This is a genomic window from Lawsonibacter asaccharolyticus (genome assembly GCF_022453915.1).
GTDB classification, from domain to species: Bacteria; Bacillota; Clostridia; order Oscillospirales; family Oscillospiraceae; genus Lawsonibacter; species Lawsonibacter asaccharolyticus.
Genome location: NZ_CP091870.1, coordinates 2,673,177 through 2,729,657, shown reverse-complemented (window position 1 = coordinate 2,729,657; position 56,481 = coordinate 2,673,177). Strand labels below are relative to the sequence as shown.

Annotated in this window: 49 protein-coding genes, 1 tRNA gene, 1 other RNA gene and 5 pseudogenes (2 of these 56 running past the window's edge); 30 read left to right on the top strand and 26 right to left on the bottom strand. The window is 59.6% G+C overall.

Annotation, left to right across the window (positions count from 1 at the left end; genetic code table 11):
* The 5 genes from L9O85_RS13115 to L9O85_RS13095 form a co-directional block, all read right to left on the bottom strand.
* On the bottom strand, positions 1-1,032 hold the 5' portion of the coding sequence (locus L9O85_RS13115; protein ID WP_050623365.1) for a phosphoglycerate dehydrogenase. 141 nt of this gene lie to the left of the window's left edge; only the first 1,032 of its 1,173 coding nucleotides appear in the window; it begins with the start codon at positions 1,030-1,032; the stop codon falls past the left edge of the window.
* 43 nt (positions 1,033-1,075) lie between these two features.
* Entirely contained in the window at positions 1,076-1,255 is a 180-nt protein-coding gene (locus tag L9O85_RS13110; RefSeq protein ID WP_050623366.1) for a DUF6440 family protein, read from the bottom strand.
* 52 nt (positions 1,256-1,307) lie between these two features.
* Positions 1,308-2,393: a 3-phosphoserine/phosphohydroxythreonine transaminase gene (gene serC, locus L9O85_RS13105; RefSeq protein WP_050623367.1), complete on the bottom strand. Its 1,086-nt coding sequence runs from the start codon at positions 2,391-2,393 to the stop codon at positions 1,308-1,310.
* A 330-nt stretch (positions 2,394-2,723) separates the two neighbouring features.
* A complete protein-coding gene (locus tag L9O85_RS13100) occupies positions 2,724-2,978 on the bottom strand; it encodes a pro-sigmaK processing inhibitor BofA family protein (protein WP_050623368.1) in 255 nt (84 codons plus the stop codon).
* Positions 2,975-3,214: a DUF2508 family protein gene (locus L9O85_RS13095; RefSeq protein ID WP_050623369.1), complete on the bottom strand. Its 240-nt coding sequence runs from the start codon at positions 3,212-3,214 to the stop codon at positions 2,975-2,977. The genes L9O85_RS13100 and L9O85_RS13095 overlap by 4 nt, the downstream gene beginning before the upstream one ends.
* A 736-nt stretch (positions 3,215-3,950) precedes the next feature.
* Between L9O85_RS13095 and bioB the strand changes: the two genes are divergently transcribed.
* From bioB to L9O85_RS13080, 3 genes are all read left to right on the top strand, one after another.
* A complete protein-coding gene (gene bioB, locus L9O85_RS13090; RefSeq protein ID WP_193955464.1) occupies positions 3,951-4,901 on the top strand; it encodes a biotin synthase BioB in 951 nt (316 codons plus the stop codon).
* Between the two features lie 54 nt (positions 4,902-4,955).
* On the top strand, positions 4,956-5,531 hold the full coding sequence (locus L9O85_RS13085; RefSeq protein ID WP_050623370.1) for a biotin transporter BioY: 576 nt from the start codon (positions 4,956-4,958) through the stop codon (positions 5,529-5,531).
* A 210-nt stretch (positions 5,532-5,741) separates the two neighbouring features.
* Positions 5,742-6,527 (top strand): 4Fe-4S binding protein, encoded by a 786-nt coding sequence (locus tag L9O85_RS13080; protein WP_108980435.1) that lies wholly within the window; start codon positions 5,742-5,744, stop codon positions 6,525-6,527.
* Between the two features lie 233 nt (positions 6,528-6,760).
* On the opposite strand, the gene L9O85_RS13075 is transcribed toward L9O85_RS13080, so the two are convergent.
* From L9O85_RS13075 to L9O85_RS13060, 4 genes are all read right to left on the bottom strand, one after another.
* Positions 6,761-8,020: a competence/damage-inducible protein A gene (locus L9O85_RS13075; RefSeq protein ID WP_256183392.1), complete on the bottom strand. Its 1,260-nt coding sequence runs from the start codon at positions 8,018-8,020 to the stop codon at positions 6,761-6,763.
* A gap of 40 nt (positions 8,021-8,060) precedes the next feature.
* On the bottom strand, positions 8,061-8,783 hold the full coding sequence (locus L9O85_RS13070) for a YjjG family noncanonical pyrimidine nucleotidase (RefSeq protein WP_301578859.1): 723 nt from the start codon (positions 8,781-8,783) through the stop codon (positions 8,061-8,063).
* A 17-nt stretch (positions 8,784-8,800) separates the two neighbouring features.
* Entirely contained in the window at positions 8,801-9,967 is a 1,167-nt protein-coding gene (thiI, locus tag L9O85_RS13065) for a tRNA uracil 4-sulfurtransferase ThiI (protein ID WP_050623374.1), read from the bottom strand.
* A 137-nt stretch (positions 9,968-10,104) separates the two neighbouring features.
* Positions 10,105-11,616, bottom strand: coding sequence for a YifB family Mg chelatase-like AAA ATPase (locus L9O85_RS13060; RefSeq protein WP_050623375.1), 1,512 nt, complete (start codon positions 11,614-11,616; stop codon positions 10,105-10,107).
* A gap of 372 nt (positions 11,617-11,988) precedes the next feature.
* Here L9O85_RS13060 and nifJ point away from each other — a divergent pair, with 372 nt between their 5' ends.
* Positions 11,989-15,624: a pyruvate:ferredoxin (flavodoxin) oxidoreductase gene (nifJ, locus tag L9O85_RS13055; RefSeq protein ID WP_050623376.1), complete on the top strand. Its 3,636-nt coding sequence runs from the start codon at positions 11,989-11,991 to the stop codon at positions 15,622-15,624.
* 484 nt (positions 15,625-16,108) lie between these two features.
* Here the strand turns inward: nifJ and L9O85_RS13050 are convergent.
* Positions 16,109-16,200, bottom strand: a tRNA-Ser gene (locus tag L9O85_RS13050).
* Between the two features lie 267 nt (positions 16,201-16,467).
* Between L9O85_RS13050 and L9O85_RS13045 the strand changes: the two genes are divergently transcribed.
* Positions 16,468-16,851 (top strand): helix-turn-helix domain-containing protein, encoded by a 384-nt coding sequence (locus L9O85_RS13045; protein WP_301578858.1) that lies wholly within the window; start codon positions 16,468-16,470, stop codon positions 16,849-16,851.
* Positions 16,852-17,405: 554 nt separating this feature from the next.
* On the opposite strand, the gene L9O85_RS13040 is transcribed toward L9O85_RS13045, so the two are convergent.
* Both L9O85_RS13040 and L9O85_RS13035 read right to left on the bottom strand, forming a co-directional pair.
* Complete coding sequence (locus L9O85_RS13040) at positions 17,406-20,330, bottom strand: VPA1262 family protein (protein ID WP_301578857.1); 2,925 nt, start codon at positions 20,328-20,330, stop codon at positions 17,406-17,408.
* Positions 20,331-20,593: 263 nt separating this feature from the next.
* On the bottom strand, positions 20,594-20,920 hold the full coding sequence (locus L9O85_RS13035) for a winged helix-turn-helix transcriptional regulator (protein WP_050623379.1): 327 nt from the start codon (positions 20,918-20,920) through the stop codon (positions 20,594-20,596).
* 148 nt (positions 20,921-21,068) lie between these two features.
* On the opposite strand from L9O85_RS13035, the gene L9O85_RS13030 reads away from it, so the two are divergent.
* From L9O85_RS13030 to L9O85_RS12960, 14 genes and pseudogenes are all read left to right on the top strand, one after another.
* Complete coding sequence (locus L9O85_RS13030; protein ID WP_050623380.1) at positions 21,069-21,470, top strand: pyridoxamine 5'-phosphate oxidase family protein; 402 nt, start codon at positions 21,069-21,071, stop codon at positions 21,468-21,470.
* Between the two features lie 63 nt (positions 21,471-21,533).
* Complete coding sequence (locus L9O85_RS13025) at positions 21,534-22,154, top strand: 4Fe-4S binding protein (RefSeq protein ID WP_301578856.1); 621 nt, start codon at positions 21,534-21,536, stop codon at positions 22,152-22,154.
* Positions 22,155-22,158: 4 nt separating this feature from the next.
* Positions 22,159-22,929 carry a protein-ADP-ribose hydrolase gene (locus tag L9O85_RS13020; protein WP_301580166.1) on the top strand — a complete coding sequence of 257 codons (771 nt, stop codon included), beginning with the start codon at positions 22,159-22,161 and terminating at the stop codon, positions 22,927-22,929.
* A complete protein-coding gene (locus tag L9O85_RS13015) occupies positions 22,901-23,761 on the top strand; it encodes an SIR2 family NAD-dependent protein deacylase (RefSeq protein ID WP_276757236.1) in 861 nt (286 codons plus the stop codon). The genes L9O85_RS13020 and L9O85_RS13015 overlap by 29 nt, the downstream gene beginning before the upstream one ends.
* 562 nt (positions 23,762-24,323) lie before the next feature.
* Positions 24,324-24,536 (top strand): helix-turn-helix domain-containing protein, encoded by a 213-nt coding sequence (locus tag L9O85_RS13005; protein WP_050623383.1) that lies wholly within the window; start codon positions 24,324-24,326, stop codon positions 24,534-24,536.
* Between the two features lie 657 nt (positions 24,537-25,193).
* Positions 25,194-25,591: pseudogene (locus L9O85_RS13000) on the top strand (plasmid mobilization protein).
* Positions 25,563-27,175 (top strand): annotated as a pseudogene (locus tag L9O85_RS12995) (relaxase/mobilization nuclease domain-containing protein). The pseudogenes L9O85_RS13000 and L9O85_RS12995 overlap by 29 nt, the downstream one beginning before the upstream one ends.
* Positions 27,165-27,322: pseudogene (locus tag L9O85_RS12990) on the top strand (cysteine-rich VLP protein); the annotation flags it as partial. The pseudogenes L9O85_RS12995 and L9O85_RS12990, both read left to right, overlap by 11 nt.
* Positions 27,323-27,427: 105 nt before the next feature.
* Positions 27,428-27,651, top strand: a pseudogene (locus L9O85_RS12985) (hypothetical protein); the annotation flags it as partial.
* A 109-nt stretch (positions 27,652-27,760) separates the two neighbouring features.
* A pseudogene (locus tag L9O85_RS12980) lies at positions 27,761-28,500 on the top strand (phage replisome organizer N-terminal domain-containing protein).
* On the top strand, positions 28,497-29,330 hold the full coding sequence (locus L9O85_RS12975; RefSeq protein WP_050623386.1) for an ATP-binding protein: 834 nt from the start codon (positions 28,497-28,499) through the stop codon (positions 29,328-29,330). Before L9O85_RS12980 ends, L9O85_RS12975 begins: the two are co-directional and overlap by 4 nt.
* Before the next feature lie 15 nt (positions 29,331-29,345).
* Complete coding sequence (locus tag L9O85_RS12970) at positions 29,346-29,540, top strand: excisionase (RefSeq protein ID WP_108980508.1); 195 nt, start codon at positions 29,346-29,348, stop codon at positions 29,538-29,540.
* 85 nt (positions 29,541-29,625) lie between these two features.
* Positions 29,626-30,801, top strand: a complete 1,176-nt coding sequence (locus L9O85_RS12965; RefSeq protein WP_301578852.1) for a site-specific integrase — start codon at positions 29,626-29,628, stop codon at positions 30,799-30,801.
* 175 nt (positions 30,802-30,976) lie between these two features.
* Complete coding sequence (locus L9O85_RS12960) at positions 30,977-31,441, top strand: low molecular weight protein-tyrosine-phosphatase (RefSeq protein ID WP_050623389.1); 465 nt, start codon at positions 30,977-30,979, stop codon at positions 31,439-31,441.
* 94 nt (positions 31,442-31,535) lie between these two features.
* On the opposite strand, the gene L9O85_RS12955 is transcribed toward L9O85_RS12960, so the two are convergent.
* The 9 genes from L9O85_RS12955 to L9O85_RS12915 form a co-directional block, all read right to left on the bottom strand.
* Entirely contained in the window at positions 31,536-31,691 is a 156-nt protein-coding gene (locus tag L9O85_RS12955) for a rubredoxin (RefSeq protein WP_077138703.1), read from the bottom strand.
* Positions 31,692-32,405: 714 nt separating this feature from the next.
* The gene (locus L9O85_RS12950) at positions 32,406-32,621 is read right to left on the bottom strand and encodes a helix-turn-helix transcriptional regulator (protein ID WP_050623391.1); all 216 of its coding nucleotides are present in this window, start codon (positions 32,619-32,621) and stop codon (positions 32,406-32,408) included.
* Complete coding sequence (locus L9O85_RS12945; protein ID WP_050623392.1) at positions 32,618-33,790, bottom strand: AIPR family protein; 1,173 nt, start codon at positions 33,788-33,790, stop codon at positions 32,618-32,620. The genes L9O85_RS12950 and L9O85_RS12945 overlap by 4 nt, the downstream gene beginning before the upstream one ends.
* 2 nt (positions 33,791-33,792) lie before the next feature.
* Positions 33,793-34,101 carry a hypothetical protein gene (locus tag L9O85_RS12940; RefSeq protein WP_301578849.1) on the bottom strand — a complete coding sequence of 103 codons (309 nt, stop codon included), beginning with the start codon at positions 34,099-34,101 and terminating at the stop codon, positions 33,793-33,795.
* 287 nt (positions 34,102-34,388) lie between these two features.
* The gene (locus L9O85_RS12935) at positions 34,389-34,976 is read right to left on the bottom strand and encodes an NADH peroxidase (protein ID WP_050623394.1); all 588 of its coding nucleotides are present in this window, start codon (positions 34,974-34,976) and stop codon (positions 34,389-34,391) included.
* On the bottom strand, positions 34,973-35,392 hold the full coding sequence (locus L9O85_RS12930) for a Fur family transcriptional regulator (protein WP_050623395.1): 420 nt from the start codon (positions 35,390-35,392) through the stop codon (positions 34,973-34,975). Before L9O85_RS12930 ends, L9O85_RS12935 begins: the two co-directional genes overlap by 4 nt.
* A 100-nt stretch (positions 35,393-35,492) precedes the next feature.
* Complete coding sequence (locus L9O85_RS12925) at positions 35,493-36,194, bottom strand: TVP38/TMEM64 family protein (RefSeq protein ID WP_050623396.1); 702 nt, start codon at positions 36,192-36,194, stop codon at positions 35,493-35,495.
* Positions 36,195-36,389: 195 nt separating this feature from the next.
* Positions 36,390-37,094 (bottom strand): DUF6320 domain-containing protein, encoded by a 705-nt coding sequence (locus L9O85_RS12920; RefSeq protein ID WP_108980513.1) that lies wholly within the window; start codon positions 37,092-37,094, stop codon positions 36,390-36,392.
* A gap of 21 nt (positions 37,095-37,115) precedes the next feature.
* The gene (locus L9O85_RS12915) at positions 37,116-38,405 is read right to left on the bottom strand and encodes a hypothetical protein (protein ID WP_301578847.1); all 1,290 of its coding nucleotides are present in this window, start codon (positions 38,403-38,405) and stop codon (positions 37,116-37,118) included.
* 446 nt (positions 38,406-38,851) lie between these two features.
* On the opposite strand from L9O85_RS12915, the gene L9O85_RS12910 reads away from it, so the two are divergent.
* Complete coding sequence (locus L9O85_RS12910) at positions 38,852-39,820, top strand: alpha/beta hydrolase (protein ID WP_301578845.1); 969 nt, start codon at positions 38,852-38,854, stop codon at positions 39,818-39,820.
* A gap of 152 nt (positions 39,821-39,972) precedes the next feature.
* Here L9O85_RS12910 and asnA read toward each other — a convergent pair whose 3' ends face one another.
* A complete protein-coding gene (asnA, locus tag L9O85_RS12905; RefSeq protein ID WP_301578844.1) occupies positions 39,973-40,986 on the bottom strand; it encodes an aspartate--ammonia ligase in 1,014 nt (337 codons plus the stop codon).
* A gap of 198 nt (positions 40,987-41,184) precedes the next feature.
* On the opposite strand from asnA, the gene L9O85_RS12900 reads away from it, so the two are divergent.
* The 9 genes from L9O85_RS12900 (at position 41,185) to L9O85_RS12860 (ending at position 50,952) form a co-directional block, all read left to right on the top strand.
* Entirely contained in the window at positions 41,185-41,943 is a 759-nt protein-coding gene (locus tag L9O85_RS12900; protein ID WP_108980516.1) for an exodeoxyribonuclease III, read from the top strand.
* A gap of 43 nt (positions 41,944-41,986) precedes the next feature.
* Positions 41,987-42,460 carry a pyridoxamine 5'-phosphate oxidase family protein gene (locus tag L9O85_RS12895; protein ID WP_301578843.1) on the top strand — a complete coding sequence of 158 codons (474 nt, stop codon included), beginning with the start codon at positions 41,987-41,989 and terminating at the stop codon, positions 42,458-42,460.
* A 15-nt stretch (positions 42,461-42,475) separates the two neighbouring features.
* Entirely contained in the window at positions 42,476-44,104 is a 1,629-nt protein-coding gene (locus tag L9O85_RS12890; RefSeq protein WP_108980518.1) for a gamma-glutamyltransferase family protein, read from the top strand.
* 18 nt (positions 44,105-44,122) lie between these two features.
* Positions 44,123-44,638: a hypothetical protein gene (locus L9O85_RS12885; protein WP_108980519.1), complete on the top strand. Its 516-nt coding sequence runs from the start codon at positions 44,123-44,125 to the stop codon at positions 44,636-44,638.
* Between the two features lie 32 nt (positions 44,639-44,670).
* On the top strand, positions 44,671-45,537 hold the full coding sequence (gene metF / locus L9O85_RS12880) for a methylenetetrahydrofolate reductase [NAD(P)H] (protein WP_050623405.1): 867 nt from the start codon (positions 44,671-44,673) through the stop codon (positions 45,535-45,537).
* Positions 45,538-45,542: 5 nt separating this feature from the next.
* On the top strand, positions 45,543-46,220 hold the full coding sequence (locus L9O85_RS12875; RefSeq protein WP_276756469.1) for a methionine synthase: 678 nt from the start codon (positions 45,543-45,545) through the stop codon (positions 46,218-46,220).
* Positions 46,207-48,597, top strand: coding sequence for a homocysteine S-methyltransferase family protein (locus L9O85_RS12870; protein WP_276756471.1), 2,391 nt, complete (start codon positions 46,207-46,209; stop codon positions 48,595-48,597). The genes L9O85_RS12875 and L9O85_RS12870 overlap by 14 nt, the downstream gene beginning before the upstream one ends.
* Before the next feature lie 147 nt (positions 48,598-48,744).
* A complete protein-coding gene (locus L9O85_RS12865; RefSeq protein ID WP_301578842.1) occupies positions 48,745-49,821 on the top strand; it encodes an alpha/beta fold hydrolase in 1,077 nt (358 codons plus the stop codon).
* Between the two features lie 168 nt (positions 49,822-49,989).
* Positions 49,990-50,952, top strand: coding sequence for a glycoside hydrolase family 25 protein (locus L9O85_RS12860; protein WP_050623408.1), 963 nt, complete (start codon positions 49,990-49,992; stop codon positions 50,950-50,952).
* Between the two features lie 59 nt (positions 50,953-51,011).
* Here L9O85_RS12860 and L9O85_RS12855 read toward each other — a convergent pair whose 3' ends face one another.
* From L9O85_RS12855 to L9O85_RS12845, 3 genes are all read right to left on the bottom strand, one after another.
* Positions 51,012-52,574: a peptidylprolyl isomerase gene (locus L9O85_RS12855; RefSeq protein WP_050623409.1), complete on the bottom strand. Its 1,563-nt coding sequence runs from the start codon at positions 52,572-52,574 to the stop codon at positions 51,012-51,014.
* Between the two features lie 214 nt (positions 52,575-52,788).
* Positions 52,789-52,986, bottom strand: a non-coding RNA gene (gene ssrS, locus L9O85_RS12850) — 6S RNA.
* An 8-nt stretch (positions 52,987-52,994) separates the two neighbouring features.
* Positions 52,995-53,312: a DUF1292 domain-containing protein gene (locus L9O85_RS12845; protein ID WP_050623410.1), complete on the bottom strand. Its 318-nt coding sequence runs from the start codon at positions 53,310-53,312 to the stop codon at positions 52,995-52,997.
* Between the two features lie 251 nt (positions 53,313-53,563).
* Here L9O85_RS12845 and L9O85_RS12840 point away from each other — a divergent pair, with 251 nt between their 5' ends.
* Positions 53,564-56,248, top strand: a complete 2,685-nt coding sequence (locus tag L9O85_RS12840) for a transglycosylase domain-containing protein (RefSeq protein WP_301578840.1) — start codon at positions 53,564-53,566, stop codon at positions 56,246-56,248.
* Between the two features lie 114 nt (positions 56,249-56,362).
* Here L9O85_RS12840 and L9O85_RS12835 read toward each other — a convergent pair whose 3' ends face one another.
* Positions 56,363-56,481, bottom strand: partial view of an alpha-hydroxy-acid oxidizing protein gene (locus L9O85_RS12835; RefSeq protein WP_301578839.1) — the final stretch only. 889 nt of this gene lie beyond the right edge of the window; the window shows 119 of its 1,008 coding nt (coding positions 890-1,008); its start codon lies off the right edge, out of view; its stop codon occupies positions 56,363-56,365.

The window sequence follows — 56,481 nt, the reverse complement described above, 5'->3', positions numbered from 1 at the left end:
GATCCCGTCGTTGGACAGGGTGGACATGATGTTGGTGAGCATGGCGGGCACGTTCTTGTGGATGAGGCAGAGGCGGGAGATGCCGCTCCACTCCTGCTCCAGATTGGGCAGGTTCACCGAGTTGCGGATGTTGCCGTTGACCAGGTAATCCTGGAGCTGACGGGCGGCCATGACGGCGCAGTTCTCCTCGCTCTCCGGGGTGGAGGCGCCCAGATGGGGCATGGCGATGACGTTCTTCACCGTGGCGATGGTGTCGTTGGGGAAATCGGTGACATACTTGGCCACCCGGCCGGTCTCCAGGGCGGCGATCATGTCCTGGTCGCACACCAGCTCGCCCCGGGCCAGATTCAGAATGCGGACACCGCCTTTCATCTTGGCGATGGCGTCCCCGTTGATGAAGTCCTTGGTGGAACTGGTGTAGGGGACGTGGATGGTGACATAGTCAGACACCTTGTACAGCTCGTTCACGTCCTTGACCACATGGACATGGCGGTCCAGCCGCAGGGCGGCGTCCACAGACAGGTAGGGGTCGTAGCCGTACACGTCCATCCCCAGGTCCAGGCCGATGTTGCACACCAGGGCGCCGATGGCACCCAGGCCGATGACACCCAGGGTCTTACGGTAGAGCTCAGGGCCCACAAAGGCGGATTTGCCTTTCTCCACGGCGGCGGCTACATCCACATTTGGAGTGTGAGCCTGTTCCTGGACCCAGTCCACGCCCCCGACGATGTCCCGGGAGGCGATGAGCAGGGCGGCGATGACCAGCTCCTTTACTGCGTTGGCGTTGGCACCGGGGGTATTGAAGACCACGATGCCGGACTCGGAGCAGCGGTCGATGGGAATGTTGTTGGTGCCGGCGCCCGCCCGGGCGATGGCACGCAGGGCATCCGGGAAGACGTAGTCGTGCATCTTGGCGCTGCGCACCAGGATGCCGTCCTCGTTCTCCACATCCTCACCCACCTGGAAGCGGCTCTTGTCCAGCTGATCCAGGCCGGCGGATGCGATCTTGTTCATGGTTTTGATGCGGTACATATGGCAATTACCTCGAATCCTGATTTCTGATGGAAGGGGCGGATCACTGGGGAGCGATCACAGGCTTCCCGTCCGGCCCCAGCAGCGGGGTGAGCCCAGAGGCATTTCCGTCCCGGTGAAAGAGATACTGCACCCCGGTGACAGTATCCACCCAGATCTCGGTCTGGACCAGGGCACCCTGGGCGTAGATCTTGACGAAGCGGTTGTTTTCTTTTGCGGCCATGGAAGCACCCCCTGTTTGGTCTGCAAGCGGAAGATCGAATGGGAACAGGGCCTCAGTTGGCCTTATCGAAGGCCCGGATGAAGTCACAGAGCTTCTCCACGCCTTCCACAGGGACGGCGTTGTAGATGGAGGCCCGCATGCCGCCCACTTTGCGGTGCCCCTTCAGATTGACGAAGCCGGCTTCGGCCGCCTCCTTGACGAACTTGGCGTCCAGCTCCTCACTGGCGGAGCGGAAAGTGACGTTCATATCGGAGCGGAAGGGCTTCTCGGCGGCGCAGGTGAACAGCTTGGAGCTGTCGATGCAGTCGTAGAGCATCTGGGCCTTACCGTGCTTGATCTGCTCCATGCCCTCGATGCCCCCCTGCTCGTCCAGCCAGTCCAGGGTCAGGCCCAGCATGTAGATGCACCAGCAGGGCGGGGTGTTGTACATGGAGTCCTTGTCGATCATGGCCTTGTAGCTCATCATCACGGGGGTGTAGGGCAGCTCGTGGCCGGCCAGATCCTCCCGGATGATGACCACGGTCAGGCCGGCGGGGGCCATGTTCTTCTGGGCGCCGGCGTAGATGATGCCGAACTTGGAGACGTCCACGGGGCGGGAGAGGATGTCAGAGGACATGTCGCACACCAGGGGGACGCTGCCGGTTTCGGGGACATACTGCCACTCGGTACCGTAGACGGTGTTGTTGGCGCAGTAATAGAAGTAGCTGGCCTCCGGGTCCAGCTTCAGCTGGTCCTGGCTGGGGATATAGGTGTGGTTGCGGTCCTCGGAGGAGGCGGCCAGGCTGATCTGGCCGTACTTCTGGGCCTCCTTGTAGGCCAGGTTGGAGAAGTTGCCGGTGACGGCGTAGTCCGCCCTGCCCGTCTTGCCGATCAGGTTCAGGGGGATCATGGAGAACTGGCCGGTGGCGCCGGTCTGGAGAAACAGGATCTTATAGTTGTCCGGCACCTTCATCAGGCGGCGGAGCTTGGCCTGGGTCTCCTCAAAGATCTGAATGAACACCTTTGAGCGGTGACTCATCTCCATCACAGACATTCCTGATCCATGGTAGTTGGTGATCTCGGCCCCGGCACGCTCAAGGACGGACAGGGGAAGCATGGAAGGTCCTGCGGAGAAGTTGTAAACACGCTGGTCGCTCATTTTGGGAGAGCCCCTTTCAAATTAAGATCTTGCCAGCTCTGCTCCCGCACAGGGGAAGGGAAACAAAAATGACAATGTATCCCTATTATAGTGAAGGAAAATTTCTCTGTCAATGCCCCCGTCCGTCCCCAAAGAGGCCTTTTGGGATAAAAAAGCCCGCGTTTTTTGGAAAATAATTTTCAAATGCAGGATATGGGGAAAAAAGCCGCAAAATCCGGGGAGAGAACGGGAAAAAAGTGGGAAAAATGCCGCCCCTGCATGAAAGGCTGCAGAGGCGGCATGAAGAAATGAGATGGGTCCATGGGATTATTTCACATAGGGACCGGGCCCTCAGGTCCGCAGGACCCACTGGAGCATCAGGAGCAGGCCCAGGCCAGGGACACCCAGCACACCCAGGATCAGGGCGTTGACCAGGTTCACCCCCAGCCCCAGTCCGATCTGGTTCAGCAGGGCCAGCGCTGCCAGCCCCACAGAAGAGCGCACCGCCAGCCGGAGCAGCCTGCCCAGCGGGCGGTGGAGCAGGAGCAGGGCGGCCAGCGCCACCATAACTGCCACGCCCCAGGCCCCGGCCAGGGAGCCGGTCATGGCTGGGCCTCCAGCTCCTTGACCCGGCGCAGCAGATAGTTGTACCGGGACTGGAGGGCATTGATCTCAAAAACATAGGATTCAATGAGATCTCCGTCCTCCGCACTGTTGAAGCCCCGGTAGGCCTGCTGGATCAGGGCCCGGGTGTGGGCCAGAGAGGTCAGGAGCTCCTGCCGCTCCACATTGTCAGCGCGCTCCAGACGGCGCAGGGAAAACATGCGGGCCGCTTCCGCCATGAGATTGTCCTCCTTTCGGCCCCGGCACACCGGGGCACGGCTGGTCTTGTCCCTTGTCAATGAAAGGTATGATATAGTCTGGTCAAATATTCCATTGATTAAACACACATAGGAGGAAAAGGAGGGGAGATACTAACCCCGGACCGTGTATCAAACTTCCTGGCCTGTGCTCCAGAGGGCCCGATGGCGAAAGGCGAAAAGGAGAACGGAGAACGCTGGGGCCGTCCCATCCGGGAGGGCTGAACAGCCGCCGGACTTTTCCGGCCCATCCTTTTTAAGCCGGTGCTGGACCGCTTTTGAGCCGCAGACCGGGGAGGGCGTGGGGGACCCCGCAGAAGGCGGGCCGACCGGCAATGCCGAAGCACCGTCCACACAGACCCAGTCCCTCCCCGTCCCGGACGGAGGAGCTGACAGAGTCAAAACGGGGCCGCCGGGACACCGGCGGCCCCCTGAGACTGTCGGAAAAGTGGCTTTGCCGCTTTTGGAAGAAAGATGCAGTCTGCAAGTGTTTTGCTCGGGGCACATGTCGCCGGGGAAAACAGATCAGAACTTGATCCGCACCTGCGGGCGCAAGCTCTGCGAGGCTTTTTCCACAGACAGAGGGGGCCGCCGATATCCCGGCAGTCCCCTCTGCTGTTTCACAATAGTAAACCAAGAAAAAATAAAGTTGACAATCTGGGGAGGCGGTGGTAAACTATTGCAGAAGAACGGTTTACAATTGAGAGAGGGGATAGGCGTGAAAAAGCTGGCAGTGGAGATCATCTCGGGCAGAAGGCTGAACCGCCGGGACGACCTGGCCGTCTTCCTGACGGCGGACCTGGAGGAGCTGCGGGCGGGAGCGGACCAGATCCGGCAGGCCCTGTGCGGGGACCGGGCGGACCTGTGCACCATCATCAACGGCCGGAGCGGCCGGTGCAGCGAGGACTGCAAGTTCTGCGCCCAGTCCTGCCACTACGGCACCCAGGTGGAGGAGTATCCCTTCCTCCCCCTGGAGAAGATCGTGGCGGAGTGCAGACGGAACGAGGCGGGGGGCGTCCACCGCTTCTCTATCGTCACCGCCGGGCGCAGCCTGAAGGGGATGGAGCTGGAGCAGGCCCTGGAGGCCTACGCCCGGCTGCATCGGGAGAGCGGGCTGAAGCTGTGCGCCTCCCACGGCCTCCAGACCGAGGAGGAGTTCCGGCGCATGAAGGAGGCGGGGGTGGAGCGCTGCCACGCCAATCTGGAGACCTCCCGGCGATACTTCCCACAGATGTGCACAACACACACCTATGAGGACAAGGTGACCAACATCCAACGGGCCCGGGCGGCGGGGCTGGAGGTGTGCTCCGGCGGCATACTGGGCATGGGAGAGAGCTGGGAGGACCGCCTGGACCTGGCGGTCAGCCTGGCAGAGCTGGAGATCAGCTCCATCCCGCTGAACCTCCTGCGGCCCATCCCGGGCACGCCCTATGAGGGGATGGAGCCCATTTCCAACGAGGACGTGCTGCGCACCGTGGCTTTTTTCCGGTACATCAACCCCACCGCATGGATCAGGATGGCGGCGGGCCGGGGGCAGTTCCCGGACGGCGGAGCGGAGCTGTTCCGCTCTGGGGCCAACGCGGCCATCACCGGGGACATGCTCACCACCACCGGGACCAGCATGGCGGGGGACCGGGCCATGCTGCTGGGGCTGGGCTACCAGGTATGAGCGACAGCGGGGCAGGAGAAACGCCCCAAACGACAAGGAAAGGAAATCAGAACTATGAGCCACGAACCCATGACCGCCGGGGCGGTCCAGAAAAAGAGCAAGATCTACGGCCTGTCCATGACCGCGGTGATGGCGGCGGTGACTTGTGTCCTGGCGCCCATGTCCATCCCCATCGGACCGGTGCCCATCTCCTTCACAAATTTGGCCATCTACCTGTCTCTCTATCTGCTGGGGTGGAAGCGGGGGACAGTGAGCTATCTGGTCTATGTGCTGATCGGCATGGTGGGCGTGCCGGTGTTCTCCGGCTTCACCGGCGGCATGGGCAGGCTGCTGGGCCCCACCGGGGGCTATATCGTGGGCTTCATCCCCATGGCACTGATCGCCGGCGCGGTCATCGACCGCTTCCGGAACCGGGGCATCCAGCTGGCCGGCATGATCGCGGGCACTGCAGTGTGCTATGCCTTCGGCACCGCCTGGTACTGCTTCCAGGCCGGTTCCTCCGTGGGGGCCGCCCTGGGGCTGTGCGTGTTCCCCTTCATCCCCGGCGACCTGGTCAAAATGCTGATCGCCATGGCGCTGGGCCCCATGATCCGCTCCCGGCTGGAGAAAGCGGGACTGTATCGGGGATGACCAGCTTCTCTCAGCCGTCCGGCGGGGAGGCCCAGAGGACGGCGGCAGGCCCCGCATAAAACTAAATCATCCGGACAGGGCAGACAGCGGCGGCCGCTCTCTTAGAAGAGAGCGGCCGCCGCCTCCCTGTGCCGGAGGTTGACAGGCCAGACAAAGAGAGGTACAGTGTCAGCAGGAAAACAAATTTTGGAGAGAAAGGCGGGCAGACCTATGCTGCAGGGAAAGGTATATGGGGTGTATTTCAGCCCAACAGGGGGGACGAGAGCTTATGTTACGGCGCTGGCCGGGCTGCTCTCCTGCGAGGCGGAGGAGATCGATCTGACGGCGCGGGAGGAGCGGGCGCGGGACCATGTCTTTGGCCCGGAGGATCTGGTGATCCTGGGGGCGCCGGTCTATGCGGGGCGGCTGCCCCAGCTGGAGGGCGGGATCTTTGAACGCCTGCGGGGGGACGGGACCCCGGCGGTCTTTAATGTGAGCTACGGCAACAGAGCTTTTGAGGACGCCCTGCTGGAGGAGCAGGACATCTGTCAGGCCCATGGATTCCACGGGATCGCGGCGGGGGCCTGGATCGCCCCTCACACCTTCTCCGGCCGCATCGGGGCCGGACGGCCGGATGGGGCGGACCTGGAAAAGGTGCGGGAATTTGCCGCGGGGGTCCGGGCGCTGCTGGAGCGGCCGGACTGGAGGACCTGCCGGCTCACGGTGCCGGGGGACCGGCCCTACCGGCCGGCCAGGCGGGTGGAGGTGCACCCCGCGGGGGACGAGAGCTGCACCCGATGCATGGCGTGTGTGTCCCGGTGCCCGGCGGGAGCCATCCCTCCGGAATCCCCCCGGAGCACTGACACGGGCCGCTGCATCTCCTGTCTGGCCTGTGTGAAAAGCTGTCCGGCGGGGGCGCGGGCGGTGGCCGGTCCGGCTTTTCCCAAGATGGTGGAGGGGCTGGAGGGGCGGCTGCTGTCCCCCCGCCGGGAACCGGAGCTGTATTACGGAAGGTGAGACGATGATCAAAACAGTTTTTAGACCTCTGCGGCACGGTGGCCTGTGAGGACGGGCCTGTCTTCTATGAGGTGATGCAGCGCACGGTCCCGGACGGCGTGGAGGAGATCCGGGATTTCAGGGGGCTGATGGAGCACCTGCCCCAGTTGTCCGGCGAAAAATCCAGCGAAAAAGCAGACCGCGCCCCGGAAGACGTTCTCTTCCGGGGCGCGGTGTTTGATCGGGGGGCGGGATCAGTCCTCGAAGGGCAGGCCGCTGAGATAACGCCGGGCCAGATCAAAGGCGTGGTGGGCGGTCTGAGTACGCAGACGGGCACGGACTGGGCGGCTGCCCAGGTTCAGGGCGCGGACATGGGCGCCCTCGGCGGTGGAGATGGCCACGAAAGCGGTGCCTACCTCGTGGTCCCATTCGTCCTTTCCAGGGCCGGCCACGCCGGTGGCGGACAGGGAGATGTCGCAGCCCAGCAGCCTCCGGGCTCCATCGGCCATAGCCCGGGCCACCTCCGGGGAGACTGCGCCGAACTGGTCCAGCAGGTGCTGGGGCACCCCCAGTACGCCCGCCTTCACCTCATTGGTGTAGGAGACCACCCCGCCCCGAAACACCTGGGAGGAGCCGGGGATGTCAGTGAGGCGCTTGGCCATCAGGCCGCCGGTGATGCTCTCGGCGCAGCCCAGGGTGAGGCCCTTCTCACGAAGCAGGTCCTCCACCACCTCCTCCAGAGAGGAGACATCCACCCCGTACACCCGGGTGCCGAAGCGGGCCTTCAGCTCCTCCACCTTGGGCAGAAGCAGGGCCTGGGCCTGCTCCATGGTGGGTGCCTTGGCGGTGACCCGCAGCTCACACTCCCCCTCCTTGGCGTAAGGGGCCAGAGTGGGGTTGGACATGGCGTTCATCTCGTCCCGGAGCTGGGCCTCCATCTGGGACTCCCCGATGCCGAACAGCTTCAGGGTGTGGGAGGCAATGACTCCCTCAGACAGGGCCTGAAGGTAGGGGACCACCCGGTGCTGGAACATGGGACGGCACTCGCTGGGGGGGCCGGGGAGCATGATGACGTGGCAGCCCTCCGCCTGGAAGGCGCAGCCTGGGGCGGTGCCCCAGTCGTTGACCAGGACGGTGCAGCCCTCGGGGAGCATGGCCTGCTGAAGATTGTTCTCCGTCATGGGCCGCCCGGTGCGGGCAAAATAATTCCGGATGCGCTGGGCAGAGGGCTCGTGGAACACCAGCTTCTTTCCAAACGCCTCGGCCAACACGTTTTTCGTCAGGTCATCGCAGGTGGGGCCCAGCCCCCCGGTGGTGATGATGATATCAGCCCGCCCCTTAGCGGCGGCCACCGCCTCCCGGGCCCGCTGGGGGTTGTCCCCCACCACGGTGTGCCAGTAGACGTTCAGGCCCAGGGCGCTGAGCCCCTGGGAGAGGATCTGGGCGTCCAGGTTGACGATGTTGCCCAGCAGCAGCTCAGTGCCCACGGACAGGATCTCTACAGTATGAGACATGAAAAAGACCTCCAGGAAAATGAGATTGGCGGCGCTCCAGTCAGGGGGCGGGGGCTTCCGCCGCCCCGGCCCGGTCCAGGATCTGCTCTACCTGGCGCAGGTCCCGGATGTCATAGTCGATGCGGGGGTCTGCCGGGCGGGGCTCCCCCAGAGGGTTGTACCAGCAGCACAGGATGCCGGCGCTGCGTCCCCCCTGCATGTCGCTGGTGAGGGAGTCGCCCACGATCATCACCTCGTCCCGGCAGCAGGGGCAGATCTGGGAGAATACCGCGTCAAAAAAGGCGGCCCCCGGCTTCTCGGTCCCCACGATCTCAGAGATGAAGACCCCGTCCAGCATCCGGTCCAGGCCGGAGCGGGACAGCTTCCGCTCCTGGGCGACCCGGGTGCCGTTGGTCACTGCGTACTGCCGTACCCGGCCCTTCAGCCGGGCCACCAGAGAACCGGCGTCATCCCGGAACACCACAGTGTCCCCCAGGCGCAGCTGGTACTCCTGGTTGAAAGCGGGGATGTCCCGGCAGTTCAGCCCCTCCTGGGCGAAAAACTCCTCAAAGCGGCCCAGCAGGACCTGGGGCTTGGTCAGCTCCCCCTGCTCCAGCCGCCGCCAGTAGGTCCGGTTGATCTGGGAGTAGCGTGCCAGCAGCTCCGGCGTGCAGGGGCCCATCTGAAAGGAGCGGAAGCAATCCTCCAGAGCCCGCCGCTCCGCTGCCGAGAAGTCCAGCAGCGTCCCGTCCACGTCCCAGAGGATCACGTTGATCTGTGCCATATCGCGCCTCCTGTCCCTCAGACCTGGACCCGCTCGATGCCGTCCACCGCAGCTTGGATCAGCGCCTGGATGTCCAGCTTCTCCTCGGCGAACTCCACCTCGCCGGGCAGGGGACGCAGACGAGGATGACGGGGCGTGAAGACGGTGCAGCAGTCCTCATAGGGGAGAATGGAGGTCTCGAAGGTGCCGATCTTCCGGGCGATCTGGACGATCTCCTCCTTGTCCATCCCCACCACAGGGCGCAGGATGGGCAGATCGACCACCGCGCCGGTGACCAGCATGGCGTCCATGGTCTGGCTGGCCACCTGGCCCAGGCACTCACCGGTGACCAGGGCCTTAGCCCCGCACCGCCGGGCCACCTCCTGGGCGATGCGCATCATGAAGCGGCGCATGATGACGGTGAACAGCTCCTCCGGGCAGGAGCGGCGCAGCTCCTCCTGGATGGCGGTGAAGGGCACCACGTGGACGGTGAGCCGCCCGGTCCAGGGGGTGAGCAGGCGGGCCAGCTCCAGCACTTTCTCCTTGGCCTCGAGGGAGGTGTAGGGATAGGAGAAGAAGTGGACCATGTCCAGGGCCACCCCCCGCTTTGCGATCATCCAACTGGCCACAGGGGAGTCGATGCCCCCGGAGAGCAGAGAGACGGCCCGGCCGTTGATGCCCACAGGCAGGCCGCCGGCGCCGGGCTGGGGCTGGGTGTGGACGTAAGCGGCGTAGTCCCTCACTTCCACGTAGACGGTGAGTTCGGGATGGTGGACGTCCACCTCCAGGTTGTCATAGGCCTCATGGAGCTCCCCGCCCACATACTGGCTGAGCTGGATGGAGGTCATGGGGAAGGTCTTGTCTGCCCGCTTGGTCTCCACCTTAAAGGTGCGGGCGGCGCGGAGCTGGTCGTCCAGAAATTCCTTGGCGCAGGCCAGGATGGCGTCCTTGTCCTTCCCGCAGGGGCGGGCCAGGGACAGACCCACGATGCCGAACACGTGCTTCAGGGCCTCATAGGCCCCCTCCACATCGCAGCCCTCGCCTATGGGCTCCACGTAGGTGGCCGACTGCCGGGTGTACACCCGGAACTGGCCGAAGGGACGGAGACGGCGGTGGAGGTTGGCCTGGAGCTTGTCCTCGAAGCTGCGGCGGTTGAGCCCCTTGAGGACCATCTCACCCAGCTTGAGCAGAATGATTTCGTTCATTATGTGTAAGATCCTTTCCATCGATTCGCTTCACAGGCATTATATCGGAAAGCGCCGGGGATGTCCAGCGGGAGCGGAGAAAGTCTCGGATCTGTCCGGGGATGTCCCTCCGGCGCGTGCCCTATGCAGGGCGCATTCTACCGCCGCAGGTACTCCGGCGGACGATATTGGAGGGCCTCGGCCAGGTGGGGGAGCTGGATGGAGGTGCTGCTGTCCAGGTCAGCGATGGTCCGGGCCACCCGCAGGATGCGGTCATAGCTGCGGGCGGTGAGCCCCATCCGGTCAAAGGCCCCCTGCATCAGCCGCTGGCACTCCGAGTCCAGGGCGCAGAACCGGTCCAGCTCCTGCTGGCCCATCCGGGCGTTGCAGGAGGCGTCCCCATAGCGCCCACGCTGGATGTCCCGGGCCCGGTCCACCCTGCCCTTGATGACGGAGGAGGGCTCCGACGGGGCGCGGCGGGCCAGCTCACCGAACTCCAGGGCGGCCACCTCCACAAACAGGTCGATGCGGTCCAGAAGGGGGCCGGACAGGCGGGAGAGATAGCGCCGCACCTCCTGCTCCGTGCAGCGGCAGCGGCCGCTGGGGTGGCCGTACCAGCCGCACTTGCAGGGGTTCATGGCGCACACCAGCATGAACCGGCTGGGATAGGTCACCGAGCCGGCGGCCCGGGAGATCTGCACCTGCCCGTCCTCCAGGGGTTGGCGGAGCACCTCCAGCACCTCCTTGGAGAACTCGGGCAGCTCGTCCAGAAAGAGGACCCCGTGGTGGGCCAGGGAGATCTCACCCGGCCTGGGATTGGTGCCGCCCCCTGCCAGCCCCATGGGGGAGATGGTGTGGTGGGGGGAACGGAAGGGGCGGCGGCTGATGAGGGGGTGGTCCGGGTCGGTGAGGCCCATCACCGAGTGGATCTCGGTGGCCTCCAGGGCTTCAGAGCGGCTCATATCGGGGAGGATGGAGGGCAGGCGGCGGGCCAGCATGGATTTGCCAGACCCGGGAGGACCACACATGAGCAGGTTGTGGCCGCCGGCCGCGGCGATCTCCAGGGCCCGCTTCCCGTTCTCCTGCCCCTTCACCTCGGAGAAGTCGGGGGCGGGCTCTGGGCCGGGGCCGGGTACCCAGGGGCGGGCCGGGGGGATGGGCTCCTCCCCGGTGAGATGCCGGGCCAGCTGGGCCACGTCCCGGACAGGGTAAACGGCGGGACCGCCGGCCAGGGTGGCCTCGGCGGCATTGGCCTCCGGAACGAAGAGAGAGCGGATGCCAGCCCGCCCGGCGGCCAATGCCATGGGAAGAATGCCCGCTGCGGGGCGCAGTTCCCCGGACAGGGACAGCTCCCCCACAAAGGCGCAGTCCGGGTCCCGCACCTTCAGCTGCCCGCCGGCGGCCAGGATGCCTACCAGGATGGGCAGGTCGTACAGCGTGCCTGACTTCTTCACATGGGCGGGGGCCAGATTGACAGTGATGCGGCTGACCGGGAACTGAAAGCCGCAGTTCTTGATGGCGGAGCGCACCCGCTCCCGGGCCTCGTTCACCGCCGCATCGGGCAGGCCCACCAGGGTGAAGGCGGGCAGGCCGCTGGACAGGTCGCACTCGGCGCTCACCTCATAGCCTGAGACCCCCTGGAGCCCCAGAGAGCGCACTTGGAATACCATAGGCACATCCTCCTTGGCGGGAGTATGGAACACAAATTGTCCCCGTTTGGTACATTTTACTCCTTCGGCACCATCCTTTGCAACGGATGCCAGTATTTTTCTTCCGGAAATCGGGGGAAATCGCTCCAGCCCGATTTACAAATGGGGGAAAAGATGATAAACTAGCTTTGTCTGAGAAGAGACCGCCCGCTCCAAAACAGGGAGGGGCGGGATCGCTGTGCCCGGACGCCTGACCGCGGGGAGCTGACCGCCATCCCGACCCGAGGCAGGCGGCCCGCCGGGCCGGCGGGAGGAGACATACATCCCACAGGAGAACAGGGACCGGGGCGGGATGGCCGGGCCCAGAAAATTGGAAGAAAGCAGGGATTCTCTATGGCTAGAAAATTCAAGACCATGGACGGCAACAACGCGGCGGCCTATGTCAGCTACGCGTTTACCGAGGTAGCCGGTATCTACCCCATCACGCCGTCCAGCCCCATGGCCGACTATGTGGACCAGTGGGCGGCCCAGGGCCAGAAAAACATCTTCGGCACCACCGTCAAGGTCATCGAAATGCAGTCTGAGGCCGGTGCCGCCGGCACTGTCCACGGCTCTCTGGCGGCGGGCGCTCTGACCACCACCTACACCGCATCCCAGGGCCTGCTGCTGATGATCCCCAACATGTACAAGATCGCCGGCGAGCTGCTGCCTGGTGTCTTCCACGTGTCTGCCCGTACCGTGGCCGCCCAGAGCCTGAACATCTTCGGCGACCACTCTGACGTGATGGCCTGCCGCCAGACCGGCTTTGCCATGCTGGCCGAATCCAATGTGCAGGAGGTCATGGACCTGGGCGCCGTGGCCCACCTGGCTGCCATCAAGGGCCGCGTCCCCTTCATCAACTTCTTCGACGGCTTCCGCACTTCCCACGAGATCCAGAAGGTGGCCATCTGGGACTACAAGGACCTGGCCGAGATGGTGGACATGGACGCCGTGGAGGCGTTCCGCAAGCGCGCCCTGAACCCCGAGCGGCCCACCATGCGCGGTTCCCACGAGAACGGCGACATCTTCTTCCAGCACCGCGAGGCCTGCAACACCTACTATGACGCCCTCCCCGCCATCGTGGAGGAGTATATGGGCAAGGTCAACGCCAAGCTGGGCACCAACTACCAGCTGTTCAACTACTACGGCGCCCCTGACGCTGACCGGGTCATCATCGCCATGGGCTCCATCTGCGACGTGGCCGAGGAGGTCATCGACTACCTCAACGCCCACGGCGAGAAGGTGGGCCTGATCAAGGTGCGCCTGTACCGCCCCTTCCGGGCCGACAAGCTCATCGCTGCCATCCCCGCCACCGCAAAGAAGATCGCCGTGCTGGACCGGACCAAGGAGCCCGGCGCCCTGGGCGATCCCCTGTACCTGGATGTGGTCACCGCGCTGACCAATGCGGGCATTACCGACAAGACCGTTGTGGGCGGCCGGTACGGCCTGGGTTCCAAGGACACCCCGCCCCGCAGCGTGTTTGCTGTCTATGAGGAGCTGGCCAAGGCCGAGCCCAAGCGCCAGTTCACCATCGGCATCGTGGACGATGTGACCAACCTCTCCCTGCCGGAGAGCAAGTCCGCCAACACCGCCGCCGAGGGCACCATCGAGTGCAAGTTCTGGGGCCTGGGCGGCGACGGCACTGTGGGTGCCAACAAGAACTCCATCAAGATCATCGGCGACCACACCGATAAGTATGTGCAGGCGTACTTCCAGTATGACTCCAAGAAGACCGGCGGCGTGACCATCAGCCACCTGCGCTTCGGCGACAAGCCCATCAAGAGCTCCTACTATATCAATAAGGCTGACTTCGTGGCCTGCCACAACCCCTCCTATATCCTCAAGGGCTTCCCCATGGTCCGGGACGTGAAGCCCGGCGGCGTGTTCCTCATCAACTGCCAGTGGTCCGATGAGGAGCTGGACAAGCACATGCCCGCCGTGGCCAAGCGCTACATCGCGGAAAATGACATCCAGGTCTACACCATCGACGCGATCGACCTGGCAGCCAAGATCGGCATGGGCAAGCGCACCAACACCATTCTCCAGTCCGCTTTCTTCTCCCTGGCCAACGTGATGCCCCAGACCGAGGCCATCCAGTATATGAAGGACGCGGCCACCCACTCCTACCTGAAGAAGGGCCAGGACGTGGTGGATATGAACCACAAGGCCATCGACGCCGGTGCCACTGCCTTCAAGAAGTTCACGGTGCCTGCCTCCTGGAAGGATGCTCAGGATGCACCCAAGGAGAGTGTCCTGTCCGGCCCTGCCAAGCTGGTGAAGATGGTGGAGAACATCCTGGAGCCCGTGGACCGCATGGACGGCGACAGCCTGCCTGTCTCCGCTTTTGTAGACCACGCAGACGGCACCTTCGAGCAGGGCGCCTCCGCCTATGAGAAGCGGGGCGTGGCTGTCAGCGTGCCTGAGTGGGACTCCAGCAAGTGCATCCAGTGCAACCAGTGCGCCTACGTGTGCCCCCACGCCACCATCCGTCCCTATGCCCTGACCGAGGAGGAGGCCAAGAACGCCCCCGATGCGGCCAAGATCGTGGATGTGAAGGCGGGCAAGGGCAAGGGCGTGTACAAGTTTGCCATGGCGGTCAGCCCCCTGGACTGCATGGGCTGCTCCGTCTGCGCCAACATCTGCCCCACCAACGCCCTGACCATGGTCTCCCAGGAGAGCCAGGCCGCTCAGCAGGAGGTCTTTGACTACATGGTGGCCAGCGTCTCCGTGAAGGAGGATATGGCCGACCTGACCGTCAAGGGCAGCCAGTTCCGCACTCCGCTGCTGGAGTTCTCCGGCTCCTGCGCCGGCTGCGCCGAGACCGCCTATGCCCGTCTCATCACCCAGCTGTTCGGAGACCGGATGTATATCTCCAACGCCACCGGCTGCTCCTCCATCTGGGGCGGTCCGGCTGCCACCTCTCCCTACACCGTCAACGCCGAGGGCAAGGGTCCCGCCTGGGCCAACTCCCTGTTTGAGGACAACGCCGAGCACGGTCTGGGCCTGTATCTGGGACAGAAGGCCATCCGCAACCGGCTGGCTGCCAAGACCGAGGCCCTGATCGCGGTGGACTGGGCCCGTCCTGAGCTGAAGGAGGCCGCCCAGAAGTGGCTGGACACTATGGAGGACGGCCAGGCCAACCAGGAGGCTGCCAAGGCCTATGTGGCGGCTCTGGAGGCCGGCCTGTGCACGGTGGACGAGCTGCTGGCCAGTGACAAGGCCGAGATCCAGGCCTTCGGCAAGGAGCTGCAGGCCAAGGGCGAGACGCTGTGTCAGTGCGAGGCATGCAAGCTGGTCAAGGAGATCCTGGACGAGAAGGAGTACCTGAACAAGAAGTCCGTGTGGATCTTCGGCGGCGACGGCTGGGCCTACGACATCGGCTTCGGCGGCGTGGACCACGTGCTGGCCTCCGGCGAGGATGTGAACATCTTCGTCTTTGATACCGAGGTGTACTCCAACACCGGCGGACAGGCCTCCAAGGCCTCCAACATCGGCCAGGTGGCTCAGTTTGCCGCGGCCGGCAAGACAGTGGCGAAGAAGAGCCTGGCGGAGATCGCCATGACCTACGGCTACGTCTATGTGGCCCAGGTGGCTATGGGCGCCAACATGAACCAGACCCTGAAGGCTATCCAGGAGGCCGAGGCCTACCACGGCCCGTCCCTCATCATCGGCTACGCCCCCTGTGAGATGCACTCCATCAAGGGCGGCATGGCCAACTGCCAGTCCGAGATGAAGAAGGCCGTGGAGTGCGGCTACTGGAATATGTTCCGCTTTAACCCCGCCCTGAAGGCGGAGGGCAAGAATCCCTTCACTCTGGACTCCAAGGCGCCCGCAGGCGGCTATCAGGAGTTCCTGATGAACGAGGCCCGTTACTCCAGCCTGACCCGCTCCTTCCCCGAGCGCGCCAAGGAACTCTTCGCTCAGAACGAGGAGGAGGCCAAAGCCCGCTACGAGAAGCTCCAGCGCATGGTCAAGATGTACGAGGTGTAAGGGTAAGATCCCTCACCCGCGAAAAATGAGAAGACCGCACGCCGCCCCACGGGGGCGGCGTGCGGTCATTTATCAGGCCCCGCCCCCGCCGGGCGGCCCTGACCGCAACCCAATGTAAGTGGCTGAGGTTGGGAGAGGAGGAACAAGGGATCATGAGGTGTCGTCTTTTTTGCTGCAGAAATAAAAAGACGCGGCCGCAAAGGGGACTTTGCGCCCACATAGACGGCAGCTGCGAAAAAGGTGCAGTAGCTGTAAGTCTGCACCAAAAACAAAATCACAACCCAGCATAAGCGGTTGTGATTTGGAGCGAGGAGCAGCAGGATGAGTGCGCGATGAGTGGCGCGTAAATTCCCGACCGCAGGCCGGGAATTGTGCAGGAGCGGCTTTGCCGCCCCCAAGCATTCAAATGCCGAAGGGGGGAAGCCGCACTCTGGGCGGCGGGCCCCAAAAAGAAGGGCATGACCTATGGTCATGCCCTTCTTTTTGGCGGAGGTGAAGAGATTCGAACTCTTGCGCCGGCGAAGCCGACCTACCGGATTTCGAATCCGGACCCTTCAACCACTTGGGTACACCTCCACAGAACACAGACCGGTCCCGGTCTGTCGCCCAGACGAAAGAAGCTGCAGGCCGACGGAGGGGCCTCTGTTTCAGATACACGCCAAACGATCCGGGCGGAAGATTCGCTTATTAAAGATACCAAAAAAGCAGAGAGAAATCAAGAGGGGAGGGGAAAGAAATAAAAATTGTTCCTTCTCAGCCTCCGTGGGATTGACACGATGTGGGAAAATAAGGTATGCTAAAACAACAGAACAGACTAGAAACGAGGGACAGGAGGGGCTGCGGATGGAGATGCAGGATATGCTGGCTGACCGGCTCAAGCAGAAGCGGGCGCTCTCTCACGCATCCCTGGAGGAATATTCGAAGGAGCTGGGGATCAGCAAGAGCGCGCTGCAAAAATACGAGGCCGGGACCGGAAATCCTACCCTAGCCACGGTGCAGACCATAGCGGACCACCTCCACGAGAGCCCGGCCCAGCTGCTGGGGATGTACAGCGAAGAAGAGATGGAGGCTGCGGGCCTGATGTTCCGGACCCTGGAGTGGTCCATGGGGCTTTCGGAGGGCAGCCGCAGGGAGCTGGCGGTGCTGTTCCGGGAACTGAGCCGTTTCCTGAGCGGCGAGCTGGGAGGGGCTCCCGGGACCCCGAAAGAGCGAAAGGAAGAGCGATGACCTCTGGGTGACGCTCCCCTGCCACGGCAGGACCTGAACGGAAACCGAAAAAATTGGTGAACTGCTATCCCTCAATTTTTACCAGGTCATAGCTGGATTTACTGCCGTCACCTCGACTGGAGGAGCTGCGGCACGATACAGCAGGCAGCTCCATTATAGATGAGAGGGGGGCTGCTTCGCGGCCCCCCTTGATGATTTCAACGTCAGGCCTGGTCATACCATCAATGGAGTGATTTTGACAGTTTCAAGGAGTTTTGAATCAATGGTAAGAGTGCTTTTTGTCTGCCACGGCAGTATCCTGAAGAAAAGTCCCGAAAAAGCCTGATGTACCAATGATTATGCGGCTCGAAAAGGTGCTTACTGCACCACGACTACACCATTTTTGAAAGAGCCTTGGATGACACTAAAATTTAGCAACCGTGAAACAGATGGCGTGACAATTTAAAAACCAAGCAATGCAATTAGGTTTGGTACATTTAAAAATGAAACCGGTTCCATCTTTGAGAAAACTCAGACGGAGCCGGTTTTGTATTTTTTTTGACTGTTTCCTGTAATTATGAACCCGTCAAGTTCGTACCTGACTCCTCATTCGCAATATTAGGTAAACGTGTTCTCCATTCTTTGAGCCATTTTAGAGTTTTTTCGGCTCCAGGATGGAGCTGGGCATATTTAGCAAGCAGGAACAGCTGCCACTTTGCTCGTATATAAGCGTAATGCCACTTATCGTATGCATAGTTTTTCAGTTCCGGCTCCGCTGCCCGTTCAAAGGTTCTCCAATCCACAAGTTTCCCTAATATCTGTTTTTCTACCTCACCCCCGTATAACTGCTCGGCGCTGGTCAGATACAGATCAACGGCCGTTTTCAGATTTCTTTCGTATTTGGAATCAATTAAGTACTTTTGAATACCCTCCACGGCTTTTTGAAGCACAGCGTCCCGGATGGTTGAGTCTTCAATATATCGGGAAAGATCCAGTTGTAAACTGCACTGTGAGCATTGTTCATTGTCGTACAACCAAAACAACGCCGTGTTCCGTTCTTGCTCCGAACAGTGCAAAAGATCGGCTGCCAGGAGCGATAACAATTGTTGGTATAACTGCTCCCATTGCTCCCTCGCATCGGCGTCCAAGGTATGTTTCGTACGTGTAAAGAAAGTAATTTGACTTAAAAAATAGGCGGTCTGTAACGATCTTTTTTGCGGAGTTAGTTGCGCCAAAGTGTCCAAAACCTGCTTGTTGGACAGTTTTCCATCTCTGAATAGGGAAAACATCCATTGCGCACACAAGAGTTGGGTATACAATAGTTTTGACTTCGAAGCAGACAGGAAAAGCCGTTCTGACCAGGGATAAAACGACATGTGAGCCGCCAAAATATCGAACATCAGCGGTGATCTACTGTTATCCAATAGCAAAAGGAACGCCGCAGGATCCAACTTTAACATTAGGCGATAGCTTCCATGAAACCACCCGTTTTCCCGATACCAAATATGTCCTGCCTGATCGAATAGAATATCAAAACCTGCTCTGCTTACTGTTGCCCGATCATGAAGCAAGGCCCATAACGTGTATTCCGGCGCGTTGATGCCTCTTTGGTCATGCACCATACGCCGCTCTTTTTCTTCGGCAAAATCAGAAAACCACATTAGAAACTCATCTGCAGCTCCATCTATATTTTTTAAGGTTTCTGCAACATCTTCAATTGACCATCGAAACACATTCGAGCATAGCTCTCCCAAGACTCGGCAAACGCCCTCTTTATCCTGTCCCCAATGATTCCATACTTCCGTAACCGCTACAGACAGGTTCTCCTTTGGAATCGTGTTTCTGCCATTCTCACAATATTCTGTCCCCAGCCACTCTTTCAAAGGTGATGGAGATAACTTCTTTTTATCTTGGGCCGTCGGTTTCACTGTAGAATCATACAGAACATCACAAATAATGCGCTCTTTTGGCGGTTTCTTTTCTTGGAGCTTAGCATCAAACATCTGAGTCAAATATTCGCATACTTCCAGAGCTACCTCATGCTCCAGCGGTGCAATGACAAAGGGGTAGTTCTGTCCCATCTTGTTCAAAGAATTGCTCAACAGAAATCCGTCAATATGTTGGTCATTATGGAACCGCAGCAAATACCGATCATGAAACACCGGTTTGTTCCCTCGCCTCAAATTGCGCACTGACAGCCGGCCATGGAGCAATTTTGCATTGCTAAACAGGAATTTTTCATACTCTTTGCAAATATCGGATGCTTTCCCTGTATCCGGGTCAGTCATCCCAAGGCAGGTAATAATGTCAAGCTGCAGATTCGTGCGTGGTATTCTAGTCAATAATTTTTCTGCAGCTGAGACTGAAAAATATGGATCTGCAAGAATGACTCTGTCCACAGTACTATCCGCCAGATACTTACGTATTTTTAGAAAACTATCAATTTCTCCATCTTTTCCTGTATTCGGAATAAACGCTCCCAAACAACGTGTTTTCCGATAATCGGTTAAAAGCCTCCTTCCTGTTTCCAATGAGGTGTCAATTTCTGTGTGAAAGCTGCTTTTAACTGAAATCGTACGATCGGTTGTAACCCGATCAACTTTTTCTATTTTTTCTTCGATCTCTCTTTTTCGGTTGGAGGCTGACTGAAGTAATTTCTTTGTCCAAGCATCTCTGACATGATACGAAGACGAGTCAAAATTCATCTCCAGATTTACTCCAAGCATCATTGATAAATCTCGGGCGAAAAGCAACTCTCCGGTTTCACCATCCCATATCTGTACTACTACCCTGCTCATAGATTCCTTGGCCGTGAACTCCACAGAACTCTCCTCCGCAGGCAGCAGTTTTGTCTGATTGATCAGCCACCACTTACGATGTTCTGCAGCGCAATTTACCACCAATTCTCGGGAAAACACCTCTGTTTTTTGAATCGTTACTTTCTTTAATTCCAACTCCTTATGTGTCAAGATCTTAAAACCTGTGCCCAATGGAGCTGACTGATAGTGTTCGAAGTTTCCGAAGCGATGCCCCTGCGAAGAAAAATCAATGCCGCATTCCTCTTGGCACCACTGTATTAAGTCCTGGACATCTCGGTACAGTTCCTTACCATCTGTCCCAAATGAATGGAGGATTTCCTGAAATAGTGCTTCCTTTTGCACATTCCACAATTCCTTCAGATATGTGTATTCCACAACCGGACCATGCTGCCTTGAATGCGTATCATTGACCAGTACCATGGGCCTGATAACTAATTGGGGAGATTTCATCGTTATCTTCGCCATAGACAGAGTGCTTTCCTGTGTGAGGCTTTTCTCAAAGATTTCCGCTTCATGAAAAGGTAAAATGGCTGTAAGAACACTTTGGTGTTTTTTTGATATCTCTCTCTGCTTCCATGTCAAAAAAGGCTGGTTTGTTGGGGAACTGAATCCGTAAAGAAGAACTTCCCCCCCAACAGTAGAAAACAAAAGTAATTTAATAAAGCGATTTTCTCCTTGCATTTTTTCATCTCCGTTCTCTTTCGGATAGCCATGTACAATACTTTCTTTCTACGACATTATAACATAGATCTCCATGACACCCATTACTACATCCTCCCTTCCAGAAACGAAATTCACCATTTTTTGAGAGCCTTGCTATGACAATCCCAATATGGCAGATTTAAGAGAAGCGGAAATATCTTTCTAATGTAAAATGTTCCCGCTGGCGCTAACAGACAAAAAGATGCCGGGGCAGCCTTGGAAAAGGTTGCCCCGGTATCTTTTCACATATTTTGTGCTTTATAGTTTTCGCCCCATGTCCACATGGCGTCCAGAATGGGCTTCAGACTTTTTCCCAAGGCTGTCAGGCTGTACTCCACCCGCGGCGGAACTTCGGCATATACTTTGCGGCTAACCAGCCCTTTTTCTTCCATATCCCGCAGCTGGGCGGTGAGAACTTTCTGGGAAACGCTGCCGATGGACTTTTTGAGTTCTCCGAACCGCTTTGTTCCCGGCATGAGGTCGCGCAGGATCAGGACTTTCCATTTATCACCAATCAGCATAAGCGTTGTTTCTACCGGACAGGCAGGTAATTCTTTCACTTGCTGCATAGTAGCACTCCTTTCCAATAGTTTCTTTTTAGTAACTATAGCACAATAAAGTGCTTACTTTACAATAGATACTTACGGAATTATTATAATTTCGCAAGATAAAAATTGCAATCCCCAAAACCCAAATTCCAATCAGGAGGTATTTATGATGAATGACGTCGTAAAGTTTTTGCAGGAAAATCCCGTTCAGTATCTGGCCACGGTTGGCCGTGATGGTAAGGCCAAGTGCCGCCCCTTCATGTTTTCCGGCGAGATGGATGGCAAGCTATGGTTTTGCACCAACAACCAGAAGGACGTCTACAAGGATATGCAGGCCAACCCTAACATCGAGATTTCTGTTTCCAGCCCGGCTTATGCGTGGATTCGTCTGAACGGCGAGGCCGTTTTCGAGAATAATATGGCCGCCAAGGAGATGTGCATCCGGAACCCCATCGTCAAGGGGCAGTACGGCGAGGCCACCAACCCCGTCTTTGAAGTGTTTTATTTGAAAGATGTCCATGCAGTAATCGCTGACTTTTCCGGCAATCCGCCCAAGGAGTACGATCTGTAAGTATCGTGCACACGGTTCCCCCGGATAAATCTAGGGGAACCTCTTGATTTTGAGAGGCTTCTTATGCAGACAAAAGAGTATCTGGAATACATTGTGGATCATATCCACTCTGCCGTTTTTGCCACCGTGGACAGCCAAGGGCGGCCCGTCACCTGTGCCATCGACCTCATGGACTATGATGAAAACAGCCTCTACTTTCTGACAGCAAAGGGCAAGAACTTTTATGACCGGCTGAAAGCTAACGAAAATATTGCCTTCACCGCCATGAAGGGAGAAGATACCCTTTCCTGCGTGGCGGTGTCCGTACAGGGCAAGGCAAAGGAGATCGGGCCGGACAGGCTGCCCGACTTGTTCCGTAAAAATCCCTATATGGAGAAGATTTATCCTGATGTGCGCTCCCACAGCGCGCTCACAGTATTCAAAATTTACGAGGGAACCGGAGAATGGTTTGACCTCTCCAAACTTCCTATTGAACGGGCCAGCTTCTTTTTCGGCGGAGCACAGGCAAAAGAAACCGGCTATTTTGTGACGGACAAATGTATTGGCTGCAAGCTGTGTTATTCCAAATGTCCGCAGAAGTGTATCGACATTTCAAGAAAGCCTGTGGTTATTCGGCAAGAACACTGTCTGTATTGCGGAAATTGCTTTGAAATATGCCCTGCAAGGGCGATTGAACGGAGATAAGATGATGACGCAGGACGAGCGATTGATTTTTCTGCTCCGCGATCTGCTGGCAGAACGAAAAGAATATGAAGATATCCCGGTGCCGGATTCTCTCTCGGAAAAGCGGCGGCTTTTGCGCAGCCTGATGAATGTGCGTCCGCCCGTCCCGGTCCGTGAGGATTTCTTGCGGGTGCAGGACGCTTACCTTGTGGATCGTCTCGCGGAGCGGGGCGTGACAAGGCTGAAAGACCTGACGCCGGTGCGTCCCGGCTTATATCTCTGGCAGGGAGATATCACTACGCTGGCGGTGGATGCCATCGTCAACGCGGCCAACAGCCAGATGCTGGGCTGCTTCGTTCCTTGTCACGGCTGCATCGACAACGCTATCCACACCTATGCAGGGGTGCAGCTCCGCTTGGAGTGTGCCCGCCTCATGACCGGACAGGAGGAAGAACCTACCGGCAACGCAAAAATCACAAAAGCTTACAACCTGCCCTGCCGCTATATACTGCATACCGTCGGTCCGATAATTAGTGAAGCCGTCACACAGGCAGACCGGGAACTGCTGGCCAGCTGCTACCGCACCTGTTTGGAGCTGGCGGCGGAAACTGGGCTTGGCAGCATAGCGTTCTGCTGTATCTCTACCGGTGAATTCCATTTTCCCAATGAACTGGCCGCAGAAATAGCCATACAAACGGTGGGAGAATTGCAACGGCAAACCCCAGACAAAATCAAGGTGATCTTCAATGTTTTCAAGAACAGAGACTATGAAATCTACAAGCGCCTGCTGCGATAATATCGCACGGCTCAAACAGGAATTGGACACGGCGGATGCGGTGGTGATCGGGGCCGGTTCCGGGCTTTCCACTTCCGCGGGGTTTACCTATACCGGCGAACGCTTTCAGAAATATTTCGGGGACTTTATTGCGAAGTATGGCTTCCGCGATATGTATTCAGGCGGCTTCTATCCCTTTGACAGCCTGGAAGAACATTGGGCGTATTGGAGCAGGTATATCTATATCAATCGCTATTTGGACGCCCCGAAGCCAGTTTATCAGGAGCTTTTGAAACTGGTGCAAGGAAAGGACTATTTTGTGCTGACCACCAATGTGGATCATTGTTTCCAGAAGGCAGGATTTGACAAGCAGCGGTTGTTCTATACCCAGGGCGACTACGGCCTGTGGCAGTGTTCCAGGCCCTGCCACCAAAAGACCTATGATAACGAAACCATTGTCAAAAAGATGGTGGCCGAACAAAAGGATCGAAAAATCTCCAGCGAACTGATACCCTGCTGTCCAGTCTGCGGCGCACCCATGTCCATGAATCTGCGGGCGGATGATACCTTTGTGGAGGATGAAGGCTGGCACACCGCCGCCCGGCGGTATGAGGACTTTCTCCACCGCCATGAGGGACAGCATATTCTCTTTCTGGAATTGGGCGTAGGCGGCAATACACCGGTCATCATCAAATATCCGTTTTGGAGAATGACCTATCAAAACGCCAAGGCAACTTACGCATGTATCAATTTGATGGAGGCATACTGCCCGAAAGAAATTCAAAAGCAAGCAATTTGCATCGGTGGAGACATAGAAAATATTTTACACCAATTATTTCCACACAGGAAATAGCAAAGCCAGCCGAGCCAGTCAACGGTCAAGATGAACGGGCTGCGCCCGCCGTTGACAGCCCCGCCCGCCTTGGCTGGTAGGCAATCAAGGGGCGACAGCAAGGTATGCTGCCGCCCCGCACTCTTATTCAGAGAGGGGGGAATTTACATGACCGAGATTGAAGCCTATCAAGAGTATATCCGGTGCAGGCACAACGCCTTTTGTAAAGCAGTTATTCGGTATGCCGCCATCGGGAAAATCATACGGCTGCGGCAGAAATAGGAACGGGAAATTTCCCTTGACTATCTGACAAATGTGAAGTTTCTCCAATTTGCCGAGCCGGAGCCGGACGAGGAATCCCCCTTTACCGTCTGCGGCCAAACCATCCTATTGAGCAACGCCGCCCTTGCCGACGCAATCTCTGCTTTGCCGGAGCAGACACGGGAAGAAATCCTGCGCTATTACTTTCTGCGCCAGCCGCAGCGCGTGATCGGCGCGTGTATTGGCCGGTCATGCAGCACAGCGGGGCGGCATATCCAGACTGCCTTGTAGAAACTGCGGGAGAAAATGGAGAGGTGCCGCCATGAGTAAACTTCTCCCCTATGAAACCATTGTCAAAGCCTGTGAGGGCGACCCGGAAGCCGTGAACGCCGTTCTGCTCCACTACGCCGGATATATCCGCTATTTCTCCAAGGTGAACGGACAGGTCAATGCCGAGGTTGAGGACTATGTGAAACAACGGTTAATTGACTGTCAATTCAAGTTCCGGCTTGACGAACCGCCGGACAAGCCATAAAAACTGAATACCAGCCGCCACCAGCGCGGCCAGCGAAAGCAGTAAGTCTTGAAAAAGATTTACTGCTTTTTTGTTGTCTGGCTCCGCTTCCAGCCATTTTGACCCCTGCCGGTTGTAGTAGTAAGTGAGGGGGGAATTTTTCTGCCCTGGTGTTTGGCATTTGGAGCATTTACCCGTAGTAGAGAGCAAAGAGAAAGGCTTTCTCCAGCACCGGGTAGAAACCACTGCGCCCGGTGTCATTTTAGCGAAGGCGGGCAGGAATACCCTTTGCAGGATTAGTAGTAGCAGAAAAGGAGAAATAGATTGCAAAAGCGGCTCCCGATGAACGAGTAGTAGGCAAAGGGAAATTTGAAAAAAGCATTTATATAAGCCGGGAAAAAGTGGCGAACGGAAGTGAGGGGAAGTTTGCAGTCACGGAGAGCAAGTTTCTACCACGGTGCCAAAATCCGCAATTCTGCGGTTTTGCCCCTCGCGGGAAACTTGTTGGGGAGTGCCTTCCCCAAACCCTGCTTATCGTCCTCGCGGACTGCATATCATTTACTTCCGCGCCAGCGCGAAAGTTCATTCATTCCGTCGCTCGTCCTCTCCCCACGCAACCCGCTTCGCTGGGCTTGCGCGGGGACCCCATGAGCGCCGCCCACGAAAGGAGGTCACACTATGCGAAAGAAATACAACACACCCCACCGCAGCCGCGTTGTGAAAACCCGGCTGTCCGAAGAAGAATACGCCGACTTCACAGCGCGGCTTGCGCCTTATGGTATCAGCCAGTCCGAATTTCTCCGGCAGGCAATACGGCGGGCGACCATACGCCCCGTTGTCCATGTGTCGGCGGTCAATACGAACTTCTTTCCGCTGTCGGGAAGCTGACAGCCGAGTACGGCAGGATCGGTGGCAGCCTCAATCAGATTGCCCGGTATCTGAACGAGTACGGCGTACCCTACCATGCGCTGTCCGGCGAGATACGCGCCACCATAGCCGACCTTGCCGCCCACAAGTATGAAGTCCTCAAGAAAGTAGGTGACGTGGTTGGCAACACTCAAGCATTTAGGCTCTAAGAACGCCGATTACGGAGCCGCCGAAGCCTATCTGACCTTTGAGCATGACGAGTTTACCATGAAGCCCACCCTTGACGAACAGGGGCGGCTGATCCCCCGCAAGGATTACCGGGTGTCCACGCTGAACTGCGGCGACGAAGATTTTGCCGTTGCCTATATGCGCTCCAATCTCCGCTACAGGAAGAACCAGCGGCGGGAAGATGTGAAAAGCCATCACTACATCATCAGCTTTGACCCACGGGACGCGGCACACAACGGCTTGACCGCAGACCGGGCGCAGGCGTTGGGCGAGAAGTTTTGCGCCGAGCATTTCCCCGGACACCAAGCCCTGATATGTACCACCTGGACGGACATAACCACAGCGGCAACATTCATGTGTATATCGTCATCAACAGCCTTCGGGTTGAGGAAGTCCCGTTCCTACCCTACATGGACAGGCCAGCCGACACGAAAGCCGGGTGCAAGCACCGCTGTACCGATGCTGCCTTGCGCTACTTCAAATCCGAAGTCATGGAGATGTGCCACTGGGAGGGGATTTACCAAATTGACCTCTTGAACGGCAGCAAGAACCGCGTCACAGAAAGAGAGTATTGGGCGCAGAAAAAGGGACAGGCCGTGCTGGACAAACAGAACGCCCCCATGTTTGCGGAGGGTATCACACCCCGGCAGACCAAGTTTGAAACGAACAAGGAAAAGCTGCGGCGGACCATACGCAAAGCCCTTTTCACCGCTGCCAGCTTTGACGAGTTTTCCTCTCTGCTGCTGCGGGAGTGCGTGACCGTCAAGGAGAGCCGGGGGCGGCTTTCCTACCTCACGCCGGACAGGACAAAGCCCATTACCGCCCGGAAGCTGGGCGACGATTTTGACCGCGCCACCGTTCTTACGCTTTTGAAACAGAACGCCGCCAGAGCAGCCGAAACGCCCACCATCCCGCGCACCATAAAAGACCGTTTGCAGGCCGCCAGAGCCGAGATAGCCGCCCCCAAACAGGACGGTGTGCAGCGGCTTGTGGACATAGCCGCCAAGAGAGCCGAGGGCAAGGGAAAAGGCTACGAGCATTGGGCAAAGATACACAATCTGAAACAGGCGGCAAAGACACTGAATGTGTATCAAGAATACGGATTTACTTCCCCGGAGCAGCTGGAAGCGGCCATAGACACCGCCTATGCGGAAATGTGGCAGACTAGCGGCGAACTGAAAACGCTGGAAACCAAGCTGCAAGGGAAAAAGGAGCTGCAGCGGCAGGTGTTGGTCTACGCCCAGACCAAGCCCGCCGGCGACGGGGTGAAAGCGCAGAAATCCCCCAAAGCCCGCGACGCATACCGGCAGGCACATGAGAGCGATTTTATCATAGCCGAAGCCGCCGCCCGGTATTTCCGGGAGCATGGCATTACCAAACTGCCCGCCCGGAAAGCGTTGCAGGCCGAGATCGAGCAGCTTATTTCCCCAAAAGACAGCCTTTACAACGGCTACCGGGAACAGAAACGGCGGTTCAAGGAGTTGCAGACGGTCAAACGGAACATCGACCAAATCCTGCGCCGGGAGGAACCGAACCGCAGAAAGGAGCAGAACCATGAGCGATAACCCGCCCCGCATGGACTACCGCCAGCACCGGCGGGCGCGGCGGCTGGTACATGAGTGCTGTAACTACGACGATGGGAACTGCCTGCTATTGGACGACGGGGAGCCTTGCGTGTGTGTTCAGAGCATTTCCTATTCCTGCTAAAATGGGGTCCCCACAAAGTCATTGACTTTGTGGGGAGAGGAGGAGCAGCGGAATGAGTGAGCTTTCCCGCCAGCAGGGAAGCGAGGGATATGGAGCTTGCGACGACGAGGTTCCGTGTGGCTGTCCTGCCCCTTGACGGGGAGCTGTCCGCAGCATTCTTGTACCGGGGAAGCCGGAAACGGTGCGCGGTCTGCGGGGCGGCTTTGCCCCCAAATCCAACCGGGGAAAGTACTGTCCCGACTGCGCCGCCAAAGTACGCCGCCGCAAGGAAGCCGAGCGACAGCGCAAACGCTACCAACTTTCTACGCATTTAAGGGTTTTCAAACCCTTGTAAATCAAGGCTTTTTACCTACCCTCAATAGTGGCTTGATACATTTCTTTTTCCCTCAGAAACGGTGTTCTATATGCGTACAAACGCCCTAAATCCACCCAAAGGAGGAACCATGTCAGATAACCGAAAATATTACTACCTGAAGCTGAAAGAGAATTACTTTGACGAGGACGCTATCGTGCTGCTGGAGAGTATGCAGGACGGCGTACTCTACTCCAACATTCTCTTGAAGCTGTACTTAAAGTCGCTGAAAAATGGCGGGAAGCTGCAGCTTGATGAAAATATCCCTTACACCGCGCAGATGATTGCCACCATTACCCGCCAGCAAGTCGGCACCGTAGAACGGGCCTTGCAGATCTTTATGAAACTGGGGGTTGTGGAGCCGCTGCAAAACGGCGCACTGTATATGAGCAACATTGAACTGATGATCGGCCAGTCCTCTACCGAGGGGGAGCGGAAACGGCGGGCAAGTCTGACTTTGCAGGAGCAAAAGGCCTTGCCAAAGGCCGGGGCGGACAAATGTCCACCATATCAAGCGGACATTTGTCCACCAGAGTTAGAGATAGAAAAAGAGAGAGCACAAGAGTTAGATACGGGACAACCCGCCCGCGCCGCCTATGGCCGGTATGGAAATGTCTTTTTGACCCAATCGGAACTGGACGGGCCGAAAGCTGATCTGCCCGGCAAATGGGACTACTACATTGACCGGCTATCCTGTCATATCGCGTCCAGCGGCAGGAAGTATCACAGCCATGCCGCCACGATTTACAAATGGGCGCAGGAGGACGCCACCAAGAAACCCTCGAAAAGGGCATACCCGACTACTCATGCAAGGAGGGCGAGAGTTTATGAAGAACGAAATCAACGCTGTTTTGGAAAATATGAAGGCCACCACACCGGAGCGGTCGGACTACACCAGCGAGGACGGTTTGCTGCACTGCGGCAAGTGCCACAAACCAAAAGAAGCCTACTTCCCGGAGGGCAAGGCATTGTTTGGGCTTGACCGCCACCCGGCAGAGTGCGACTGCCAGAGAGCCGCCCGTGAGGAGCGGGAAGCCGCCGAACAGCGGCGCAGGCACCTTGACACCGTGGAGGAACTGAAACGCTGGGGCTTTACCGACCCCACCATACGGGACTGGACTTTTGAAAACGACAACGGCAGGAACCCGCAGACCGAACTTGCCCGCCGGTATGTGGAGCATCGGGAGGATATGCGAACCGACAATATCGGCTGCCTGTTCTGGGGCGGTGTGGGAACCGGCAAAAGCTACCTTGCGGGCTGTATCGCAAACGCCCTCATGGAGAAAGAAATCCCTGTCCACATGACGAACTTTGCCCTTATCCTCAATGACCTTGCCGCTAGTTTTGAGGGGCACAACGAGTACATTTCCCGTCTTTGCCGCTATCCGCTGCTGATCCTTGACGACTTCGGCATGGAGCGCGGCACCGAGTACGGGCTGGAACAGGTTTTCAATGTGATAGACAGCCGTTACCGCAGCGGTAAGCCGCTGATCGTCACGACCAACCTCACGCTGGACGACCTGCGGAATCCGGAGGACACCGCCCATTCCCGGATTTATGACCGGTTACTTTCTATGTGTGTTCCGGTACGCTTTACCAGCGATAACTTCCGGCAGGAAGCCGCACAAGCTAAGCTGGAACGGCTGAAAAAGCTAATGTGATAAGGAGGCGGTACGATGAAAGAAGTTCCCATCTGGGAAAAGAGCAATTTGAGTTTGGAGGAAGCTGCCGCCTACTCCAGCATAGGGATTAACAAGCTGCGCGATCTCACGAATGAAAAGGACTGTCGGTTTGTACTATGGGTAGGGAATAAGCGCCTGATCAAGCGCCGCCTGTTTGACCAATTCATCGAGCAGATGTATTCCATCTGAAATTTGTGGTGTGAAAGACTGCCTGAATATGGTACAATCAAAGTGTCATACCAAGGCTCTTTCCATTACGGAAAGGAGTTTGACAATGTCCGAAAAGCGCAAAGACCATAAGGGAAGAATCCTGCGGACAGGAGAGAGCCGGAGAAAAGACCTGATTTATCAATACCGCTATACGGATATCCGGGGAAAGCGCCAGACGGTTTATTCCTCTGATTTAAGGGAACTGCAGGAAAAAGAGAAAGAAATCCAGAAGCAGCTTGACGCGGGAATCGACTATGCCGCCGGAAAAATCACCGTCATAGAACTGGTAGAGCGGTATAGCGGCCTAAAGCAGGGCGTCCGCTACAACACGAAGGTTGGATACAATTTTGTGCGGAATCTGATTCGGCAAGAAGATTTTGGATACCGCCCGATCCGGGATATCAAAGTATCCGATGCCCAACAGTGGATCATGAAGCTGCACGGCGACGGAAAGGGAGACAGCACCATCACCAGCGTGCGGGGCGTTGTCAAACTGGCATTTCAAATGGCCTGCAACGAGGATATCATCCGAAAAAATCCCTTCGACTTCAAGTTGGTGGAGGTCGTTCCCAATGACTCGCAGAAGCGAATCACCATGACCCAGGAGCAGCAGGAAATCTGGATGGGTTTTATTCGGGGTGACAAGACCTACCGCAAGTATTACGATGAGTTTGTAGTCCTGCTGGAAACCGGGATGCGGGTGAGCGAGTTCTGCGGCCTGACCAAAAGCGATCTGGATTTTGAGAACCGTCGTATCCGGGTGGATCACCAGCTCGTCCGGGAGCGGGGCAGCAAGTACTATGTGGAGAAAACAAAAACCGAATGTGGCTGTCGTTTTATTCCCATGACGGATACGGTGTACCAGAGCCTTAAAAATATCCTGGCTCGTCGCAAGACACTCAAAGCAGAGATGATCGTCGACGGATACACCGGATTTTTGCTGCTGGATAAGGACGACAAGCCCAAGGTGGCACTGCACATCGAAAATGAGATGCGCTGGGCCATGAAGAAGTATCGCAAGCTGTACCCGGACAAGCCCCTGCCGCACATTACTCCCCATGTGTTCCGTCATACCTTTTGCAGCAACATGGCCAATGCGGGTATGGATATCAAGAACTTGCAGTATGTGATGGGCCACTCCGATGTGGGGGTGACACTGAATGTCTACACCCACGCCAGCTTTGACCGGGCAGCCGAACAGATGGCAAAAATCCTTGCGTTCCCCGCTGTGACAGCTTGAAAAATCAGGTCAAATCCGCAGTTGGTACTACACCAATTACTACACCATTTGCCAATGAAATTGCGTAGATTTACGCAGATTTGCGTGGGCAGCATGGCAACCACAACGAAAAGAAAAAGCGCCGAAAAGCCAGTCATATCAATGGTTTGCAGGCTTATGAAGGGATATATAAGAGATGACCAAAATACTATTTGTTTGCCACGGCAATATATGCAGGTCGCCCATGGCGGAGTTCATGCTGAAGGACCTGGTCAAAAAACGCGGGATGGAGAGGGACTTTCTGATCGCCTCCTCTGCCACCAGCGCGGAGGAGATCGGCAACCCCGTCCATCCAGGCACGGCGAGCCGGCTGGCCCGGGAGGGCATCTCCACAGCGGGGAAATATGCCGTGCAGCTGAAGCGGACCGACTATGACCGTTACGACTATTTTCTGGGCATGGATCAATGGAACGTCCGCAATATGAAGCGGATCTTGGGGGGAGATCCGGAGAACAAGGTGCACCTGCTGCTGGACTTTACCGGGCGGCCGGGGGAGGAGATCGCAGACCCCTGGTACACGGGAGACTTTGAACGCACCTATGCAGATATCCTGGAGGGGTGCACCGGCTTCCTCCGACAGCTGGAGGGGCAGGGGACATAGACTGCAGCGGAGGACGGCCGTCCCCCGCGCCATATTAGAAGAAAAGAGAAAGATGGCGGCCCCGGATTTCCGAGGCCGTCATCTTTCTCAGGTATTACGCCTTTTCAAACTCACTCTTGCCCAGACCACACACGGGGCAGACCCAGTCGGAGGGGACATCCTCCCAGGGCGTGCCGGGAGCCACGCCGTTGTCGGGGCCTCCCACGGCAGGGTCATATTCATAGCCGCAGGGGCAAACATATTGATCCATCATGACCGCTCCTTTCTCAGGGACAGAGGATCAGCCAAAGTAGCACTTCAGCAGGCCCTCGAACGCCTTGCTGCGGCGGGCCTCGTCCCGGGCCGTCTATCCTCGCCGGATCAGCAGGCCGTTTTGCGTCCTATGGAAATGCAGTAATTGCAAGACTTTTGCCTCCGTCTCCATTCTAAATAACAAACAGCCAACGCCCAAAGCAGGCGTTTTCGGGAAAGTGCTGACTTTCTATCCACTTTTGGGAGACATATCATGGATAAACTGGATGATGCAGGTGTTTAGTCACTAGCAAATAAGCATTGGATGTTCCAATACACCATCGCGGTGGATGGCCCAAAGAAGGATGTCCGCAAGAGAAATAACAAGTTCGGCAATCCTACGAAGACAGAGACGGAGGCAATTAGAGCCAGAAACAAATGCTGCTCATATTCCAGATGGGGGCCAAAGACAATATCGAAACGGCAAAGTCGGCATACAAGGTATTCTCGTCTAATGGAAAGCACTTTTTGGTCAAGTATGCTCCCTATGCTCTGCATTTTATGGAATATTTGGGCTCGGCGTTGGCTTGGAGGTATTCTTTCAAAAGAAGAAGTCGGTTGCAAATGTAGTAATTTCCGTAGTTGGGTATAGATTTTACCTCCTTGTGCGGGGTTCTTATAATTATAACATGCCGACAGAAAAAAGGGGTGGTAAACACCCCTTTGATCAGTTTTACACTTTTTCGAGATCAATGATCTTTCTGATATCGCTAATCTCCAATGCGGTGGCAATCTTACCTAAGTGTTCAAAATTGATAACAGTTCGAGTGCCTCTCACAATATCGCTTATTGTTGATTCCCGTACTCCCGCCATCTCGGCGAGTTTTTTCTGTGTTATACCTTCCTCTTCAAGAAGTTCTTTAACACGAAGTTTGACACGGTAGCTCATACCAGACTAATTCCCTCCATGCTCGAAAGTACCATGTAAGCATAATTCCAAAGGCTGGGGTCTTTTCCAAAAACAGTAGGCTTATCGCCCAAAGAGCCAGCCAAATCCATAACACTTCTTGTGAGTCCGACTTTGTGCTTGTTCCAAACAGCGATGGGATCTTTGCCGTCCATCCACTTATACTTGCCTGAGGTGATATCATACTCGAGAAGAACTCTGAATGCCGCCAGAATGGGATAGAGAAGACCATCGGGAATTTTGTAGTAAATATCACTCATACAGAATTTACTCTTGCCGACGGGGCTGCCCTCTTTGTAGCCAGAATAGGACTTTCGACCGTACATACGACCATTCTCGTTATAAGCTACAGCAAACTCAGTTTCGATGGCATCGTAAAGATCAAACAGATCGGGAATGACATTCACAAATTTTCTGTAGTGCTCGGGGTCGTCCAAATACTCATTCAGCATGGCCTGTTTGCCAGAGTATGCTTTGGTAGGATGCTCCGCACTGTTATACTTATCGATGTTGAACATACAAATGATAGAAACGATATCGCGCGCGTCGATCATTTTCAGAGCCTTTTTGGTATCGGTGTCTTTTGTGATCTGATTCTGCTTAAAGGAAATTCTATTAAAGAAGGGAAGTCCCTCGAGGCCTTCCTTGATGGGATCGAACTTCTCTCTCAGTTCTGCCATAGACTTTGCATCGACTGCGATAGAAGTATTACGAGCTTCAGCCAGATCGGCAATCATTGCTTCGACGCCAGTCATTACTTCAAACTGAACATACTGTTCCAGGACTTTATCCTTGTTCTCAAGAAGGATCTTGTAGGTATGTCCGCCATCAATGTTGCCATGGCAGCTTTCATCCTCGAAATCAATGGTTACTTCCTGCAAGCGGTTATCATAACGCACTCTCTTTGCGGAGAGAATGATGCCTCTGTTCTTCAGGTGGAACTGGCCGTCATTACTCAGCAGAGACTCTGTGATTGCATTTGCCACAGTAGAGTTGAGTTTCTGATCGCGGGGGTTTGTGGACATGGGAATACCCTCGGGGACATCGCAGGTCTTGGCATAGAAAATGTACTTTCTCGGAGTTTCGTTGCCAAGAGGATCATCAAACTTCCTAAAATTGTTGTCGCTTACCTTAATTGTCTTTCTAATCATAATTACCTCTTTCTGAAGACCAGGCTTCGAATTATGTGTACGAATGCATTTGCATATCGCAATATCAGAATAACGAAATATCGATATTTTGTCAAGGGGGTAAAATTAAAAAGTTTGGAAGGAAGGCGGTAAAAGGCTTTGTAGAGGTTGCCATAGACCTTCTTGAAGCCAGTAATATCGAAGTGATTGGAGAGGACAGAAGCCCAGTGGATGATGTAAGTCCCTGCGGTCAGTTCCTCAACCTCACGCACCAAAATTTCAGCCTTGATAGTGTCGCGGATGTCGTTGGTCTTGGCTTGAGCTTCTTCCATGGGGGCTTCCACCTTGGAAACCAGTTTGTTCTTGCAAGTTGTTCAAAAGAAGTGAAAATTTCTCATAAGTTATCAGTTTTGCTTTATTTTTCGATATTAGGAGAAAAACCACTTAATATAGGTGCAATTCAAGAAAGTTGCACATGTGAAAGTCAAAAAAGTGTGATACGGAGAAAAGTTACACCCAACTTGCACACCTGCGCGGCGGAAGCGCAAAAAGAGAGGGAACCGGTTTCCCGATTCCCTCTCAAAAAGTGCTTATTAACTGGCCGTTTATCCGGTATTGATTAGCCGAAGTAGCGCTTCAGCAGGCCCTCGAAAGCCTTGCCGTGGCGGGCCTCGTCCCGGGCCATCTCGTGCACGGTGTCATGGATGGCGTCCAGGCCGTTCTTCTTGGCGCAGGCGGCCAGCTCGAACTTGCCGTTGGTGGCGCCGTACTCACAGTCTACACGCCAAGCCAGGTTGGCCTTAGTGTCAGCCTTCATGTTGGCCTCCAGGTCCTCGCCCAGCAGCTCAGCAAACTTGGCGGCGTGCTCGGCCTCCTCATAGGCGGCCTTCTCCCAGTACAGGCCGATCTCGGGATAGCCCTCCCGGTGGGCCACGCGAGCCATGCACAGGTACATGCCCACCTCGGAGCACTCGCCGTTGAAGTTGGCCATGAGCTGGTCAAAGATGTACTTCTTGTCCTCAGCGCTGATATCGGGGTTGTTCTTCACAGTCTTGGCATAGATGCCGAACTCATGCTCGGCAGCCAGCTTCATCTCGCCCACCTGCTCCACGAACTTGTCCTTAGGAGCCTTGCAGATGGGGCAGAAGTCGGGCGCGGTCTCGCCCTCGTACACATAACCGCAAACGGAACAGACAAACTTTTTCATGATAATTTTTCCTCCTGTTTTATTTTATTTTGGCAATTTTCACACGTGCCGTAGAAGATGAGCTCATGGCGCTGGACCAAGAACCCATATTGCGCGCTGACGGTCTGATCCAGATCGCCGTCATCCAGCATGGGATGGGGCAGATCCATCACAGCGCCGCAGCAGGTGCAAATAAGGTGACTGTGGGGGGCAATGCACCCGTCGAACCGCTCCTGTCCCTTGACGACGCCGATGCTCTGGATCAGGCCCTGCTGTTGGAACAGGACTAGGTTGCGATAGACCGTCCCCAGGCTCAGGTCGGGGTGGGTGGGTTTCAGAGTTTGATAGACCCACTCGGCGGAGGGGTGGCAGTCGGTGCTCTGGATCGCGTTCAAAATGGCCTCCCGTTTTCTGCTGTATCTTGTGGCGCGTTCCATAGGGCCCTCCAAATAGTAATAATTCTTATTACGAAAGAATCATACCACAGAAACAGCTGCTTGTAAAGGGGAAAATCAAAAAATCCGAAAATTTTTGTGTTCAGGGCCGGGAGCTATCTTCCTTTGTATGACGGAATTTTTTCAGGATGGACTCCTCCCAGCGGTCGCCGTATTTCATCCCCAGCAGGAAGACGGCCACACCGATGATCCCCAGCAGGACCATAGCCCAAAGAGGGAGAGTCAGGGTGGCACCGCCCAAGGCGCTGGCTACCAGCAGGCCCCAGGGACGAGTGAGCACAACGATCACCAGAAAACGGGGGGTGGAGATGGCGGTGAGCCCGGCCAGAATGCACAGCAGGTCATCGGGAAAGAAGGGCAGGAGAAAGGCCAGGATGAGGAAAGTGTCTGTTTTGGCCCGGACGATGGAGAGGTACTTGTCGGAAATGGCCCGGCTCACCAGGCGGTCCGCAAAAGATTGGCCCAGCGCGCGTGCCAGGAGAAAGACCAGCAGGGAGGCGGAGAGGACCGCGGCGATGGTAAGAAAAAAGGAGGGCCAGGTGCCGAAGAGCATCCCGCCGGCGGCGGCGCTGAGGTTGCTGGGGATGGGGGCCAGCACCACAGACAGGAACTGGAGCAGGAAAAAACAGAGGTGGGAGTAGGGAGCGAACTGAGAAATATAGTCCTGAAGGGCCTGCTGGGAGGAGAGGGCGGCGAAGAAGCCGCTGCGCCACAGAAAGACGCCGCCCAGGGCGCACAGGAGCAGGACCAGGACCGCGCTGGTGATTTTCAGGAGATGTTTCATGAGGGACCTCGATCTTCTCTTTAGATTCGCGGGACAGTGGAGGCCGGCGGCGCGCCAGCCTGCATAGTCCCTATGGTATCACAGAATTGTGGCGGATGTGATAAGTTTTTCTTAAATTCTCATAAAAATGTCGAAGTGGGGCGAAAAAAGAGGGCCAGCAGGCTGCTGGCCCTCCCGGGAGGAGCGGGGAGCGGATCACAGATGAAAGCGCCTGCGCACTTCCTCGCGCAGGGCCGGTACCCGGCGCACCACGATGAGGGGGATGACCAGGGCAGCGCATACTGTGAGCACCACCAGGGACCAGCCCGGCTGCCAGCGGCCCAGGAAGTAGCGGTCGATGAGCAGCTCCACGCCGGAGAGAAAAACGCCGGTGGTGCCGATGACTAGGGTGATGCGGGAAAGGGTGCTCCGGGGCCTGGCCCCCATCATAAAGCCCAGAAACAGCAGCGCCGCCCCCAGAAGCAGGATGATGGGCAGGGCCAGATGCCAATACCATGCTGAGCCGTCCAGATCCACGGAGATCAGAAAGACGTAGAGGGCGACGGCCAGCACATCTGCAGACAGGCGGAGATAGAGGTGCATGGTGCGCAGGAGCAGCGGTGGGACCAGCCAGACCCACAGCATGGCTGCCGCGCCGATGACATAGAGGGACCAGATATGGCCGCTGCGCAGCACCAGATTGAGCAGGCCGCAGCACACCGCCACTGAGGCCAGCATGGAGGACACCAGGATGGCCAACTCCGCCTTAGAGGCGGGGGGCACCTCCCGCCGTTCGGTGGGGAAGGGGGGAGAAGAGCCGGTGTCCACCGGCTGTCGGGGGTTGACCACCGGGGTGCGGCAGAGGGGGCAGAAGGAGGCGGTGGAATCCAGCTCCACGCCGCAGTTGACACAATAGGACATACAGAACACCTCCCAGGGACCTCAGCGGGTCCGGTTGGACTCCACCTTGACGGGGATGCCTTCCCGTACCAGGTGGGTGAAAAAGCGCCGCTCCGTCTCGCTGGAGGTGCCGGTGCCGGCGAAGGTGACAGCCATGGTATTGCCATAGCTGATGGAGGCGCAGTGAGGGGAGGGCCGGGTGGCCTGCCCCAGGACGACCTCCATCCGCTGGATGTGAGGGGCCATCTCCGGCGGGACCCGGAAGAGGCCGGGATTGGTGTAGGTGGCGGAGAAGGGGCGCACCCCCACCAGCTGGTAGGAGAGGGACATCACCGGGTTCTTCAGGAAGATGGGGATCAGCTGGAGAAAGCGGTTGGTTGTGAAGTGGACATTGCCGGTGAAGCGGGCCCGCATCTCCTGGGGATTGATGTGCAGGCGCATGTAGTGGTGGACGTATCGGACCAGCTCAGGGAAGGTGTAAGGCCCCAGGGTGGGGTCCACGCAGAGCCGGACAGTGAGGATGAAGTTGCGGAGGGTGGCGGAGGGGAACCAGCCCCGGAGATCGATGGGAATGGCCAGAGCCGCGGGCCTGGGACGGCGGGGGCGCTGGACCTCCTGATTCTCCAGGATAGACTGGAGGAGCACTGCGGAGAGGTATTCGGTGATGGAGGCGCCGTACCGGGCGGCGATCTCCTTCAGCCGGTCCACGGGCAGAAAGCCCATGGTGACATTCAGGGTGTAGAAGGGCTCCGCCTGGCTGGTGTTGGAGAAAGCGGTCTCCTGCCAGCGGTCCCGCAGGACCCGCTTGCCCGCGTACCGGGCGTAGGCATCCTCCAGCTCCTCCGGACGAGGGGGAGCATCCACGTCCAGCAGGCCGGGGCCGCAGGGGATGGGGTGTCCCAGCTCCCGGAGGTAGACCGCCAGCAGGGTGCGGAAAAAGGTGAGAGCCCCCGCCCCGTCAGACACAGCGTGGAACACCTCCAGGGAGATCCGGCTCTGGTAGTAGAAGAAGCGGACCAGCCATCCGTTGTCCTCCCGGAAGCGGATGGGCTGGCAGGGGTTGGACATGTCCGGACGGACAAAGGGGCCGGGGCTGTCGTTGGGCTCGAAATAGTGCCAGAAGACCCCGGGCTTCATCCGGACGCGGAAACCGGGGAACCGGGGCATGGTTCGGTCCACTGCCCGCTGGAGGACGGCGGGGTCCACCGGCTGGGACAGGACAGCAGAAAAGCGGTAGACCGGCGAGTACTTCTCCCGCTGGAGAGCGGAGTAGAGGACGCCGGCGTTGTCCAGCCGGTACCAGTCAGGGGGACCTTTGGGCGTCTTGGACATGGCGGCGCCTCCTTTCCTTTGTGATATCAGTGTAGCATCTCCTGGGGGAAAGTACAAGGGGAGGGGAAAAAGTATAAAATTCAACGCTCCTATTCGCTGCGGCGTGGGCGTGCCTTTTCTGACCTTGCGCAGGGAGAGCTGCTTGAAGAATATGCCGTGGGCGGGAGGCGGATCGGTCCTTCCCCTGGCCTCGTGGGCCTCACGCCACTTCGGAGAGCCTGGGCTCTTCGGGGGCAGGGGGGAGGAATACGGCAGTTAGATGAGGTCCATCATACCGTATCTCCACGCCCGCCGCAAGGCGTGCGCACCTGCCCGCGCGATTTTGTCAGAACGCCGCAGCTTTTCCCGGCACCGCAAACAAGGCGACGGGGAGAGGCCATTGCCAAACGCGGCCGGATGTGGTAGGCTTGTCATGATCCAGGTCCCAGAACAGGAAGGTGAGAACGATGACACTGAAAGAGAGAGGAAGACGGGTGCGGGTGACCCATCCCACCCCCGCCCAGCGGGCGGAGGCGGAGGAGCGCCGCCTGGCCCCCATGATGAGGGCCCTGAAGGCAATCCACTCGGCCAGCTCGCCCGAGTCCATGCGCCCGGAGGACCTGAAGCGGCAGCGGGCGGCTCAGGAGGTGCTGGGCAGGCTCATCACCCCCATGATCGGGATGAAGTGGGCCCCCTTTGAGCTGGAGGGGATGAACGCGGCCTGGGTGCGGCCTGAGCGGAGCTATGACCGGAACCACGCCATCCTGTACTGCCACGGCGGGGGCTATACCAGCGGAAATCTGGGCTACTCCCGGCCGCTGGCCTCCAAGCTGTCCGGCGTGACGGGCTGGGACACCCTCTCCTTCGAGTACCGGCTGGCCCCGGAGCACCCCTTCCCTGCGGCGGTGGACGATGCGATGAAGGCGTGGGACCATCTGATGCGCCAAGGCTACGGGGCCCGGGACGTGACGGTGGCGGGGGACTCGGCGGGAGGAAACCTGGCGCTGGTGCTGTGCCACCGGCTGAAGCAGGAGGGCAGGCGGCTGCCTGCCCGGCTGATCCTCATGTCCCCATGGACGGATATGACGGCCAGTGGGAAGTCCTATACAGAGCGGGCGGAGCTGGACCCCACCATCACCCTGGACTATATCCGGGCGGTGCGTGGGGCCTATGCCCGGGACCAGGAGCTGACCTCCCCCATGCTGTCCCCGCTGTTCGGGGATTTCCGGGGCTTCCCGCCCACACTGATCCAGGCGGGGAGCAACGAGCTGCTGCTGTCCGATTCCGTGCGCCTGCGGGACCGGATGCAGGCGGCGGGGGTCCCATGCCGGCTGGAGGTCTGGACCGACATGTGGCACGTGTTTCAGATGTTCCCCATCAAAAAGGCGGGCCAGGCCATGGCCAGCGTGGGGCGCTTCCTGCTGGAATACACATGAAAATGGTCCCTGTCCGCAGGAGAGCGGGAGGGCACAGCGGGATCAAGGAGAAAAGATCGAGGGCCGCCCCGGCAGGGGCGGCCCTCTCGTTTCTGGGGTAAAACTTCTGCAAGGAGCGCATCTGGGAGCTCAGGGCGGCGAGGATGCTCTGGTCACAGCAGCACCACGCCGGCCTGCTCACAGGCCCGGACGGTGTCGGGGTCCCACAGGGAACTCTGCACCTCACCGATGTGGGCCTTGCCCAGCAGCAGCATGGACACCCGGGACTGGCCGATGCCGCCCCCCATGGTCAAGGGCAGCTCACCGTTGAGCAGCATCCGGTGGAAGGGGAGGGAGCGGCGGCTGTCACAGCCTGCCAGGGTGAGCTGGCGGTCCAGGGACTCTGGGCTGACCCGGATGCCCATGGAGGAGAGTTCAATAGCCTGGCCATTGACGCTGTCCCAGAACAGAATGTCGCCGTTCAGGTTCCAGTCATCATAGTCCGGGGCCCGGCCGTCATGTGGCTGACCCGACTTCAGCTTTCCGCCGATCTCCATGAGAAACACCGCACCGTGCTCCCGGACAATGGTGTTCTCCCGCTCCTTGGGGGAGAGCTGGGGATATAGATCCTCCAGGTCCTGGGCGGTGACGAAGGTGACCTGGCCGGGCAGCTCGGGCAGGGCGGACAGCTGGGGGAAAACGGAGCGCAGGAAGGACTGGGTATCCACGAGAGCGCGGACAATGGCGTTCACCGTCTGCTTCAGATAGTCCCGGGTGCGGTCCTCCTGGGTGATGATCTTCTCCCAATCCCACTGGTCCACGTAAGCGGAGTGGAGGTTGTCCAGCTCCTCATCCCGGCGGATGGCGTTCATGTCGGTGTAGAGCCCCTCTCCGGGGTGGAACTGATAGCGCTTCAGAGCCAGGCGCTTCCACTTGGCCAGGGAGTGGACCACCTGGGCGGTGTCCTCCACCCGGTTGATCTCAAAGGAGACGGGGCGCTCCACCCCGTTCAGGTCATCGTTGAGGCCGGAGGAGGCGGAGACGAACAGGGGGGCAGACACCCGGTGCAGGCGCAGGGCACCGGCGAGGCGGTCCTCGAACAGACGCTTGAGCAGGCTGATGGCCTTCTGGGTCTCATAGAGGCTGAGGAGGGAGCGGTATCCCTCGGGAATGACGGTTTTTCCCATGTCGAATACTCCTTTTGAAAGGGATTTGGAACAGAAGCTCATCCGGCAGAGCCGGGATGGAACGCCTGGTGAGCACATACAGATTTTTCTATTATAGCGGAGAAGGGCGGAAAAATCAATCTGTTCTTGCCAAGCGGGGCACGTCTTTGTATAATAGGGTCCATCCAAAGTTCCGACGGAGGGAGAGAGGAGATGCCTATGAAATTCATTTCCTGGAATGTGAACGGCCTGCGGGCCTGCCTGAAAAAGGGGTTTCTGGACTTTTACCGACAGGAGGCACCCGACTTCTGCTGCCTTCAGGAGACCAAGATGGAGCAGGGACAGGCGGATGTGGAGCTGAACGAAGGGGTCTTGGAGTTCTGGAACTCTGCGGAGAAGAAGGGATACTCCGGCACCGCTGTTTTCACCCCCCACCAGCCTGTGGCTGTGGCCTACGGTATGGACAAGGACCGGCACGACCACGAGGGGCGGCTCATCACCCTGGAGTATGAGGGCTTCTATCTGGTCTGCTGCTACACCCCCAACTCCCAGGACGGCCTGAAGCGGCTGGACTACCGCATGGAGTGGGAGGACGACCTGCGGGACTACCTCATGTCCCTGGACCGGCACAAGCCGGTGGTCTACTGTGGGGACCTAAACGTGGCCCACCGGGAGATCGACCTGAAAAACCCAAAGACCAACCGGAACAACGCCGGCTTCACCGACCAGGAGCGGGAAAAGATGACCTGCCTGCTCTCCTCCGGCTTTACAGACAGCTTCCGCTATCTCTACCCGGACACGGAGGGGATCTACTCCTGGTGGTCCTACCGCTTCAACGCCCGGAAGAACAACGCGGGGTGGCGCATCGACTATTTCATCGTCTCTGACCGCCTCCGGGACAAGATCAAGCGGGCGGAGATCCTGACCACGGTGGAGGGCAGCGACCACTGCCCGGTACTGCTGGAGCTGGACATCTGAGTGCCCCGGGGCGGGACCGGAAGGAGATAAGGAGGATCTGGATATGCGCAGAGCGGAGAAGGAAGTCAAAGACCTGGAGCAGTTGGAGGAGATCCTGCGGGACTGCAACACAGTGCGGATCGGGACCCAGGATGCGGAGGGGATGTTCATCGTCCCTGTGAATTACGGCTACGACCTGACAGAGGGGCAGCTGACCCTCTACCTCCACTCGGCCCGGGAGGGGCGGAAGGCGGCGGCGTTCCGCCGGGGCGGGGCGGTGGCCTTTGAGATGGACTGCGGCCACCAGCTGATGACGGCGGAGCAGGCGTGCAGTTACAGCTGTGCCTACCGCAGCATCATGGGCAGCGGGACCATCCGGGAGCTGACCGAGCCGCAGGAGAAATATGAGGCCCTCAACGCCATTATGCGCCATATGACCGGGCGAAACTGGGAGATGCCGGAGCCCGCCGTGGCCCGGGTATCCGTCTTTGCCATCCGGGCGGAGCGCTGGACGGGCAAGCGCAGCCCAGCCAACTGAGAGGAGGCAGCCGAAATGGTCTTATTTGATCCCCACAGATACGCCTATCCCTCCCGCCGCAGCGTGGTGTACGCCCGCCGGGCCATGGCCTGTACCTCCGTCCCCCTGGGGGCCCAGGTCGGCCTGGATGTGATGAAGGCCGGAGGAAATGCCGTGGATGCGGCGGTGGCCATGGCCGCCGCCATGCCCCTGCTGGAGCCCACAGGAAACGGTATCGGGGGGGACTGCTTCGCCCTGGTTTGGGTGGAGCGGGAGAAAAAGCTGTACGGCCTGAACGCCAGCGGCGTGTCCCCTGCAGCTCTGTCCGCCGCCCTGGTGCGGGAGCGGGGCTTCGGGGAGATGCCTAAAGAGGGCTGGCTGCCCACCATGGTGCCCGGCGCCCCCGGGGGATGGGCAGAGCTCAACCGGCGCTTCGGGACCCGCCCCCTTGAAGAGCTGTTCGCCCCCGCGGCCTCCTACGCCCGGGAGGGGGTGGCTGTGCCGGTGAACGTGGCGGTCCAGTGGGCACTGGACGGCCCCCGTATCGGCCGGGCTATGGAGCGGGACCCGGCCCCCCACCGCCCCTGGTGGGAGCGGATGATGAAGGCGGACGGCACCCCATACCGGGCGGGAGAGATCTTCCGCTGGCCGGAGTACGCTGACACTCTGGAGGAGCTGGCAGCCACCAGCTGTGAGAGCTTCTACAGGGGGAGCCTGATGGAGCGGATGGTCTCCTTCAGCCGGGAGACGGGGGGCTTTTTCCAGGAGCGGGATCTCCAGGACTACCGCCCGGAGTGGGTGGAGCCCATCACCGCGGACTACAAGGGCTACACCGTGTGCGAGATCCCGCCCAACGGCCATGGGATCACCGTGCTGATGGCGCTGAATATCCTGAAGGGCCTGCCCCTCTCCCAGGAGCGGGACAGCGCCGACACCTACCATAAGATTTTGGAGGCCATCAAGCTGGCTTTCGCGGACACCAGGACCTATGTGGCGGACCCCCGGTACATGCGGACCCGGGTGGCCGACCTGCTCTCGGAGGACTATGCTGCCCGGCGGCGGGCCCTGATCGGAGAACGGGCCCTGCTGCCACAGGCGGGGGACCCCTCCTGCGGCGGAACCATCTACCTGTGCACCGCGGACCCCCAGGGCAACATGGTCTCCTTCATCCAGAGCAACTACACCACCTTCGGTGCGGGCATCCGCATCCCGGGTACCGGTATCTGCCTCCAGAACCGGGGGGCCAACTTCTCCCTGGATGAGGGCAGCGATAACTGCCTGGCCGGCGGCAAGAAGTCTTACCACACCATCATCCCCGGCTTCCTGATGAAGGAAGGGACGGCGGTGGGTCCTTTCGGCGTGATGGGGGCCTTCATGCAGCCCCAGGGCCACGTGCAGGTGGTGGTGAACACGGTGGATTACCACATGAACCCCCAGGAGTGCCTGGACGCTCCCCGGATGCAGTGGACCGGTGGGAAGCGCATCCAGCTGGAGCGGGAGGTGCCCGCCCACATCGGCCTGCGCCTGGCGGAGATGGGCCACCAGGTGGAGATCTGCAACTCCAACCTGGACATGGGACGGGGGCAGATCATCTGGCGGATGGAGGACGGCACCCTGGCCGGCGGCACCGAGCCCCGGTGCGACGGCACGGTAGCGGCCTGGTGAAGAGAGAGGAGAGATCTTGTGAAAGAGCGCGGCCTGATCCGGATCATTATTCTCCTCTCCGGCGCCCTGCTGTGGGTGGCCTACCTGTTTGATGCGGTCTGTTCCCGATACGCTATCTATGAGGTGATCGGCTATGGGGCCCATGAGCTGTTGTCTATGCTCCCCTATGTGTCTGCCCTGACCACCGCGGTCTGGCTGGCCATTACGCTGGTGAAAGGGGCCCGGGGAAAGACACTGCGCCGGGAGCTGGCGTTCTGTGGGGCCCTGGCGGTCCTGCTGGCGGTGCAGTGGGGCTATCTGATCGAGCAATCCCACCGCTCCACCGCCACCGTTCTGGCCCAGGTCACAGAGACGGTCCTTGTGCCGGCGCAGGGGCTGCAGGCGGTGATCCGGCATCCGGAGGGGTATGAGATCACACTGTGGTGCCCCCAGCTGGCATGGGAGCTCCTTCAGCCGGGAACGGAGTACCTGGTCACCTACGAGTGGGATGACCGAATGCCCCAGGAGGGGACCTTGTGTATGGTCCATCCCTGAAAATCTCAATTTTGATCAAGGAGGCAGCAGCCATGAAAATAGCAGAATTGTTCGGAAAGGGGAAGACCGTCTTTTCCTGTGAGGTGTTTCCACCCAAGAAGGACAGCCCCGTGGACACTATCTATCAGACCCTGGACGGGCTGAAGGATATTAAACCCGACTTTATCAGCGTTACCTTCGGAGCCGGTGGCTCCCAGGTGAACCAGTCCACCCGGGAGATCGCGGCCATCATCCAGAAGCAGTACCACATCCCCGCCATGGCCCACCTGACCTGCATCACCGCCACCAGGGGGGAGGTGACCGAGCTGCTCTATGACCTGAAGGCAGACGGCGTAGAGAACGTGCTGGCCCTGCGGGGGGACCGGAACCCGGACTATCCCCCAAAGACGGAGTTCCTCCACGCCGACGAGCTGGTGGCCTTCATCCGCCGGCGGGGGGACTTCGGTGTGTCCGCCGCCTGTTACCCTGAGGGGCACCCGGAGAGCCCCGACGCGGTAAGCGACCTGCGCTACCTCAAGCAGAAGGTGGACGCCGGCGCCCAGCATCTGGTGAGTCAGCTCTTCTTTGATAACGAGGACTTCCTCCGCTTCCTGGAGCGGGCCCGCATCGCGGGCATCACGGTGCCCATCGAGGCGGGCATCATGCCCGTGCTGAACCAGAAGTCCATCGAGCGGATGGTATCCCTGTGTGGGGCCTCCATCCCCCGGAAGCTCTCCCGCATCCTGGCTCGGTACGGCGACCACCCGGAGGCCCTGCGGGAGGCGGGCATCGCCTATGCCATCGACCAGATCTCCGACCTGGTGGCCGCCGGGGTGGACGGCATCCACCTTTACACCATGAACAACCCTGCGGTGGCCAGGCAGATCAGCGACAGCGTCTCCGCCATCCGGCGGGTGTGAGCGCCATGCCAATCGCCCTGGGGGAGCTGGACCTGGACGAGGTGCTCCGCTACATGGGGACCCCGCCCAGCCAGGCCGGGCCGGAACTGCGGGCCCTGGCGGAGGAGTGCGGGCGGGCCGTATGCGCCGCCGCCCGGCCCCGCTGGGCCTGGAGGGCCTTTGACATCGCAGAGGAGGCGGACGGGGTGCGCCTGTCCTGCGGCCTGCTGCTGCCGGGGCAGGACCTGAAGCGCCACCTGAGGGGGTGCGGACGGGCGGCGGTGTTCTGCGCCACCCTGTCCGCCCAGGTGGACGCCCTGATCCGCCGCTGGGAGAGCGGGGACATGCTGCGGGCCCTGACCCTGGACTGCTCCGCCGCCGCCGCGGTGGAGCAGATGTGCGACCAGATCGAACTGGAGCTCCAGGGGCACTTCCCCGGCTGCTCCTTCCCTTTCCGGTACAGCCCGGGGTATGGGGACCTGCCCCTGGAGCTCCAGAACCCCCTGCTGGACCTGCTGGACGCCCCACGGCGGGTGGGGCTGTGCGCCAGCGCCAGCCACATCCTCACCCCCCGCAAGTCGGTGACCGCTATCTTGGGGGCGGCCGACGGACCCATCCAACCAACTGTGCGCAGCTGTCTGGGCTGTCCCGCCCGGGAGAGCTGCCAGTATCGAAAGTCAGGTGGACACTGTGGAATTTCGTGAATTGCTGAATACGCCGGGCCCCGTCCTGCTGGACGGCGGCATGGGCACCATGCTGCAGGCCAGGGGCCTGTCCATGGGGGAGTGGCCCGAGCTGGCCGCCCTGGAACACCCGGACTGGCTGGAGGACATCCACCGGGCCTATGTGGAGGCGGGGGCCCAGATCCTGTGCGCCAACACCTTCGGCGCCAACCGGGAGAAGCTCGGCCGCACCGGCCGCACCGTGGAGGAGGTGGTCCCTCCCTCAGTGGAGATCGCCCGCCGGGCGGCCAGGGGGAGGGCCTTAGTGGCCCTGGACGTGGGGCCCACCGGCCAGCTGCTGGAGCCCACTGGCACCCTCCGCTTTGAGGAGGCGGTGGATATCTTTGCCCAGACGGTGCGCGCCGGTGTCCAGGCCGGGGCGGACCTGATCCTGATCGAGACCATGACCGACCTCCAGGAGGCCCGGGCCGCCCTGCTGGCCGCTAAGGAGAACAGCAGTCTGCCCGTCATCGTCACCATGACCTATGAGGAGCGGGGCCGCACCTTCCTGGGCTGCGACCCGGCCTCTGCGGCCCTGACCCTGGAGGGGATGGGGGCAGATGCCATCGGAGTGAACTGCTCCCTGGGCCCCCGGGAGATGCCCCCGCTGGTGCGGGAGCTGACCCGGTGGTCCACCCTGCCTATCGCCATCAAGCCCAATGCGGGCCTGCCCGACCCAGGGGGTGCGGGGTATGACATTACGGCGGAGGAGTTTGCCGGGAGCATGGCAGAGCTGACCGGGCTGGGCGTTAAGCTATACGGCGGCTGCTGCGGCACTACGCCGGAGTATATCGCACTGCTGCGGGAGAAACTGGCGGGCCGCACCATCGTCCAGGTGCCCCGGCAGGTGCCCGCGGCGGTGTGCAGCGGCACCCGCACCGTGCCCATCGACCGGGTGCGGGTCATCGGGGAGCGGATCAATCCCACCGGCAAAAAGCTGATGAAAGAGGCCCTGCGCCGGGGGGATGTGGACTACATGCTGAACCAGGCCCTGGCCCAGACCGAGGCGGGGGCCGACATCCTGGATGTGAACGTGGGTCTGCCCGAGATCGACGAGGCGGAGATGATGGTGCGCACGGTGAAGGCCCTCCAGGGGGTCACCGACGCCCCCCTCCAGTTGGACTCCACCGACCCCCGGGTGCTGGAGGGAGCCCTGCGGGTCTACTGCGGCAAGGCCATTGTCAACTCGGTGAACGGGGACGAGGAGACCCTGAACGCCATCCTCCCCCTGGTGAAGAAGTACGGCGCTGCGGTGGTGGGCTTGACCCTTGACCACACCGGCATCCCAAAGACGGTAGACGCCCGGCTCTCGGTGGCCCGCCGTATCCTGGACCGGGCCCTGTCCTATGGCATCCGGCGGGAGGATGTGTACATCGACTGCCTGACCCTCACCGTCTCCGCTGAGCAGGAAGCCGCCGCCCAGACCCTGGAGGGCCTGCGGCGGGTGAAGGGAGAGCTGGGCCTGAAGACGGTGCTGGGGGTGTCCAACATCTCCTTCGGACTGCCCGCCCGGCCCCTGATCAACCAGAATTTCCTTACCATGGCCATGGCCGCCGGCCTGGACCTGCCCATCCTCAACCCCAATGTGGACGCCATGATGGCGGCAGTGCGGTGCTACCACCTGCTGATGAACATCGACACCGACGCCCGGGAATTCATCGCCGCTTACGGGAACGCCACCGTCTCCACCTCTATCACCAGCGCGGCCGGGATGACCGCCGCCCCCGCAGCGGGGGAAAAGCGGGGCCTGGAGGAGATCGTGGAGGCCGGCCTGAAGGGGGAGGCGGGGGAGGCCACCCGGGCCCTGCTGGAGAGTCGGGCCCCCCTGGACGTGGTGGACAACGTCCTCATCCCCGCCCTGGACCGAGTAGGGGCGGCCTTCGAGGCGGGAAAGGTGTTCCTGCCCCAGCTGATCCAGTCTGCAGGGGCGGCCCAGGCCGCCTTCGAGGTCATCCGGGAGCGCCTGTCCGGCCAGCCGGGCCAGGGGGAGGACCGGGGGACCATCGTGCTGGCCACCGTGAAAGGGGACATCCACGACATCGGCAAGAACATCGTCAAGGTGCTGCTGGAAAACTACGGCTACACCGTGGTGGACCTGGGGAAGGACGTGGACCCAGCCGCCGTGGCGGAGGCGGTGCGGAAGCACCGGGCCCCTCTGGTGGGGCTGTCCGCCCTGATGACCACCACCCTGAAGAGCATGGCGGACACCATCGCCCTGCTCCATCTGGAGGGCCTGCCCTGTAAGATCATGGTGGGGGGGGCGGTGCTCACCCCGGAGTATGCGTCCCAGATCCAGGCGGACTTCTACGCCCGGGATGCCAAGGAGAGCGTGGACATCGCCAAGCGGGTCATCGGGTAACGACCGCAATGGGGCCGGGAGGGGCTGTCAAGCCGTCCTCCCGGCCTTTCTGTGCCGCTTACCGGCGGAAAAAGGCCTGACAGCTCCCATCCCCTTGCGTGTGAGCCAGGGATCTGCTATCCTCCGGACAGAGAGGAGGCGAAGGCCATGAAACCACACATTGTCACAGAGGACATGAGGCTCCGGGCCCGGGACGGGCAGGAGCTGGAGGGAAAGCTGTATCTGCCCCGGGATGGCGTCGTCTCCCGGCTGGTGGTCCAGGTCAACGGCTCCGGCCCCCAGACCTGCAACACCTTCCGGGACCGGGGAGACGGGACCACGTACAGCTTCTGCGGCTTCTTTGGGGAGGAGCTTGCCGGCCGGGGACTGGGTTTCTTCTGTTACAGCACCCGCGGGTGCACCGATGGGGATCGGGGTCCACTCTACTGCCGAGTGGACCGGGCAGTCTACCGCTCCTACACCCCTCAGACCTGTGTGGCCGACCTGGAGGACTGGACCGCCCTCCTTCAGGCCCACCCCCGCTGTGCTGGGGCGGAGCTCCTGCTGCTGGGGTGGAGCGAGGGGACCATGATCGCTCCGGCTGTGGCTGCAGGGGGAGCGGTACCCCTGGCCGGACTGCTGCTGGCGGGCTACGCCAACGGGACCATGGAGGAGGCCCTGGACTGGCAGCAGCGGGGGCTGGGGCTGTACACCATGCTCTGCCAGTATTTTGACGCCGACGGAGATGGGAGCATCTCCCGGGAGGAGTTTGAGACGGGGCCGGGAGCGGTGCGGGAGGCCCTGGAGGCGACCTTCTCCGGGCTGGACCTGGACGGGGACGGCCGGATCACCCCGGCGGACCTGGAGGCGGCGTATGCCGGGAGCCGGGCGGAGATCTTCCGGGCCATCGAGGCGGGGGACGACGAGTGGCTTTGGGAACACTACCCAGTCCCCCTCACCACCAACTGGTTCCGGGGCCACCGGAGGTTTCCCCCCAACCGGGAGACCCTGCCCCGTCTGGACCTGCCCATCCATATCCTCCAGGGGAGGTGGGACGCCAACACCCCTGCGGAGGACGCCCTGGCCATCCAGGAGACCTTCCGGAGGCTGGGGAAGGACAACCTCGCCGTCCACATCTACCCTGACGCAGGACACGCCCTGGGCTTTGAGCAGTATCTGGCCACCGGGGAACTGCCCCCCGCCCTCACCGATCTCTTTGAGCTGTGCCAGGGGCTGGGACGATAGAACAGGAGCCGGAGAGCGGGCCTCTCCGGCTCCCGCTTTTTTCCGGACTCCGGGGCCCGGAGGAGCACGCGGCTGAAAGGGAAAGCCCCTTGTGCCCTCCTGTCCCATCTGCTATAATCGGAACAGAAAAAAGTCGAATCCGCGTGCGGAGCCGGAAAGGAGTTCATTATGGCAGAGACCTTGATCCCATTGGAGGAGCGGGAGGAGGAGCGGCGCCCGTCCCGGGTGGAGCCGCCCCGCCGGAGCGGGGGCTGGGTGGGGAAGCTGGCCCTGGTGCTGGCGGTCTTCGCCCTGGCGGTGGCCTGTCTGGCGCTGTATCGGACACTGCCGCCGGGGGAGGATGACCCACAGGAGCCAGGGGAGAGAGCAGAGTCCCCTACCATCTCCTACCGGGACCGGGAGCTCCCCGTCCTGGAAGGGGTGGCGGTGAACAGCTATGTGTCAGACGGCTTCTCCGTCAATGATCGGGGCTGGCTCACCTATGAGCAGGATGGAAAGCAGGCGGCCATTGGCATCGATGTGTCCGCTTATCAGGGGGAGATCGACTGGCAGCAGGTAGCGGATTCGGGAGTGGAATTTGCCATGATCCGGCTGGGGTACCGGGGATACTCCCAGGGGGTCATCATGCCGGACAAGAATTTTGAGCAGAACCTCCGGGGGGCGCTGGACGCTGGCCTGGAGGTGGGGGTCTACTTTTTCTCCCAGGCCGTCAGCGTCTGGGAGGCGGAGGAGGAGGCGCAGTACGTCCTGGACGCCATTCAGGGGTACGATGTGACCTACCCCGTGGCCTTTGACTGGGAGTTCATTGCCGGGGACACAGCCCGGACGGACGGCATGGAGCCGGAGGCCATCACACGCTGCGCCGGGGCCTTCTGTGATATGATCCGGGAGGCGGGCTACCACCCGGTGGTCTACTTTAACCAGGACCTGGGTTATCTGTCCTACCAGCTGGATCGGCTCACCGACTATACCTTCTGGCTGGCGGAGTATAACGCCCGCCCCAGCTTCTTCTACCACTTCGACCTGTGGCAGTACACCCACACCGCCTCGGTGCCCGGGATCGAGGGAAATGTGGACATGAATCTGGCCTTCCGGGAGTTTGACGAAAAGCCTCAGCATGGGGAAGAATAGAGAAAGAGACGGCGCCCGGTGCTTGAAGCACCGGGCGCCGCTCGTATTGATTGGGAGGATCACTCCACATATTTCAGACCGCTGCCCCGGGTGACAGTGCAGGCACTGGCCAGTTTTTCGGCCCACTGGCTGTACTGCTCGTTGTTCAGGGCGTTTTTGGCGCTGACGGCCCAGACGGGGTCGTCCCAGCCTGCAAAGTACATGATATGATAACCCTTGACGGAACTGCCGGTGTTCTGGATGATGCCGGTGTCTCCGGGCTGGCGGCTGGGGTCCAGGGACCACTGGGTAAAGGTGTCCACATAGCCGGAGTAAGGAGAGACATACTGGAGCAGCCCGCCGTTGGAAGCAGAGCTGGTGTCAGCGCTGTTCTCCTGGGCCAGCTGGGCAAAGGAGTCCTCAGTGGCATCGCCGGCCTCCCACTGGGCCAGCAGTTCCTCCGCCTTGGCCTTTGCCTGCTCATACTGCTCTTCGGTGGGGGTGATGTTGGCGTCGGCGGCGCCGATCAGGATGTGGCGCACATCGGCGGTGGGGGCGTCATCCCGTACACGGTCGTGGAAGAGGGCTACGCAGTAGTTATAGCTCTCGCTGCTGCCGCCGGCATACTCCACCAAGGTGATGTCGCCGGGCCGGCGGGCGCTGTCATAGGCCCACTCGCTGTATTCCGAATTGACGGTGGAGCCCATCTGTTCCAGCGCCACCTCGGAGGAGTAAAGGGAGTCACTGAACTCCTCCGCCAGGGCCTCCGGGTCCTCCCCGGCCTCCAGGCGGGCCTGGAGCGCCTCGGCCTGCTCCTTAACGGCGGCCTTCTCCTCCTCCAGGGCGGCGGCCTTCTCCTCATCGGTCATTTCAATGGTGTTGCCCTCGTCGTCCACGGTGTTCACCCGGGCCTGGAAAACGAACTGGGACAGAGTGAAGGTGTCCAGCTCGTCGGCGTGCTCCTCATAGTAGGCATCCAGCTGGCTGTCGTCGTAGGTGTAGGAGTCCACCTGGCTCTGGGCGTAGTCAGCGGCCAGATAGTAGCGCTCCATGATCTGGACGAATTTGTCATAGCTCATGGTGGGGCCGTAGTTGGCGCGGACATAGGCGTCCTTGCTGCCGTAGCCGGAGGTGATGGTGCCGGCCTGAATGGAGTCCAGGGTGTTCTGCAGGCTCTCCTGGGCCTGGGCGGACATGGTGTATCCGCTGGCCTGGGCCTCGTTGGCAATGGCCGCCTGCTGAGTCAAGGTCTGGATGGCCACGTCCAGCAGATGGTCGCGCCAGGTCTCGCCGGTGGACTCGTCGTAGATCTGGTCCTCGGGATCGAGGGTGTAGTCCATGGTGCTGGCGCCGCTGTAGCTGTTGTAGATCTCCTGCTGAAGGGCGCCGTTGTAGTAGTACTGCACATCGGCGGCGGTGTAGTCCTGCCCATCGATGGTGACGGCGGCGGCGCGGCTCTGGAAGAAATTGCTGTTCCAGATCAGAAGGCCGACGCCGAACAGGACCACCAGAACGGCAAGCACCGTGTAGACGATGTGGTGGACATGGGTCTGACGCTCCTCCTGCTGCTGCTTGAGCTTCTTTTCACTGAGACCCTGACCGCTCGGGTCCTGGCGGGTCTTCTTCTCTCGGGATGCACTCACAGTTTGTTCAGTCCTCTCGTTCAGTTGGCAATGCGCGTGGTTCACGACCGCACATTTCTTGATATTATATAAGAAATGACCCCAACTTTCAAGAGGAGAAGCGGGTTTTCCTCTGGGCGGGGGCAGCTTTTACATTTTATTCATGTTTCCGGGGAGGGAGCAGGCGTAAAAAAGAGCCGCGGCAAAGCCGCGGCCCCAGTTCCAAATGGATCATTTATACCCCGCTCTGGCCGTGTGGGCCCGTTTAAAACCTGCACGACTGGCAGGTGGGTCACCTCCACAGCGCTTTACTGCTTCCAACTTCCAGCATGCCGCAGGGGCAGCCGGGAGGCCTGCAAGCCACGCTGTGAGGGGGTGTCCCGTTTTAGAAATGTGGGTTTAAAAGAGCCCATCACGCACCGAGCAGGAGATCCAGTTCGGTCAATCCTCCATCTCTTCGTCCGCAAAGAGACGTTCCATAAACTGGTTGTAGATCAGGTCCAGCTCTTCATCGCTGTCCAGGGTGGACAGCAGCTCCTCGCCGTCCTCCTCCACCACCTTCATGATGATCAGGCCGTACTCCTCGTCATCCAGGTCGATGTCAGCAGGCTCGCCCTCCTGGGCATCCTCTGAGACGGCGGGGAAAAAGGCCATGTAGACTTCGTTGTTGTACTCCAGGGTGTCCAGGTGCTCCAGCTCGAAGTCATTGCCGTCCTCGTCGGTGACGGTAATAAAGTCAGGGCCGAATTCTTCACTCATGGAGATCCCTCCCGCTGTTTTGTTCTGGACCTATTGTACCCCGACTTGAAGAAAAAAGCAAGGCCCGGAGGCCCCAAATTTTCACAGGGGAGAAAAGCGACCTTTTGCCCGGTGGAAATCATAAAGGTGGACAAACGGGAATATTATGATATAATATGCTAGATATCCGGTGTCCCGCCCCGTCCGGGGCGGCTGCCGGAGCGGAGGATCTATCAACTGCCCGGGGGCCTGTCCCCAACGGAGGAAGTAACGTGTCAGAAGAACAGAACAGTCGTTTATATAACGAGAACAACGATTACGGGGAGCGGGATTACGCCCCCCGCAAGCCCGGAAAAAAGAAGAAGCGGAAGGAGAGCGGCGGCCATGTGGGCAGGCGCATCCTTCAGGTGCTGGGCACCCTGCTGCTTGTGGGGCTGTGTACGGGGGCAATCCTGTGCTGCTTCGCCGCCGTCTATATCAAGACGGTCATCATCCCGGAGGCCGGAGCCGTGGACCTGAGCCAGTTCGCGGTGGGAGAAAACAGCGTGATGTACTACATGGACCAGGACACCGGGAACTACCGGGAGCTGGTCACTCTGGCGGCAGAGGAGAACGCCGAGTGGGTGAACTATGAGGACATCCCCGAAGACCTGATCAACGCCACCGTGGCCATTGAGGACCGGCGGTTCTGGGAGCACAACGGTGTGGACTGGAAACGCACCGCTGCGGCCATCCTCTACATGTTCACTGGTCAGGATATCCAGGGGGGCTCCACCATCACCCAGCAGCTCATCAAAAACCTGACCCAGTACGACGATGTCACCGTCAAGCGGAAGGTCATCGAGATCTTCCGAGCCCTCCAGTTCGACAAGGACTACACCAAAGAGACCACTCTGGAGTGGTACCTCAACTTCATCTGGCTGGGGGACCGCTGTCGGGGTGTAGGGGCGGCGGCCATGAACTACTTTGGCAAGCCCGTGCAGGAGCTCACCCTGGCGGAGTGCGCCAGCCTGATCTCCATCACCAATAACCCCACCATCTATGGCCCTTACTCCGATGCTGTCTTCACCAACTCGGAGACCGGGGAGCAGAAGACTGCCCGGGACAAGAACAAGGAGCGTCAGGAACTGGTGCTGTGGAGCATGCTGGACCAGGGCTATATCACTCAGGAGGAGTATGATGAGGCCGTGGCCCAGGAGCTGGTCTTCGACCGGGCGGCGGGGGAGTCCACTCCCTCTACCATCTACTCCTGGTATGAGGAGCAGGTCATCTCCGATGTGAAGGACGACCTGAAGGCCCAGTACGGATACAGCGATGAGGCGGTCTCCCTGCTGCTGACCAGAGGCGGCCTGTCTATCTATACCTGTGTGGACCCGGATGTTCAGGCCCAGGTGGAGCAGATATACAGCGACCGCACCAACCTGGACTACACTTCCAGCAGCGGTCAGCAGCTCCAGTCCGCCATCACCGTCATCGACAACGAGACGGGCAACCTAGTGGGCATCGCCGGCCGGGTGGGGGAGAAGACGGGCAACCTGTGGATGAACTTCGCCACCGACAGCAAGCGTCAGCCCGGCTCCTCCATCAAGCCTCTGTCGGTGTACGCCCCCGCCTTTGAGATGGGCCTCATCAGCCCCATCTCCGTGCTGGATGACTATCCCCACGAGGTGATGGGCGGCCGGCCCTGGCCGGTGAACGTGGACGGCCGCTACCGGGGACTGGTCACCGTGCGTCAGGCCCTGTCCAACTCCTATAACACCGTGTCCGTGCGGGTGCTGGCCGACTTGGTCACCCCGGAGAACAGCTTCAACTTTGTGGAGGAGCACTTCCACCTCGATTTGGAGGATGGTGTGGAGATAGGCGGCCAGATGAAGAGCGACATCGGGGTGGCCCCCCTTTCCATGGGCGGCCTGACCTACGGCGTCAACACCCGGGACATGGCGGAGGCTTTCGCGGTGTTCCCCAACGGCGGCCTCTATCAGAAGTCCCGCACCTACACCAAGGTGACCCGGGAGGTGGACGGCGTGGAGACCGTACTGCTGGAAAACCAGCCTGAGTCCGAGGCCGTGCTCAAGTCGGAGACCGCCTACTATGTCAACTCCATCCTGCGGGAAGTGGTCACCCGGGTCAATACGTCGGGCAACTTTGACAGCGGCATGGCCATCGCCGGCAAGACCGGTACTACCGATGACAAGTACGACCGCTGGTTCGTGGGCTACACCCCCTACTACACCGCGGCGGTCTGGGTGGGCTTTGAGCAAAACGAGCGGGTGCCTGCCTCCGGGAACCCGGCCCTGAAGATGTGGACTCTGGTCATGTCCGGTGTCCACGAGGGGCTGGAAGACCGGAAGTTCTCTGAGCCCGCCGGGCTGACCACCGTCACCTACTGCCTGGACAGCGGCCTGCTGGCCACCGACTACTGCCGGATGGACCCGCGGGGGGACCGTACAGCCAGAGGAACCGTCTTCCAGGGCGATGCGCCGACCGAATTCTGCACCAGCCACACGGCGGAGACCACTGTTACGGTATGCCTGGACTGCCCCATCCTGGATGGAAACGGCGAGGAGACCGGCCTGTACCACCTGGCCGGGGAATTCTGCCCGGAGGAGAGCCGGCAGGAAGTGAGCCTGCTGGGCTACCAGCGGGAGGACGTGGGAGGCGCCGGCGCAGAGGACGCCAAGTATTTTCTGGGTGTGACCCAGGAGGCCGGGCCCTGTACGGTCCACACTGCGGCCCAGCCCGACCCGGATCTGCCCTTTGATCCCAACCAGCCATGGGACCCCAGTGATCCGTGGAATCCCAACACCAACCCACTGGATCCCACAGGGCAGGGCGGCGGGGGTGCCGCCGACCCTGGACAGGAGGACCCGGACGCGCCTCAGGGCGGAGAGACGGAGGACCCCAGCGGGACGGACCCTATCATCAACCCGGAGACAGGGAGGCCCTACGGATATTGAACAAAAAACGGGCCCGCGGAGCATCGCTCCGCGGGCCCGTTTTTCGTTCTGCAAACAGAGCGGCTCCCATATGCCGAAGACACGTGGGAGCCGCTTGTTATCTCTATATTTTACTTAGAAAAGGATCTCTCTGGTGATCTCTTTCAGACTGTGGACCCCGCACATAGCCATGGTGTCCTCCAGCTCCCCCTTCAGCTTCTGGGTCAGCAGGGCCACGCCCTCTGCTCCTCCGC

What these genes read in the sequence shown, in the direction of transcription:
- L9O85_RS12865 (WP_301578842.1), top strand. Translation starts at nt 48,745, where the DNA reads ATGAAACCACACATTGTCACAGAGGACATGAGGCTCCGGGCCCGGGAC.
- L9O85_RS13110 (WP_050623366.1), bottom strand. Translation starts at nt 1,255, where the DNA reads ATGGCCGCAAAAGAAAACAACCGCTTCGTCAAGATCTACGCCCAGGGT.
- L9O85_RS12925 (WP_050623396.1), bottom strand. Translation starts at nt 36,194, where the DNA reads ATGAAACATCTCCTGAAAATCACCAGCGCGGTCCTGGTCCTGCTCCTG.
- L9O85_RS12960 (WP_050623389.1), top strand. Translation starts at nt 30,977, where the DNA reads ATGACCAAAATACTATTTGTTTGCCACGGCAATATATGCAGGTCGCCC.
- L9O85_RS13045 (WP_301578858.1), top strand. Translation starts at nt 16,468, where the DNA reads ATGGAGATGCAGGATATGCTGGCTGACCGGCTCAAGCAGAAGCGGGCG.
- L9O85_RS12900 (WP_108980516.1), top strand. Translation starts at nt 41,185, where the DNA reads ATGAAATTCATTTCCTGGAATGTGAACGGCCTGCGGGCCTGCCTGAAA.
- L9O85_RS12890 (WP_108980518.1), top strand. Translation starts at nt 42,476, where the DNA reads ATGGTCTTATTTGATCCCCACAGATACGCCTATCCCTCCCGCCGCAGC.
- L9O85_RS12920 (WP_108980513.1), bottom strand. Translation starts at nt 37,094, where the DNA reads ATGTCCTATTGTGTCAACTGCGGCGTGGAGCTGGATTCCACCGCCTCC.
- L9O85_RS13015 (WP_276757236.1), top strand. Translation starts at nt 22,901, where the DNA reads ATGAAATCTACAAGCGCCTGCTGCGATAATATCGCACGGCTCAAACAG.
- L9O85_RS12935 (WP_050623394.1), bottom strand. Translation starts at nt 34,976, where the DNA reads ATGAAAAAGTTTGTCTGTTCCGTTTGCGGTTATGTGTACGAGGGCGAG.
- L9O85_RS13080 (WP_108980435.1), top strand. Translation starts at nt 5,742, where the DNA reads ATGCTGCAGGGAAAGGTATATGGGGTGTATTTCAGCCCAACAGGGGGG.
- L9O85_RS12875 (WP_276756469.1), top strand. Translation starts at nt 45,543, where the DNA reads ATGCCAATCGCCCTGGGGGAGCTGGACCTGGACGAGGTGCTCCGCTAC.
- L9O85_RS12940 (WP_301578849.1), bottom strand. Translation starts at nt 34,101, where the DNA reads ATGGAAGAAGCTCAAGCCAAGACCAACGACATCCGCGACACTATCAAG.
- thiI (WP_050623374.1), bottom strand. Translation starts at nt 9,967, where the DNA reads ATGAACGAAATCATTCTGCTCAAGCTGGGTGAGATGGTCCTCAAGGGG.
- L9O85_RS13005 (WP_050623383.1), top strand. Translation starts at nt 24,324, where the DNA reads ATGAGTAAACTTCTCCCCTATGAAACCATTGTCAAAGCCTGTGAGGGC.
- L9O85_RS12975 (WP_050623386.1), top strand. Translation starts at nt 28,497, where the DNA reads ATGAAGAACGAAATCAACGCTGTTTTGGAAAATATGAAGGCCACCACA.
- L9O85_RS13100 (WP_050623368.1), bottom strand. Translation starts at nt 2,978, where the DNA reads ATGACCGGCTCCCTGGCCGGGGCCTGGGGCGTGGCAGTTATGGTGGCG.
- L9O85_RS12950 (WP_050623391.1), bottom strand. Translation starts at nt 32,621, where the DNA reads ATGAGCTACCGTGTCAAACTTCGTGTTAAAGAACTTCTTGAAGAGGAA.
- L9O85_RS12945 (WP_050623392.1), bottom strand. Translation starts at nt 33,790, where the DNA reads ATGATTAGAAAGACAATTAAGGTAAGCGACAACAATTTTAGGAAGTTT.
- L9O85_RS12970 (WP_108980508.1), top strand. Translation starts at nt 29,346, where the DNA reads ATGAAAGAAGTTCCCATCTGGGAAAAGAGCAATTTGAGTTTGGAGGAA.
- L9O85_RS13070 (WP_301578859.1), bottom strand. Translation starts at nt 8,783, where the DNA reads ATGGCACAGATCAACGTGATCCTCTGGGACGTGGACGGGACGCTGCTG.
- L9O85_RS13025 (WP_301578856.1), top strand. Translation starts at nt 21,534, where the DNA reads ATGCAGACAAAAGAGTATCTGGAATACATTGTGGATCATATCCACTCT.
- L9O85_RS12895 (WP_301578843.1), top strand. Translation starts at nt 41,987, where the DNA reads ATGCGCAGAGCGGAGAAGGAAGTCAAAGACCTGGAGCAGTTGGAGGAG.
- L9O85_RS13075 (WP_256183392.1), bottom strand. Translation starts at nt 8,020, where the DNA reads ATGTCTCATACTGTAGAGATCCTGTCCGTGGGCACTGAGCTGCTGCTG.
- L9O85_RS13040 (WP_301578857.1), bottom strand. Translation starts at nt 20,330, where the DNA reads ATGCAAGGAGAAAATCGCTTTATTAAATTACTTTTGTTTTCTACTGTT.
- L9O85_RS13020 (WP_301580166.1), top strand. Translation starts at nt 22,159, where the DNA reads ATGACGCAGGACGAGCGATTGATTTTTCTGCTCCGCGATCTGCTGGCA.
- L9O85_RS12845 (WP_050623410.1), bottom strand. Translation starts at nt 53,312, where the DNA reads ATGAGTGAAGAATTCGGCCCTGACTTTATTACCGTCACCGACGAGGAC.
- metF (WP_050623405.1), top strand. Translation starts at nt 44,671, where the DNA reads ATGAAAATAGCAGAATTGTTCGGAAAGGGGAAGACCGTCTTTTCCTGT.
- L9O85_RS12930 (WP_050623395.1), bottom strand. Translation starts at nt 35,392, where the DNA reads ATGGAACGCGCCACAAGATACAGCAGAAAACGGGAGGCCATTTTGAAC.
- L9O85_RS13060 (WP_050623375.1), bottom strand. Translation starts at nt 11,616, where the DNA reads ATGGTATTCCAAGTGCGCTCTCTGGGGCTCCAGGGGGTCTCAGGCTAT.
- L9O85_RS12955 (WP_077138703.1), bottom strand. Translation starts at nt 31,691, where the DNA reads ATGGATCAATATGTTTGCCCCTGCGGCTATGAATATGACCCTGCCGTG.
- L9O85_RS13030 (WP_050623380.1), top strand. Translation starts at nt 21,069, where the DNA reads ATGAATGACGTCGTAAAGTTTTTGCAGGAAAATCCCGTTCAGTATCTG.
- L9O85_RS13085 (WP_050623370.1), top strand. Translation starts at nt 4,956, where the DNA reads ATGAGCCACGAACCCATGACCGCCGGGGCGGTCCAGAAAAAGAGCAAG.
- asnA (WP_301578844.1), bottom strand. Translation starts at nt 40,986, where the DNA reads ATGGGAAAAACCGTCATTCCCGAGGGATACCGCTCCCTCCTCAGCCTC.
- L9O85_RS12860 (WP_050623408.1), top strand. Translation starts at nt 49,990, where the DNA reads ATGGCAGAGACCTTGATCCCATTGGAGGAGCGGGAGGAGGAGCGGCGC.
- L9O85_RS13095 (WP_050623369.1), bottom strand. Translation starts at nt 3,214, where the DNA reads ATGGCGGAAGCGGCCCGCATGTTTTCCCTGCGCCGTCTGGAGCGCGCT.
- L9O85_RS12965 (WP_301578852.1), top strand. Translation starts at nt 29,626, where the DNA reads ATGTCCGAAAAGCGCAAAGACCATAAGGGAAGAATCCTGCGGACAGGA.
- nifJ (WP_050623376.1), top strand. Translation starts at nt 11,989, where the DNA reads ATGGCTAGAAAATTCAAGACCATGGACGGCAACAACGCGGCGGCCTAT.
- serC (WP_050623367.1), bottom strand. Translation starts at nt 2,393, where the DNA reads ATGAGCGACCAGCGTGTTTACAACTTCTCCGCAGGACCTTCCATGCTT.
- L9O85_RS13035 (WP_050623379.1), bottom strand. Translation starts at nt 20,920, where the DNA reads ATGCAGCAAGTGAAAGAATTACCTGCCTGTCCGGTAGAAACAACGCTT.
- L9O85_RS12910 (WP_301578845.1), top strand. Translation starts at nt 38,852, where the DNA reads ATGACACTGAAAGAGAGAGGAAGACGGGTGCGGGTGACCCATCCCACC.
- L9O85_RS12915 (WP_301578847.1), bottom strand. Translation starts at nt 38,405, where the DNA reads ATGTCCAAGACGCCCAAAGGTCCCCCTGACTGGTACCGGCTGGACAAC.